This is a genomic window from Haloplanus sp. (assembly GCF_028275055.1).
Classification (GTDB): domain Archaea; phylum Halobacteriota; class Halobacteria; order Halobacteriales; family Haloferacaceae; genus Haloplanus.
This window is the reverse complement of the sequence record NZ_JAQCNJ010000039.1, coordinates 1-54,201: the sequence shown is the minus strand read 5'-3', so window position 1 is coordinate 54,201 and position 54,201 is coordinate 1. Positions and strand designations below refer to the sequence as shown.

General features: G+C 67.7%; 65 protein-coding genes and 1 pseudogene (1 of these 66 only partly in view). 27 read left to right on the top strand and 39 right to left on the bottom strand.

From position 1 onward, the window contains the following. Positions 1–1,279 carry the 3' portion of a cobyric acid synthase gene (locus Q0925_RS05245; protein ID WP_349254390.1) on the top strand. It extends 257 nt beyond the left edge of the window, so the window shows 1,279 of its 1,536 coding nt (coding positions 258–1,536); its start codon lies off the left edge, out of view; its stop codon occupies positions 1,277–1,279. Positions 1,280–1,283: 4 nt separating this feature from the next. Here the strand turns inward: Q0925_RS05245 and Q0925_RS05240 are convergent, their stop codons facing one another. Next, positions 1,284–2,819 carry a hypothetical protein gene (locus tag Q0925_RS05240; protein ID WP_299332503.1) on the bottom strand — a complete coding sequence of 512 codons (1,536 nt, stop codon included), beginning with the start codon at positions 2,817–2,819 and terminating at the stop codon, positions 1,284–1,286. 78 nt (positions 2,820–2,897) lie between these two features. Between Q0925_RS05240 and Q0925_RS05235 the strand changes: the two genes are divergently transcribed. The 3 genes from Q0925_RS05235 to Q0925_RS05225 all read left to right on the top strand — a co-directional run bounded on the left by Q0925_RS05235 (position 2,898) and on the right by Q0925_RS05225 (position 4,643). Continuing rightward, the gene (locus Q0925_RS05235; RefSeq protein WP_299332502.1) at positions 2,898–3,671 is read left to right on the top strand and encodes an AAA family ATPase; all 774 of its coding nucleotides are present in this window, start codon (positions 2,898–2,900) and stop codon (positions 3,669–3,671) included. Further along, the gene (locus Q0925_RS05230) at positions 3,668–4,207 is read left to right on the top strand and encodes a hypothetical protein (protein WP_299332501.1); all 540 of its coding nucleotides are present in this window, start codon (positions 3,668–3,670) and stop codon (positions 4,205–4,207) included. Before Q0925_RS05235 ends, Q0925_RS05230 begins: the two co-directional genes overlap by 4 nt. Positions 4,208–4,325: 118 nt before the next feature. Next, positions 4,326–4,643, top strand: a complete 318-nt coding sequence (locus Q0925_RS05225; RefSeq protein ID WP_299332500.1) for a HalOD1 output domain-containing protein — start codon at positions 4,326–4,328, stop codon at positions 4,641–4,643. On the opposite strand, the gene Q0925_RS05220 is transcribed toward Q0925_RS05225, so the two are convergent. After that, positions 4,644–5,573, bottom strand: a complete 930-nt coding sequence (locus Q0925_RS05220) for a DUF7504 family protein (RefSeq protein WP_299332499.1) — start codon at positions 5,571–5,573, stop codon at positions 4,644–4,646. It lies immediately after the preceding gene. Positions 5,574–5,615: 42 nt separating this feature from the next. Next, positions 5,616–5,882: a hypothetical protein gene (locus Q0925_RS05215; RefSeq protein ID WP_299332498.1), complete on the bottom strand. Its 267-nt coding sequence runs from the start codon at positions 5,880–5,882 to the stop codon at positions 5,616–5,618. Positions 5,883–5,983: 101 nt separating this feature from the next. Between Q0925_RS05215 and Q0925_RS05210 the strand changes: the two genes are divergently transcribed. Continuing rightward, complete coding sequence (locus Q0925_RS05210; protein ID WP_299332496.1) at positions 5,984–6,181, top strand: hypothetical protein; 198 nt, start codon at positions 5,984–5,986, stop codon at positions 6,179–6,181. Between the two features lies 1 nt (position 6,182). On the opposite strand, the gene Q0925_RS05205 is transcribed toward Q0925_RS05210, so the two are convergent. From Q0925_RS05205 to Q0925_RS05175, 7 genes are all read right to left on the bottom strand, one after another. Further along, complete coding sequence (locus tag Q0925_RS05205) at positions 6,183–7,958, bottom strand: hypothetical protein (RefSeq protein ID WP_299332495.1); 1,776 nt, start codon at positions 7,956–7,958, stop codon at positions 6,183–6,185. 80 nt (positions 7,959–8,038) lie between these two features. Then, on the bottom strand, positions 8,039–9,106 hold the full coding sequence (locus Q0925_RS05200) for a S1C family serine protease (RefSeq protein ID WP_299332494.1): 1,068 nt from the start codon (positions 9,104–9,106) through the stop codon (positions 8,039–8,041). A 45-nt stretch (positions 9,107–9,151) separates the two neighbouring features. Beyond that, positions 9,152–9,787, bottom strand: coding sequence for a DsbA family oxidoreductase (locus tag Q0925_RS05195; protein ID WP_299332493.1), 636 nt, complete (start codon positions 9,785–9,787; stop codon positions 9,152–9,154). 71 nt (positions 9,788–9,858) lie between these two features. Next, complete coding sequence (locus Q0925_RS05190; RefSeq protein WP_299332492.1) at positions 9,859–10,140, bottom strand: hypothetical protein; 282 nt, start codon at positions 10,138–10,140, stop codon at positions 9,859–9,861. Between the two features lie 200 nt (positions 10,141–10,340). Next, a complete protein-coding gene (locus Q0925_RS05185) occupies positions 10,341–10,547 on the bottom strand; it encodes a hypothetical protein (protein WP_299332491.1) in 207 nt (68 codons plus the stop codon). Between the two features lie 66 nt (positions 10,548–10,613). Next, positions 10,614–12,023 (bottom strand): cryptochrome/photolyase family protein, encoded by a 1,410-nt coding sequence (locus Q0925_RS05180; protein ID WP_299332490.1) that lies wholly within the window; start codon positions 12,021–12,023, stop codon positions 10,614–10,616. 42 nt (positions 12,024–12,065) lie between these two features. Then, complete coding sequence (locus tag Q0925_RS05175; protein WP_299332488.1) at positions 12,066–12,404, bottom strand: hypothetical protein; 339 nt, start codon at positions 12,402–12,404, stop codon at positions 12,066–12,068. A 178-nt stretch (positions 12,405–12,582) separates the two neighbouring features. Here Q0925_RS05175 and Q0925_RS05170 point away from each other — a divergent pair, with 178 nt between their 5' ends. Further along, positions 12,583–12,747 (top strand): DUF7331 family protein, encoded by a 165-nt coding sequence (locus Q0925_RS05170; protein WP_299332486.1) that lies wholly within the window; start codon positions 12,583–12,585, stop codon positions 12,745–12,747. On the opposite strand, the gene Q0925_RS05165 is transcribed toward Q0925_RS05170, so the two are convergent. Then, positions 12,744–13,847 (bottom strand): NADH dehydrogenase subunit, encoded by a 1,104-nt coding sequence (locus Q0925_RS05165; RefSeq protein WP_299332485.1) that lies wholly within the window; start codon positions 13,845–13,847, stop codon positions 12,744–12,746. The two genes, Q0925_RS05170 and Q0925_RS05165, sit on opposite strands and share 4 nt — an antisense overlap. A gap of 121 nt (positions 13,848–13,968) precedes the next feature. Between Q0925_RS05165 and Q0925_RS05160 the strand changes: the two genes are divergently transcribed. Both Q0925_RS05160 and Q0925_RS05155 read left to right on the top strand, forming a co-directional pair. Beyond that, positions 13,969–14,475, top strand: a complete 507-nt coding sequence (locus Q0925_RS05160; RefSeq protein ID WP_299332484.1) for an MOSC domain-containing protein — start codon at positions 13,969–13,971, stop codon at positions 14,473–14,475. 86 nt (positions 14,476–14,561) lie between these two features. Further along, on the top strand, positions 14,562–14,840 hold the full coding sequence (locus Q0925_RS05155; protein WP_299332483.1) for a hypothetical protein: 279 nt from the start codon (positions 14,562–14,564) through the stop codon (positions 14,838–14,840). Between the two features lie 38 nt (positions 14,841–14,878). Here the strand turns inward: Q0925_RS05155 and Q0925_RS05150 are convergent, their stop codons facing one another. Further along, positions 14,879–15,100, bottom strand: coding sequence for a hypothetical protein (locus tag Q0925_RS05150; RefSeq protein WP_299332482.1), 222 nt, complete (start codon positions 15,098–15,100; stop codon positions 14,879–14,881). A 754-nt stretch (positions 15,101–15,854) separates the two neighbouring features. Here Q0925_RS05150 and Q0925_RS05145 point away from each other — a divergent pair. Continuing rightward, positions 15,855–16,916, top strand: coding sequence for an isocitrate/isopropylmalate dehydrogenase family protein (locus Q0925_RS05145; protein WP_299332481.1), 1,062 nt, complete (start codon positions 15,855–15,857; stop codon positions 16,914–16,916). A gap of 5 nt (positions 16,917–16,921) precedes the next feature. Here the strand turns inward: Q0925_RS05145 and Q0925_RS05140 are convergent, their stop codons facing one another. Then, positions 16,922–17,269, bottom strand: coding sequence for a 2Fe-2S iron-sulfur cluster-binding protein (locus tag Q0925_RS05140; RefSeq protein WP_299332480.1), 348 nt, complete (start codon positions 17,267–17,269; stop codon positions 16,922–16,924). 56 nt (positions 17,270–17,325) lie between these two features. After that, positions 17,326–17,880, bottom strand: coding sequence for a DUF1684 domain-containing protein (locus Q0925_RS05135; RefSeq protein WP_299332478.1), 555 nt, complete (start codon positions 17,878–17,880; stop codon positions 17,326–17,328). Positions 17,881–17,992: 112 nt separating this feature from the next. On the opposite strand from Q0925_RS05135, the gene Q0925_RS05130 reads away from it, so the two are divergent. After that, positions 17,993–18,184, top strand: coding sequence for an HVO_2922 family protein (locus Q0925_RS05130; RefSeq protein WP_299332476.1), 192 nt, complete (start codon positions 17,993–17,995; stop codon positions 18,182–18,184). A 7-nt stretch (positions 18,185–18,191) separates the two neighbouring features. On the opposite strand, the gene Q0925_RS05125 is transcribed toward Q0925_RS05130, so the two are convergent. The 16 genes from Q0925_RS05125 to Q0925_RS05050 all read right to left on the bottom strand — a co-directional run bounded on the left by Q0925_RS05125 (position 18,192) and on the right by Q0925_RS05050 (position 32,792). Beyond that, positions 18,192–19,163 carry a dienelactone hydrolase family protein gene (locus Q0925_RS05125; protein WP_299332474.1) on the bottom strand — a complete coding sequence of 324 codons (972 nt, stop codon included), beginning with the start codon at positions 19,161–19,163 and terminating at the stop codon, positions 18,192–18,194. Positions 19,164–19,451: 288 nt separating this feature from the next. Next, positions 19,452–20,342, bottom strand: a complete 891-nt coding sequence (locus tag Q0925_RS05120; RefSeq protein ID WP_299332472.1) for a universal stress protein — start codon at positions 20,340–20,342, stop codon at positions 19,452–19,454. 115 nt (positions 20,343–20,457) lie between these two features. Continuing rightward, positions 20,458–22,362, bottom strand: a complete 1,905-nt coding sequence (locus Q0925_RS05115; RefSeq protein ID WP_299332470.1) for an ABC transporter ATP-binding protein — start codon at positions 22,360–22,362, stop codon at positions 20,458–20,460. A 54-nt stretch (positions 22,363–22,416) separates the two neighbouring features. Continuing rightward, positions 22,417–22,608, bottom strand: a complete 192-nt coding sequence (locus Q0925_RS05110) for a DUF7333 family protein (RefSeq protein WP_299332468.1) — start codon at positions 22,606–22,608, stop codon at positions 22,417–22,419. Between the two features lie 23 nt (positions 22,609–22,631). Further along, positions 22,632–23,225 (bottom strand): DUF7261 family protein, encoded by a 594-nt coding sequence (locus Q0925_RS05105; protein WP_299332466.1) that lies wholly within the window; start codon positions 23,223–23,225, stop codon positions 22,632–22,634. Next, the gene (locus tag Q0925_RS05100) at positions 23,222–23,626 is read right to left on the bottom strand and encodes a DUF7262 family protein (RefSeq protein WP_299332464.1); all 405 of its coding nucleotides are present in this window, start codon (positions 23,624–23,626) and stop codon (positions 23,222–23,224) included. Before Q0925_RS05100 ends, Q0925_RS05105 begins: the two co-directional genes overlap by 4 nt. Beyond that, entirely contained in the window at positions 23,619–24,290 is a 672-nt protein-coding gene (locus tag Q0925_RS05095) for a DUF7263 family protein (RefSeq protein WP_299332462.1), read from the bottom strand. Before Q0925_RS05095 ends, Q0925_RS05100 begins: the two co-directional genes overlap by 8 nt. Further along, positions 24,287–24,751 (bottom strand): DUF7266 family protein, encoded by a 465-nt coding sequence (locus Q0925_RS05090; RefSeq protein WP_299332459.1) that lies wholly within the window; start codon positions 24,749–24,751, stop codon positions 24,287–24,289. The genes Q0925_RS05095 and Q0925_RS05090 overlap by 4 nt, the downstream gene beginning before the upstream one ends. Next, on the bottom strand, positions 24,748–25,449 hold the full coding sequence (locus Q0925_RS05085) for a DUF7289 family protein (RefSeq protein ID WP_299332457.1): 702 nt from the start codon (positions 25,447–25,449) through the stop codon (positions 24,748–24,750). The genes Q0925_RS05090 and Q0925_RS05085 overlap by 4 nt, the downstream gene beginning before the upstream one ends. Continuing rightward, positions 25,446–27,380: a type II secretion system F family protein gene (locus tag Q0925_RS05080; RefSeq protein ID WP_299332455.1), complete on the bottom strand. Its 1,935-nt coding sequence runs from the start codon at positions 27,378–27,380 to the stop codon at positions 25,446–25,448. Before Q0925_RS05080 ends, Q0925_RS05085 begins: the two co-directional genes overlap by 4 nt. 126 nt (positions 27,381–27,506) lie before the next feature. Then, on the bottom strand, positions 27,507–28,691 hold the full coding sequence (locus Q0925_RS05075; protein WP_299332453.1) for a rod shape-determining protein: 1,185 nt from the start codon (positions 28,689–28,691) through the stop codon (positions 27,507–27,509). Between the two features lie 43 nt (positions 28,692–28,734). Continuing rightward, positions 28,735–29,214, bottom strand: a complete 480-nt coding sequence (locus Q0925_RS05070; protein ID WP_299332451.1) for a FlaD/FlaE family flagellar protein — start codon at positions 29,212–29,214, stop codon at positions 28,735–28,737. Between the two features lie 135 nt (positions 29,215–29,349). Continuing rightward, positions 29,350–30,141 (bottom strand): DICT sensory domain-containing protein, encoded by a 792-nt coding sequence (locus tag Q0925_RS05065; protein ID WP_299332449.1) that lies wholly within the window; start codon positions 30,139–30,141, stop codon positions 29,350–29,352. 63 nt (positions 30,142–30,204) lie between these two features. Continuing rightward, positions 30,205–31,620, bottom strand: a complete 1,416-nt coding sequence (locus Q0925_RS05060) for an ATP-binding protein (RefSeq protein WP_299332447.1) — start codon at positions 31,618–31,620, stop codon at positions 30,205–30,207. Positions 31,621–31,769: 149 nt separating this feature from the next. Further along, positions 31,770–32,141, bottom strand: coding sequence for a hypothetical protein (locus tag Q0925_RS05055; protein WP_299332445.1), 372 nt, complete (start codon positions 32,139–32,141; stop codon positions 31,770–31,772). A gap of 396 nt (positions 32,142–32,537) precedes the next feature. Further along, complete coding sequence (locus Q0925_RS05050; RefSeq protein ID WP_299332443.1) at positions 32,538–32,792, bottom strand: hypothetical protein; 255 nt, start codon at positions 32,790–32,792, stop codon at positions 32,538–32,540. A 321-nt stretch (positions 32,793–33,113) separates the two neighbouring features. On the opposite strand from Q0925_RS05050, the gene Q0925_RS05045 reads away from it, so the two are divergent. Next, positions 33,114–34,052 carry a glycosyltransferase gene (locus Q0925_RS05045; protein ID WP_299332441.1) on the top strand — a complete coding sequence of 313 codons (939 nt, stop codon included), beginning with the start codon at positions 33,114–33,116 and terminating at the stop codon, positions 34,050–34,052. A gap of 110 nt (positions 34,053–34,162) precedes the next feature. Here the strand turns inward: Q0925_RS05045 and Q0925_RS05040 are convergent, their stop codons facing one another. After that, a complete protein-coding gene (locus Q0925_RS05040) occupies positions 34,163–35,203 on the bottom strand; it encodes an NAD(P)-dependent alcohol dehydrogenase (RefSeq protein ID WP_299332439.1) in 1,041 nt (346 codons plus the stop codon). Between the two features lie 98 nt (positions 35,204–35,301). Here Q0925_RS05040 and Q0925_RS05035 point away from each other — a divergent pair, with 98 nt between their 5' ends. Continuing rightward, on the top strand, positions 35,302–36,363 hold the full coding sequence (locus Q0925_RS05035; protein WP_299332438.1) for an amidohydrolase family protein: 1,062 nt from the start codon (positions 35,302–35,304) through the stop codon (positions 36,361–36,363). Between the two features lie 5 nt (positions 36,364–36,368). After that, positions 36,369–37,145 carry a metal-sulfur cluster assembly factor gene (locus Q0925_RS05030; protein WP_299332436.1) on the top strand — a complete coding sequence of 259 codons (777 nt, stop codon included), beginning with the start codon at positions 36,369–36,371 and terminating at the stop codon, positions 37,143–37,145. On the opposite strand, the gene Q0925_RS05025 is transcribed toward Q0925_RS05030, so the two are convergent. Then, positions 37,142–37,354 (bottom strand): hypothetical protein, encoded by a 213-nt coding sequence (locus Q0925_RS05025; protein ID WP_299332435.1) that lies wholly within the window; start codon positions 37,352–37,354, stop codon positions 37,142–37,144. The two genes, Q0925_RS05030 and Q0925_RS05025, sit on opposite strands and share 4 nt — an antisense overlap. Positions 37,355–37,451: 97 nt before the next feature. Between Q0925_RS05025 and Q0925_RS05020 the strand changes: the two genes are divergently transcribed. Next, on the top strand, positions 37,452–37,712 hold the full coding sequence (locus Q0925_RS05020; protein ID WP_299332433.1) for a MoaD/ThiS family protein: 261 nt from the start codon (positions 37,452–37,454) through the stop codon (positions 37,710–37,712). Here Q0925_RS05020 and Q0925_RS05015 read toward each other — a convergent pair. Beyond that, the gene (locus Q0925_RS05015) at positions 37,709–39,013 is read right to left on the bottom strand and encodes an acetamidase/formamidase family protein (RefSeq protein ID WP_299332431.1); all 1,305 of its coding nucleotides are present in this window, start codon (positions 39,011–39,013) and stop codon (positions 37,709–37,711) included. The genes Q0925_RS05020 and Q0925_RS05015 overlap by 4 nt on opposite strands. Positions 39,014–39,407: 394 nt before the next feature. Here Q0925_RS05015 and Q0925_RS05010 point away from each other — a divergent pair, with 394 nt between their 5' ends. Next, on the top strand, positions 39,408–39,968 hold the full coding sequence (locus Q0925_RS05010; protein WP_299332430.1) for a hypothetical protein: 561 nt from the start codon (positions 39,408–39,410) through the stop codon (positions 39,966–39,968). Positions 39,969–40,055: 87 nt separating this feature from the next. Further along, positions 40,056–40,652 (top strand): class I SAM-dependent methyltransferase, encoded by a 597-nt coding sequence (locus Q0925_RS05005; protein WP_299332427.1) that lies wholly within the window; start codon positions 40,056–40,058, stop codon positions 40,650–40,652. Here the strand turns inward: Q0925_RS05005 and Q0925_RS05000 are convergent. Beyond that, a complete protein-coding gene (locus Q0925_RS05000) occupies positions 40,649–41,422 on the bottom strand; it encodes a hypothetical protein (RefSeq protein WP_299332426.1) in 774 nt (257 codons plus the stop codon). The genes Q0925_RS05005 and Q0925_RS05000 overlap by 4 nt on opposite strands. 61 nt (positions 41,423–41,483) lie before the next feature. Further along, entirely contained in the window at positions 41,484–42,095 is a 612-nt protein-coding gene (locus Q0925_RS04995; protein ID WP_299332424.1) for a class I SAM-dependent methyltransferase, read from the bottom strand. A 114-nt stretch (positions 42,096–42,209) separates the two neighbouring features. On the opposite strand from Q0925_RS04995, the gene Q0925_RS04990 reads away from it, so the two are divergent. The 8 genes from Q0925_RS04990 to Q0925_RS04955 all read left to right on the top strand — a co-directional run bounded on the left by Q0925_RS04990 (position 42,210) and on the right by Q0925_RS04955 (position 50,316). Continuing rightward, on the top strand, positions 42,210–43,235 hold the full coding sequence (locus tag Q0925_RS04990; protein ID WP_299332423.1) for an ABC transporter ATP-binding protein: 1,026 nt from the start codon (positions 42,210–42,212) through the stop codon (positions 43,233–43,235). Then, on the top strand, positions 43,232–44,047 hold the full coding sequence (locus Q0925_RS04985; protein WP_299332421.1) for an ABC transporter permease: 816 nt from the start codon (positions 43,232–43,234) through the stop codon (positions 44,045–44,047). The genes Q0925_RS04990 and Q0925_RS04985 overlap by 4 nt, the downstream gene beginning before the upstream one ends. A 39-nt stretch (positions 44,048–44,086) precedes the next feature. Next, positions 44,087–44,824: an SDR family NAD(P)-dependent oxidoreductase gene (locus Q0925_RS04980; RefSeq protein WP_299332419.1), complete on the top strand. Its 738-nt coding sequence runs from the start codon at positions 44,087–44,089 to the stop codon at positions 44,822–44,824. A 120-nt stretch (positions 44,825–44,944) separates the two neighbouring features. Next, a complete protein-coding gene (locus Q0925_RS04975) occupies positions 44,945–46,330 on the top strand; it encodes a cryptochrome/photolyase family protein (RefSeq protein WP_299332417.1) in 1,386 nt (461 codons plus the stop codon). A 65-nt stretch (positions 46,331–46,395) separates the two neighbouring features. After that, positions 46,396–47,454: an ABC transporter substrate-binding protein gene (locus Q0925_RS04970; protein WP_299332415.1), complete on the top strand. Its 1,059-nt coding sequence runs from the start codon at positions 46,396–46,398 to the stop codon at positions 47,452–47,454. Positions 47,455–47,461: 7 nt separating this feature from the next. Next, positions 47,462–48,535, top strand: a complete 1,074-nt coding sequence (locus Q0925_RS04965) for an ABC transporter ATP-binding protein (RefSeq protein ID WP_299332413.1) — start codon at positions 47,462–47,464, stop codon at positions 48,533–48,535. Further along, positions 48,532–49,440, top strand: a complete 909-nt coding sequence (locus Q0925_RS04960; protein WP_299332411.1) for an ABC transporter permease — start codon at positions 48,532–48,534, stop codon at positions 49,438–49,440. Before Q0925_RS04965 ends, Q0925_RS04960 begins: the two co-directional genes overlap by 4 nt. A 3-nt stretch (positions 49,441–49,443) precedes the next feature. Further along, a complete protein-coding gene (locus Q0925_RS04955; protein WP_299332410.1) occupies positions 49,444–50,316 on the top strand; it encodes an ABC transporter permease in 873 nt (290 codons plus the stop codon). A gap of 74 nt (positions 50,317–50,390) precedes the next feature. On the opposite strand, the gene Q0925_RS04950 is transcribed toward Q0925_RS04955, so the two are convergent. Beyond that, positions 50,391–50,735: a hypothetical protein gene (locus Q0925_RS04950; protein ID WP_299332409.1), complete on the bottom strand. Its 345-nt coding sequence runs from the start codon at positions 50,733–50,735 to the stop codon at positions 50,391–50,393. Between the two features lie 56 nt (positions 50,736–50,791). Further along, on the bottom strand, positions 50,792–51,244 hold the full coding sequence (locus tag Q0925_RS04945; RefSeq protein ID WP_299332407.1) for a metal-dependent hydrolase: 453 nt from the start codon (positions 51,242–51,244) through the stop codon (positions 50,792–50,794). Between the two features lie 110 nt (positions 51,245–51,354). Here Q0925_RS04945 and Q0925_RS04940 point away from each other — a divergent pair, with 110 nt between their 5' ends. Together Q0925_RS04940 and Q0925_RS04935 are read left to right on the top strand one after the other, a co-directional pair. After that, positions 51,355–52,140, top strand: a complete 786-nt coding sequence (locus tag Q0925_RS04940) for an SDR family NAD(P)-dependent oxidoreductase (protein WP_299332405.1) — start codon at positions 51,355–51,357, stop codon at positions 52,138–52,140. 67 nt (positions 52,141–52,207) lie between these two features. Beyond that, a complete protein-coding gene (locus Q0925_RS04935; protein WP_299332404.1) occupies positions 52,208–52,858 on the top strand; it encodes a hypothetical protein in 651 nt (216 codons plus the stop codon). Between the two features lie 54 nt (positions 52,859–52,912). Here Q0925_RS04935 and Q0925_RS04930 read toward each other — a convergent pair whose 3' ends face one another. Continuing rightward, complete coding sequence (locus tag Q0925_RS04930; protein ID WP_299332402.1) at positions 52,913–53,089, bottom strand: hypothetical protein; 177 nt, start codon at positions 53,087–53,089, stop codon at positions 52,913–52,915. A 182-nt stretch (positions 53,090–53,271) separates the two neighbouring features. Between Q0925_RS04930 and Q0925_RS04925 the strand changes: the two genes are divergently transcribed. Continuing rightward, a complete protein-coding gene (locus Q0925_RS04925; protein WP_299332400.1) occupies positions 53,272–53,472 on the top strand; it encodes a monooxygenase family protein in 201 nt (66 codons plus the stop codon). A 106-nt stretch (positions 53,473–53,578) separates the two neighbouring features. On the opposite strand, the pseudogene Q0925_RS04920 reads toward Q0925_RS04925, so the two are convergent. Next, positions 53,579–54,201, bottom strand: a pseudogene (locus Q0925_RS04920) (secretion system protein); the annotation flags it as partial.

The following is a 54,201-nucleotide window of genomic DNA, read 5'->3' as shown; positions in this document are numbered from 1 at the left end:
GAAACCGCGGGGTGACGGCGAGTCCCAACTCGTGATCGACGGCGAGGCCCGGGCGAACGTCGCCGCCGACGCCTACTACGAGGAGTGGTGGGACGAGGCCCGCGGCGCGGTCCGGGCCGCTCACGACCGCCTCGCGGCCGACGCCGACGTGGTCGTCGCCGAGGGGGCCGGGTCGATCGCCGAGATCAACCTCCACCACCGCGACCTCTCGAACGTTGAGGCGGCGCGGCTCTCCGACGCGGATATCGTGCTCGTCGCGGACGTCGAACGGGGGGGTGTCTTCGCCGCCATCGTCGGCACCCTCGACCTGCTCCCCGACGACCTCAGAGAACGGGTCGCGGGGGTCGTGATCACGAAGTTCCGCGGCGACCGGTCGCTGCTCGCGGACGGGGTCGACGCCGTCGAGGAGCGGATGGGCGTCCCCGTCCTCGCGGTTCTCCCCTACGACGATCCGGGGCTCCCCGAGGAGGACAGCGTCGCCCTGCCGGCGCGGGGCGACCGCGGCCTCGTCGGGGGCGACGACGGCGTCGACGCTGAGCGAACGGCCACGGTCGCGGTCCCGCGGCTTCCTCACCTCTCGAACGCGACCGATCTCGAACCGCTTGCTCGCGTCCCCGGCGTTCGCGTCGTGTACGCGCCACTTTCCGCGGATCTTCGGACCGTCGGTCCCGGAGGCCAAGCGGCCGACGCGGTGGTTCTCCCGGGGACAAAAAACACCGTGGACGACCTGCGCGCCGCCAGCGAGGCGGGGCTCGGCGAACGGCTTCGGACGTTCGACGGGCCGGTCGTCGGGCTCTGTGGCGGCTACCAGTTTCTCGGCGAGCGGATCGAAAGGGCGTCGGTCGAGGGCACCGGCGACGCCGAAGCGGTTTCGGGACTGGGACTGCTCCCCGTCGTGACCCGGTTCTCGGCCGACAAGCGGGTCGAACCGGCGACGTGGACCCTCGACGGCGGTGGACCGCTCGCCGGCGTCTCGGCGACAGTCGACGGCTACGAGATCCACGCCGGCGAAACGCGAGCGGTCGGTCGGGTCGACACGCCCTTCGTTGCCCCCGACGGCCGGGATGGGCCCGAACTCGGGGCGACCCGAGGCGAGGTGTTCGGGACGTACCTCCACGGCCTGTTCGCGAACCGTCCGGCGCGTGAGGCGGTCGTCGACGCGGCGTATGGCGGAACCGAACGGCCGGACGCGGCGGTCGACGACCCGTCGCCGTACGACCGCGCGGCTGATCTCGTTTCGAGGGTTGCCCTCGATGTCGTCGGACTCGGCGACGCGTAGGCGGTCAGCGCCACGACGGCGGGGAGACAGTGACGTTTCCCCTCGTGATCCGGACGGTGGTCGTCGTTCGGACCGGGGACTCCCCGACGGGGACGTACGCGTACTCGTAGTGGAGTTCGTGGACGAGGCCGCGTTCGTCGACGAGGAGGCTCCCGACGGTGAGAGCACCGTTCGGTGGCTGGCGACGGAATTCGATCCAGACGTACCGCGTCCCGTTGCGTTCGTACGCCCCGAGCAACGCCGAGTTCTCCGCGTCAAGCGTCCGCCGCAGATACGCCGCGGTCCGGGTCGCGAACGGATCGTCGTCGCGGGTGAGCGCGGTACGGCGCCATCCGGGGCCGCCGGCGGTGGCGTTGTCATCGGGCCGCCGGTCGACAAACCGGATCGTCCCGGTTTCGTCCGTCCGGTTTGTCAGGCGGACGAACCGCTCGGTCCCGTCCGCGTACGCCGTCGCGTCGGCGACGGCCCGCGGTTGCCGCTGGAACGTTCCAGCCACCTCGACGGTGGAGCGATACCGGGTCGGGCCTTCGACCACCGTTTGCTCCCACGCGGCGGCGGTCGGTTGCCCGCTGAGGAACTCGCGGTCGACAACCGAGAGCCGGTAGGAACGCCCGGAGAGCGTCGCCTCGTGGGCCGCCGCGAGCACCGAGGCGTTCTCGATGCCGTCCGCGTCGACACCGGGTGGGTACGGTCCTTCTGCTCCGTCCGCTGAACCCTCGATATCGGAGGGGGTGGACGGCGGGTCGCGGCTCGACGCCCCCGCCGGACCGCCGGTCGGCGTGGCGGTGGTCGGCGTGGCGGTGGCCATCGTGTCGTTCGCGGCGGCGTCGCCGGCGGGACCACCGTCGGCCACCGACGGGAATCCCAGCCCCGCCAGTCCCGGACCGACGGCGAGTGTAACAGCGACGACCGACAGGAGAACGCCCACAACCGGGAGGAGGCCGCGAGCGGGGAGGCGGTTCGGACCGTTTGCCTCGGGGTCGTCGCTCAGGGGCTCGGCGGACGGCCCGGCCCCCTCCGCTCGGCCGGCGGTCGTCGGCGCCGACTGTGGCGAGGACTGAGACGAAAAGGAATCGTCCGCGACCGACCGCGTGGAGTCAACGTCCGACCCCGACGACACCGGGTCGTCGCTCGCGCCGCGGTCGCCCGGGGACGGGTCGGCCACGCCGACATCGGCGGTGTCGACGCCGAAAAACCGCTGGAACAGGCGCGTTCGGTCGGGGTCGTCGACGGCGTACAGCGACATCCGTCTGAGGCGGGTGGCGTCGATAACGTCGGCGGCGGCGTCTGTGTCGGTGTCGCCCGCCGCGGTCGGGACGACGATGGCGTCGGCGTCGATGTCGCCCACGGCGGTCGACGGGGGCGTGTCGTGCCGGACGGCGAAGCGCCGGGTTCGTTCGCCGTCGGAGACGAGAATATCGCCGTCGACACGGTCGGTTTCCCGGCCGCGGGCCTCGTACAGGGCCGCGACGAACGCGGCGAACGCGTCGGGATCGAGTCCGTCCAGAAGCTCCCGAAACGCGGCCGAGGAGGATGGCATACCCCTGGGAGGGGGTAGATCGGTAAAACGGTTGGGCCAAGGGAACCCTTAACACCGCCGGCCCGTAACCCGTCGGCGATGGTCGAGGCGTTCGCCGTAGCGAGCGGCAAGGGTGGCACGGGAAAAACGACGAGTACGCTCGCGCTGGGGATGGCCCTCGCCGAGGACCACGACGTGACGGTCGTCGACGCCGACACCGGGATGGCGAACCTGCTCTTTCACGCCGGCCTCAACGACGCGACGGTGACGCTTCACGACCTGCTGGTCGAAGGTGCGGACGCGACCGTCGACGACGCCGTCTACGACCGGTTCGGCATGCGGGTCGTCCCCTGTGGAACGAGTTTGGCGGCGTTCCAAGCCGCCGACCCCGAACGACTCCGGGACGTGGTGGCGACGTTAGCCGCCGACGCCGACGTACTCTTGTTGGACTCGCCGGCCGCCCTCGGATCGAAAAGCGCGGTCCTGCCGGTCGTGCTTGCCGATCGAACGGTTGTCGTTCTCCAACCGACGATCCCGGCGCTCTCGGACGGCCTGAAGGTACAGGAGTACGCCCGGTCGTACGGCACTGAGACGGCGGGGACGCTGTTCAATCGTGTCCGCGACGACGGGGGGATCGACCGGGTCATCGATCGGGCGGAGCGTTACTTCGGCGGCGAGACGCTTGGCGTGGTCCCGGAGAGCGACGACGCCCGAAGCGCCCGGGCGGCGGGTGAACCCTTGCTCGCCCACGCGCCGGACTCGCCGGCGTCGCGGGCATTTCGCGAGGCGGCGAGTCGTCTCAGCGTTCGCGACGGGGCGAGCGGGACCGTCGCCGACCGTTTTCGGAGCGCGGTCGTCCCGGACGACGTATGAAGATTCCCGACGGCGACCTGCTCCGGTCACGGGTTGTCGGCGATCTCGGGGTGACACTCGCGACCGCACTGGAGCGACGGCTCACTGGGTACGCCGTCGTCGAACCCCAGGACGCGGTGCTACTGGGCGATGAGACGCGGGGCGTCATCACCTTCACCGAGGGGGTGCCGGTGCTGGCGTACTGCACCACGAGCGACCGGGGTGGCGCCGACGCCCTCGAAGACGTCCGGGGACCGGGCCCGTACAGCGTCGACCTCTACGAACTCGACCGATCGGCGCTCGCGGCCGCACACGAGGCCGACGGACTCCGGGTCTCGCCCGGGCTGCCGGCGGAACGACTCACCGACGACCGCGACCTGGTGACGCGAACCCGCGACGCCGCGCCCGAGGACCGGTTGGGAGGCGACGACACCGACGCGGTGGAGTCGTTTCTGGACGACGAGTCACAGATCGAGGCCATCCGCGAACAAGCCCGGGAGGAGGCCCGAACCCGCGCCGAGGAGTGGGGGCTGACCGACGCACTCGAGGAGTCCTGACCGGGAAACGGAGTCGATGGCAAAGGCGAAGGCGGAAACGGAAGCGGAGTGCAGTGTGGTGTAGACACACACTTTTGTGACCGGCACCGCATCGTCCGATAACGACGGTCGTCTCAGCATGCCGGAGTTCTCCTCGACCGACGGCGGTCGAAATACCGAGTACGATCCGGACCGCGGCGTGTACGTCGCCGATCACCGGGAGACGGGTAACGAAGAACTGAGCGTTACGGTGGTCCACGCGGTTCTCGACGCGACCGGAACCGAACCGACCGACGTGAACCTCAACGACGCGATCCGACCGGACGCGCTGAATCGGCTCTTCGGCCCGAGACACGACGGCGTGCCACGGGACGGTGGGACGGTCACCTTCGACTTCGCGGGATGTCGGGTGGCCGTCGACGCGGGCGGCGAGGTTCGGGTCGACCCCGATCCGTAACTACTCCGCCTCGGACGGCCACTCCAGTAACCATTCGAGTCGGTCGATGTTCGCCGTACCGCTGGCGAGACGCACCCGCTCTGTCTCTCGGTCGAACGTTGCAACGCCTGCCTCGGCCAGTCGCGGGACGTGGATCGATGCGAGGGCGGTGTACGCCCGTTCGCGCTCCGTTGTGGTCGGTTCGTCCGTGTCGTTCTCCCAACGGGCGAGGCCGGCGGTCAGTCGCTCCAGTCCGAGTTCGGGGTTCTCGAACAGGCTCCGGAGAACGAACCGCCGACGGGGGTTCCCGAGTAGGTCGTGGATGGTGTCGCGGTCGACCTCGGTGGGGTCGTCGGTGTGATCGACCACGCGGTCGAACAGGGGCCAAAGCGTGTTCCGTGTCCGCTCTCCGACCGCGTCGGGAGCGAGTCGCGCGATCAGTGCGGCCTCGGAGTGCTCGATGCTTCGGATCAACGGGTGAAGAAACTGAAACACGGACTCCGTGTCGGCTTCCTCGATCAGGGGAGAGAGCGCGTCGATGTAGACGATAGTCTCCCGGTCGGAGTCGGCCCAGTCGTCGAGATACAGTGTCACTGCCGTCCCGAGACGTTGCAGGTTGCCCGGGTCGGCCATCGACGTCAACGTGATGTCACCCCCCGGGAGCGACCGGCGGGCGGGCCGGCCGTTCGTCGTGTCCGCCGCCGAGCGGGTGAGTTCCGCAAAGGAGATGAGAGCGAACGCGGCGGGAAGCGATCCGACGGTGGACCGCCAGTTCTGTACCACGTCGGCCACCGACCGCGACACCGACACGACGAGAACGTTCGCCTCGCGTGGCGTCACCTCCAACAGTTCGTCTCCACCACCCGCGGCTCCCCGGAGTAATCGTAGCGTCGCGGTCGGCCGCTGCGCCGTACTTCCCCCGGTCGGCGAATCGCCGTTCGCGCCCCCCATGGCTGGCTATCGGCTCATAATTAGCCCAGTCGTATTAATAAACTACGGTCCCCAGCATCCGTGGTCGTTGCTCCGGTCGAGACGCGTCCCATCGCGTAGGCAGTACTCGACCGAGGGGTCGCGACTGGTGAACCCACACACCGGACAGTCCCGGCGCGGCGCGTCGTCGTCGCCCCGGGAAAACAGAATGGGGACGAACGGTAAAAGGAGAAACGCGATCAGCGTGTCGAGATAGTACCAAGCGGCGACGCTTACGTCGACGCTCGCGGCCAACCCGACGGCCGCCGTCGCGGTGCGGGATCCGACCATACACCGCGATTCCGGCGAGGCGAGCAAGTGTGTGTCGGTCCACCCACCGGTCCGTCGGAGCGAAAGAGGTATATGGGCCTAATTAAATGTAATTAGCAGCCATGGGCGACTCGTTCGTTCGTTCGACGGTCGTGGGACCGCGAGGGGTCGACTACCTGCTCGCGTCGATGGGACTGGCCCTTTTCGGTGGTGTTGCCGTCGGTGCTGTATCGGGTGTCTCCCTCCGTCTCGCGGCCGGGAGTGGCTCGGTACTGGCGGCAGGTCTGCTGGCTGTTTGCCTGTGCCGCTACCCTCGGTAGCTCACCGGACGCGAGCCACGACAACAACGAACACAAAAAGCAGAACCCCGACGGCTGCGAGGGGGAGGTCGATCGGTCCGACGAGGGGGAGTGGGACCGACAGAGACGCGCCAAGCGGCCTAGGGAGGCCAACGGCGGGGACAGAGAACGTGATGCCGATCACGGGGATTCGGACCGTCGCGGCGGGATCGCTCTCGGTCTTATCGGCGTCGGTGCCGTCACCCCTACCGCCGTTGTCCCCGCTCCGGGCGGTGGAAACGGGCGTGGGATCGTCGACCGGTTCGTCGACGGTCACTGTCTCGACGTGTTCGGCCCCGCTCACGTCGCGCACCCGGACCCGGACCTGCGTCGCGTCCGTGCCGCCGGCGAGTCGCGTTCGGAAGGTTCCGTCCTGCCCGAGGTCAACCGGCCGGGCGTCGACGATCCGGCCTGTCGACGGAGCAACCGCCTCAACGGTGACGTCGTCGATCTGTCCGTCGACGACGCGGCCACCGACCGCGACATCGCCGCCGTCGACGTAGCCGGTCCGCCCCTCGTCGACGCTGATCGTCGGCGTGAGAAACGTCGACAACGAGTAGTTGCGGACCCGGTCGTTTCGGGCGGTGTCGTTCACGCCGACCACGACGGTGTCGTCGCCCGGTGGGTGGTAGACCGTGGTTTCGAAACTGACGTTCCGCCGGCTCCGGTCGGGGGCCGTCGTCTGAGGGAACACCAGCCGATGGCGGACGGTGACGTTTTGAGTCTCGTCGGGGTCGTCGTCGGTGTCACTCGCCCGCTCCGTGTCGGCTCCGTCCTTGGTCTCGTCGGTCGTGTTCCGGGTCTCCTGTAGCCAGACGTCGTTTACCCCCACCTCGTCGGTCACACGACCGGTGATGCGTAGCCGCGTCGGCGACACGTACTCGATGTGGGTCACGTTCAGCGTCGGGCGCGTGTCGTCGCTGACGGTGACCGAAAGGTGGGTGGCCGCCGTGTTGCCGGCCGCGTCAGTGACCACGATCCGGAGGTAGTTGGTGCCGAGCGCGAGGGTCAGCGACTCGTTGAATCGGGTGCCCGGCGAGGGGAGGAGGTGCTGATCGCGCCCCTCCACGTCGTCGTCGTCGCCGTCGTCGTTGGTGTCGCCGTCGTCGGTGTTGACCGGGAGCTGTTCCTCGGGGGAGAAGGGGGCCTGATCGACGTTGTATGCGAAGTCCCCGTCGTCGTCGTCGCCGTCGCGGGACGCCCCACGTTCGTACTCGTAGGCGTGATCGATGCGGACGTACTCGATGGACGACGAGTCGTTGATCTCGCCGGCGACGGTGAGCGTCGAGTCCTCAACCGTCAGGGTCGGGATTTCGTCATCGAGTGGTGCGGGCTCGATCGGGTCCTCGTAGGCGACGACCGGGTCGGCGTCGTCCTTTGTGATCGTCGCCTCGTGGGTCGTGGTGCCGTCGGCCCTGACGACGACCGTCACCCGATGCTCGCCCGTCGTCAACTCGAGGGGAAGGCTCCGGTCGACCGCCTCGCTCGACGGCTCGAAACTGTGTCTGGTCGTCCCATCGACACGAACCTCGACCAGCGAGACGGGTGTATCGGCCGACACGGTCACCCGAACCAACGGGTCTGTCGGGGTGTGGTACGCCTCGCCGCTGTCAAGCGGCGTGCCGTCGACAGAGATGGAAACGGAGGCGGCTGCGGAACCATCGCCACCGGACTCGGACTGGGCTGTCGCGGGCGCCACCGGCGTCACCGCTCCGAACACGACGAGCAACGAGACGACAACGACCGCGCGGTACTCCATGTGGGCCGTCCTCGGTCGGAGTCGAGGGCGGGGTGGCCTATCAGTGGTCCGCCCCGATTATCAGCGGCGAAAACGCGTGGTCACGAGGGCAGGTCCGGCCGGTCCGGCCGGTCCGGGCGCGACCCGAGTTCCATCTCGACGGTCCGCTCGTCTCCGTCGCGCAGGATGGTGAGCGAGACGGTGTCGCCGGGGCTCGTCTCTAGGGCGAGGTGGCTGCCAAGCGCCTCGGTAGTATCGGTTGTCGTTTCGCCGATGGACAACACGACGTCGCCGCCGCCGGGAACGGCCTCGCCGTCGACCATCACGCTCTCGCCGCTTGGCTGCAACACGTCCACCGCCGGGCCGTCGGGAATGACCTCGACGACGAGCAGTCCACGCGGTTCGTCGAGGTCGTTCGCTTCGGCGAGGTCCGGGGTGATGGGGGTCAGCGACGCCCCGAGGAAGGAGTGGTCGAACGACCCTGTCTCGATGAGCGCGGGGAGAACACGCCGGGCGAGGGCCGCGGAGATACCGAACGCGATGTTGTCGCCGCCCCCCGAGTTGATAACGGCGACCACGCGGCCGTCAAGCGACATCAGCGGTCCGCCGCTGTTGCCCGGATTGACCGCCGCGTCGGTCTGGATGGCGTCGGGAATCCGGTAGCCGGTCGGTGCGGGAACGGAGCGGTCGGTGCCGCTGACGATACCCGTCGTCACCGAGCCATCGAGGTCGAATGGGTTGCCGATGGCGATTACCTCCTGACCGACGGTCGTCGGTTCCTCGGCGAGAGAAAGCGGTGTCGCCGACTCGGGGAGCGAGTCCGTCTCGATAACCGCCAGATCGCTGTTCGGGTCGGTGCCGATCACCTCGCCGTCCAGCCAGCGGCCGTCGCCGGTCCGGAGGTCGACCGATGTTGCCTCGCCGACGACGTGGGCGTTCGTGACGACGTGGCCGCCCTCGTACACCCACCCGGTTCCGCCTCCCTCGTCGGTCCGGATCAACAACACCGAGTCGATGGCGTCGCGGTAAATCTGGGTGTACGAGCCAGCGTCGCTCGCCGTGTCGCCGTCGGCCGCCAGTGGCGACGAATTACAGCCCGCAAGTCCAGCGGTCACCGCCACGCCACTCAATCCTAAAAACTGCCGTCTGCTTGCGAGTGAATCGTCCATCGTTCCGTATAACACGGCGACCGACAAGAGGTTGTGGGACCGAGATCAGGTCCCGTCAACCAGCCGCGCCAGTTGGGCGGGCGGGACGGCTCCTCGGGCGGCGTGGCCGTCGTACGCGAACGTCGGGACGCCGGTGATCCCCTCGGCGTTGGCCTCCTCGAACAGTCGGTCGAGCCGTGTGTCGAGGTCGGTGTCCGAGAGCGCGTCGTCGACGACCGACGCGGTTAGCCCTGCGTCGGTCGCACAGTCGACCAGAACGTCACGGTCGCCGATGTCGCGCCCGTCGAGCCACAACGCCTCGAAGACGGCCTCGTCGAACGCCAGCCACGTCTCGTAGGGTTCGGTCTCGCTGACGTGGTAGGAGGCGATCTGGGCGGGCCGGGAGTCCACGTCGGTGGCGATCTCCTGTGCCATGTCGACGTCGTACTCGTTGGCGAGTCGGCGGACGTTCTCGCGGGCCTGCTGGTAGTAGTCCTCGTCTTTGCCGTCGTCGGCATCGGGGTCGATCTCACCGTCGGGACCACGCCTGCCGGCGCGGAGGTCGAAGGGCCGCCAGTCGATCTCCAGCGGGTCGTCGCGGTCGGTCTGATACACCGACAACGACTGCCGGCCCAGATAACAGAAGGGGCAGACGTAGTCGGAGTAGACCGTGATCCGTTCACGCGGTCGTGTGTCGCTCATAGCTGTTGTTGTCGGTGTAGACGGTAAAAGAACGCGGCTCGGGACCGCGAGGACCGCGGCCGTTCTCGCGGTCACCGGACGCCTCTCGTCCACAGCGGTCGGTGGGGTGTACAGGCGTAGCGGTATGTGCCCGGCTCCTCGGCGGTATGCTCGGAGATGAGCCGTTCCGCCGGTACGGGGTCGCTCTCGGGGTCGGCGTCCCCGGCGACGACGTTGTGCCGTGTGTCCTGCCCGGGCCATCTCCGGACAACGGTGGTCCCCGGCGGAACACCGGCCGCCGGGTCGGCCGCGAGGGTGACGCCGTTGTCCTTCGCGAGGACGACGTCGTCGTGTGTCGACACCCCACGCTTCATCCGGTCGTCGAAACCGGCGGCGTCGGTGGAGTCGCCACCCCCACCGTCGTCGCCTCATCGCCGCACACCCATCGGGACGGTGAAACAACCGAGAACGACCGTCCCCGCCGTTGGGACCGCCCGTCGCATGGGTTCGGGGCCGGCGTCGCCTCGGGGCATGCGCCCGTCCGGCAACGAGGGGTCCGCCGAACGTGTTCGCCTCAGCCGTCCTCGAGCAGACCCATGTCGTCGGCCACGAGGTCGGCGAGGCGTTCGGAGACGGCGGGGTCGACCTCGGCGACCGACTCGCCGTCGTGAACGGACTCGTTGTGGCGTTCGACCGCGTCGCCGACCGACGGGAGGGGAACGCGGGTGGTCGTCTCACACGCCGGGCAGACGATCGGGACGGTAGGCTGGTCGTCTGTCATCGTGCGTTCCCTCGCCTCACATGATAAAAAGGTCGGGGAAGCCGGCGGTGGGGCTTCCCCGGCGACTCACCCGTCGTCGGCCTCGCCGCGTGCCTGTTCGAACATGGCAAGCGCCGCCTCGCGTCGCTCGCTGTGGTCGACGATGGGAGCCGGATAGTCGGGGGCCGCCCGGCTACGCTGTGTTAGCGACAGGTTGTGCCAGTCGTGGATCAGGTCCGGATCGACACCCCGCAGTTCGGGAACGTACTCGCGGATGTACTCTGCGTCCGGGTCGTGGCGCTCGCCCTGTGTCATCGGGTTGAAAATCCGGAAGTAGGGCTGGGCGTCGGTGCCGGTCGAGGCCGCCCACTGCCAGCCGCCGTTGTTGTTGGCGGGGTTGTGGTCGGCGAGTTTCCGGCGGAACCAGTCGTACCCCTCCCGCCAGTCGAGCAGGAGATCCTTCGTCAGAAAGGAGGCGACGATCATCCGCACGCGGTTGTGCATGTACGCCTCCGCTCGGAGTTGGCGCATCCCGGCGTCGACGATGGGGTAGCCCGTCTCGCCGTCCTTCCACGCCTGGAGTTCCTCCGGGTCGTCCCGCCACTCGATGTCGTTCTCGTACTCGCGGTAGTTCTCCGTCACTACCTCGGGGTTGAAATAAAGGACGTGGTGGTAGAACTCCCGCCACGCGAGTTCGCTACGGAAGGTTTCGACCGCCTCGCGGGCCTCGTCGTCCGGGGCCTCCTCACGGGCACGCACCACCCGGTCGTGGAGCGTCCGGACGCCAACGGTGCCGTGAGCCAGATGCGGCGAGAGCCGGGAGGTGGCGTTGGCCGCCGGCCGGTCGCGTGTCTCCTCGTACCGGTAGATCGGCTCCGAGCAGAACTCGTTGAGGCGGTGGCGCGCTTCCTCGTAGCCGCCGTCCGGGACCGTCGCCTCGGGCGTCTCGAACCCCAGGTCGTCGAGGGTCGGGATCGGCGTGTCGCGACCCGGCGAGACGAGACGGTCCGCCCCCGGGGCCGGTACCGATCCGCGCTTCTCGCGGTCGCGCCACTTCTTCCAGAAGTAACTGTACACGGAGTAGGGCTCCCCCTTATTCGTCGTGATCGACCCCGGTTCGTGGTGGAGGTGGTCGTGGACGACGTGGCTCTCGACGCCCGCCGCGTCGAGGCGTTCTTGGACCCGTTCGTCGCGCCGCCGGCCGAGGCCGGAGTACGCCTGTGCCCACGAGGCCGCGTCGGCGTCGTACTCGTCGGCGAGGCGGGCGAGTTGCTCGGGGGCGGAGCCCCGGACCACGAGTAGGTCGCTCTCGCGGGCCCGGTACCATTCGCGGAGGGTCTCGAGGCTGTCGAGAATGAACGCGATCCGTGGTGGTGCAGCGTGGTCCAGAATCTGTGGGTCGAACACGTACACCGGGAGGATGGGTTCCGAATCGACCGTCGAGAGCGGCAGGTTGTCCGACGGTCGCAGATCGGTTCGGTGCCAGTGAAGGCGCATATCGAGTAGTAGGGATGGGTCGAAATAAAAGCCCGACTCGCTCTACCGGCGTGCGTCGACCTGGCGGGCCATCACCCGACAGTGTTCGGCGGCAACGTGCGAATCGTCGCCGGTGCGCTCGGTGGGTCGATCCCCCGCCCCCGCTCCCGGATTCGGTCCCGGTCGCTCCCCGTCGCCGTCGACCGTCGCCAACGCCCGGTCACAGCCGTGGAGCAGGCGGGACCGGAACTCGCTGTCGGGAAGCTTGTTGGTCGCCACCGTTTCGGCGCTCGTGAGACACTGTCTGGCGGTGTCCGGATCGCCGTCGTCGAGCGCCGCCGCCCCCGCCTCGAACAACTGACCGAGGACGTCCATCACGTCGCCGGAGAACTCGCTGGACACGATCGATATAGCAACTCGACCCACAAGACAGCGTCGTGTCGGAGGCCATCGGGGTACCGGACGGCAGTGTCGGCGACACCGAATCGACCGTCGGTGCCGGTCGGGACGGGAGCGAGCGGGTCACGTCGGTCGGCACGAACCGGTCGACTGAAATGTTCGCTGGTCGGAATTCCGGTGGATGCAGGATCAACCGCTCGGCCGAGAGGTGCCCGACCCCGAACCGATCGACTTCGACCGCTACGCCGCCTACGAGGACGGCGTGGCACTCGTGGTCTGTGACCGGACGAACCCCACGGCGTGGATGCGGGCGGAGCCGACGGCGGTGGCGACGCTTGATCCCTAGTCGACCGGGCAGACGTCCGATCGAATGTCGACGCGACCGTCACATAACTCGGTGACCGTTCCGTCGATGGGGGCGTGGTGGGCGTTGCTGATGCCGTCGCCGGGCGTCGCGATCATCTCGTCTGTGGCCACCTCCTCGCCGGGCGAGACGACCGGGTCCCCGGGGGCGACGGGACCGATCGCCTCGTTGGCGACGAGGGGAACGCCGACCGCGTCGGGGGTCAGGCGCGTCGGGTCGGTCTCGTGGTCGCCCGCCGTCCAGTCGCGGGCGTCGAGAACGTCGATGCGGCCCTCCCCGTAGGTGTTGGCGGCCACGGTCTCCGTGTCGAGAACGAGGAGACCGTTCGTCCGCTTGGACGTCCGGAACGTCTCGGGGGTGCCGTCGGTTCGGAAACACCACCCCGGTCCCCCGTGCAAGAGCACCTCGGTGTCCGAGAGGGAGTCGATCGGCCGGCCGGCCGCCTCGAGGAGGTCGGCGGCGGTCGTTCCCACGGGAACGTCGAGAAAGCGGTGTTCGGAGACGTTGCCGTCGACGTGGACGTACGTCCGGGTCGTCGGGTCGCCGCGATCGATCGCCCGGTAGACGTTCCAAAGCGTCTCCGTGTTCTGGACGATCCAACCGAGATCCATCGGGAGGTCGTCGCCGGCCGGAACCGTCCCGGCCACGGCGTTCAGAAGAACACTCTCCATGCCGTACTTGTACCGGTCCTCGGTGTAGGCAAACACCACACCCGACTCGTCGTCGGCGTCGATCGGGAGGTCCTCTGGACGGTAGACGGTCGCGTCCGTCGCCGCCTCAAGCGGTTCGGTCCAGTCGCGGTGTTTCAGTTTCGGCGTAACGACCACCGTTTCGAGGGTCGACTCCAGAAGCGCGTCGAAAAGGGCGGCGAACGCGTCCGCGCGCTCCCGACCCAGCCACCGATCCATGTAGTAGATCGGCTCGCTCTCCTGGTGGTTGACGAGCAGGTGGTCGACATCATCGAGGCGTTGCCACTTCGCGTGCGTCGGGAATCCGGCTCCGCCCGCTCCCGCGACACCCGCGTTCTGAATCGTCGTGGCGATGCTCGGCACCGCCGTACCGTCGAAGTGCGAGAGACTCATACCCTAGTACCGTGTACATTGTTAACGAGTTTCCATATAATTCCGTCGATCATCGACGTGTTGTTCGTTGGGCGACGACACCCGTGCGAACCGTTATGCTCGCCGGGCACCGACCAGGAGTATGGCGCGAGTAACGGAGATGTTCGTCGCTGAGGCGGGGTCGGAACCGATGCACTCCGTCGACCGTGTCGAGGCCGTCGACGGTGGGCTCCGCGGCGACCGGTACTGTGAGGGGACGGGACACTACACGCCCTTCGACGTCTGCGAGGTGACGCTGATCGCAAGCGAGGACATCGAGTACATCGACCGGGAACTCGACCTGTCGCTCGATGCTGGCCAACACCGGCGCAACGTCGTCACCGAGGGTGTCGACCTCCAAGGGTTGCTCGACCACCGGTTTCGGGTCGGCGGGGCGACGCTGACCGGCACCCGGCCACGTCCACCCTGTGCACACGTCGAGGACCTCGCGGCGGAGGCGGGTGTGGCCCGTGCCCTCGGCGAGGGTCGTGGCGGGATCTGTGCGGATGTCGTCGATCCCGGCCCGATCAGTGTCGGCGACGACATCGTCGACCTCGGATCGACCGACCGCACGGACGAGATCATCGGTCGACTCCGATCGGAGGAGTGAATCCGCGGGTCCGAACGACGCGGGGCCGGGAACCGAGGGATTGATACGTCAGTCGTCCTCGACAACAACATGACAAGCAAACCGCCATGTCCTCAGTTATTACACAGCTTGCGAACCGAACCCCACTCACCGAACACGAGTTCGGCGACGAAACGCTCGAACAGGCCCTCGACGAGGCGTTCGAACACATCGGCGTCGATACGATGGTACAAGCCGACGCGTTCCAGGAGGTTTTGGATATGGACGCGCTCAACAATCTCCACGACGGGTCGTCGACATCGCAGCTCTGTACGACGTTCGTGCTGTACGGCCACACCGTTTCGGTCACGTCAGAAGCCGTCCGCGTCTACGAAGCGGCCGGGTAAGGTGAGCCGATAACGGCGGCCGTCGCGGGCATCGCCGCTCAACAGATCGGCTTGGTCTCGATCCAGGGACCATCGAGTCGGCGCTCGTACGCCTCGTAGGCAGTCTCGACCGTTCGCTCCGCAGCCACGGCCGCGCGCTCCCGGTCGGTCTCGCCCGCACAGCGGTCGTCCAGCAGATCGGCTCCATTGCAGACAAGCGCTTCGGGGTCAGCCTGGAGTTCCCGGACCGTCTCGTCGGCCTCGTTGCCGAAGACCCTCACCACCCGGAGCAGCGACCCCCTGCTCACGAGTGGGTGTGCGACAAGCCCCGCGGCGAACCGCTCCGGCGTCGTCTCCAGCCCCCGGAGGTGGTCGTGCTTCGGGTCGGGGATGGGGTCGGCCGCTACCCACCGATCGAACGTCGGCGCGTCGCTCGGCGGCGATGGACGCGACGCCCGTGCTGTCGTCGACGGCGGTCGCCCCCGGCGTCGTTGGCACGTTCACGGTCCGCGACGGCGACGCACTTGTCGTGGGCGACGCGAGCGTGGCGGCGGCGCTCCCCGGCCACACCGCCGGGATGACGGGCTTGCTGATCGGCGACACGCTCCCGACCGGCGACGGCCCCTTTTGCGACAGCGTTGCCAGCCCCGAGTTACAAGCAAACGCCGATCCGACAACGGGGGCCCGGACCTCACACGACGCTCACCGAGCATCTCGACGCGTTCGGCGACGACGTTCTCATCGCGCCCGGCCACACCGACGCGGGCGTGGGCGACGAGATGCGTTATCGCTCGCTTCGGCGGCCTCCGGGCGAAACTGGCCGCCTTCGGTTCGGACGAGTCGACGGTTGTCGACCGCATCACCCGGGTCGGGACGGAACCGGCGAACGCGGCTCGGATCGTCGCGGTTAACAAAGGGGCAGAAACCGTCGACGACGCGGCCTCCAAACTCGAACTGGGACCGAACAACGGCGTGGCCGGCGGGCCCTGAGCCGGTCCCCGGACCATTTATCAAGACGCCCGGCGACGCACGCCCATGTCCTACGACATCGCGGTGATTCCGGGCGACGGGATCGGTATCGAAGTCGTCGACGCCGTCGAACCGCTGTTGGTCGACACGGCGGCCGCCCACGGCGTTGACGTGTCGACGACGATCTTTGACTGGGGGAGCGAGCGATACCTCGACGAAGGATCGATGATGCCCGAGGACGGTCTCGCCCGGTTGGAGTCGTTCGACGCCGTGTTCCTCGGCGCGGTCGGCCACCCCGACGTGCCCGACCACGTCACGCTCCGGGGCCTCCGCCTCCCGATCACAAAGGGGTTCAACCAACACGTCTGTAAACGTCCCTCGTATCTGTTCGAGGGCGTCCGAAGTCCGCTCCGGAACTACGAGGGCGGCGACATCGATTTCGTCGTTTACCGACAGAACACCGAAGGGGAGTACGCCGACGTGGGCGGCCGCGAACACCGCGGCTTCGAAAACGAGGTGGCGGTGCAGGCGTCGGTGTTCACCCGTGAGGCGACCGAGGCGGTCGTCCGCCCCGCCTTCGAGGCAGCGAGCGAACGCAACGGGAAACTGACAAACGTCACCAAGTCGAACGCACAGGCCCACGGCATGGTGTTTTGGGACGACATCGTCGCCGAAGTGAGCGAGGACTACCCCGGCGTCGAGGTCGAACGCCTCCTCGTCGACGCCGCGAGCATGGACCTCGTCCGTCGTCCCGACGAGTTCGACGTTATCGTCGCCTCCAACCTTTTCGGCGACGTTCTCACCGACCTCGGCGGCATCATCTCGGGAAGCCTCGGTCTCGCACCGTCGACAAACATCAACCCGGATCGGTCGTCCCCCTCGATGTTCGAACCGGTCCACGGCAGCGCCTTCGACATCATGGGCGAGGGGGTCGCCAACCCGCTTGCGACCGTTCTCTCGGGGGCGCTCATGTTCGACCACCTCGGCGAGACGGCCGTCGCGACGGCCATCGAGACGGCCGTCGCCGAGCAGTTGGCCGACGCCGCCGCGCCCCGCACCGCCGACATCGGCGGCGACGCGACGACCGTCGCCGTCACCGACGACCTGGCGACCCGATTGGTCGGGTAGCGGGGTCAGTCCTCGTCCTCGTCCTCGCCCTCGTCCTCGTCGACGTGTTGTCCCCAGAATCCGTCGTGTTTGGTCACGTCGAGGTCGCCCCGAACCCGGGTCTGGCAGGCGAGACGTAACCCGTCGTCGGGGTCGTGTGGCGGGAAGTCGAGGCGGCGACGCTCGCGGGCGGTCGGATCGCTCGTCGCACCCTCGACGCCGACGGCGCAGGTGCCACAGGTGCCGAGGCCGCCGCAGTTCAGCCGGTCGGCGAGGCCGTTGTGCGGTGTGAGGCCGGCGTCGCGGAGAACGGTCCTGAGGAGCGCACCTCGACTGCAGTCGATCGTGCGGTCGCGGAACCGGACTGTTGGCATAACCGTGTGTATGACCCGGAGAAAGGTAGCCGTTGCCACTGTGGACGGTCTGTGCCTCAGAGCTCCGGCGTCCGCTCGCCGGCCGGGACCGTTGTCTCGAGCCAGTTCTCCTCGGGGGGTAGCGGACAGGAAAAGGCGTCGCTGAACGCACAGAACGGCGTGTACGCGAGGTTAAAATCGACAGGAACCTCGTCGCCGTCCGAGAGGTCATCCTTGGGGGCGAGTTCCATATACCGGCCGCCGTGGTAGGTGGCCTGTCCCGTCGTCTTATCACGGAAGGGAACAAACAACTCGTCACCCGAGGCGTTCTCCTGCCGGTAGCCACCGAGGGTGTGGGTTTGGCCGCCGAGGTCGAACGAGAGCGAGACGACACGCAGATACCGGACCGTCCGGTCGTCGCTCGTCTCCATCTCGACCGGGTCCGGGTCGTCGTGGACGGTGACCGTCGCGGTGACCCGGTGGTCGGGGTCGGGGTCGAAGTAATCAAGCCCATCGAAGTCGTCGCGTGCCTCCGGCGGGAGCGGCGAACTCCGCTCCTCGGCGAAGACGCGGTCTTTCTCCGCCCGGTTCGCGCGCAGGCGTTCGACGTAGTCGTCGTGTGAGTCGGTCATACGTCAGCTACCGTGGCGACGGGTTTCAGTCCGACGGCTGGTGGGTCCGGCGTGCCGGCGGCCGCCGCGGCCTGCCCCTGGTTTCTTGTCCCGTTCCGTCGAAAGGCATGGTATGTCGGGCGCACGCTTCGAACTGTTCGTCGACGCCGCCGACGAGTGGCGGTGGCGACTCGTCGCCTCGAACGGCAATATCATCGCCGACAGCGGTGAGGGGTACACCTCGAAACAGGGGGCGGAACGCGGCATCGAGAGCGTCAAGCGGGTCGCCGCGGACGCGGCCATCCACGAACTGACCGAGGAGTGAGCGACGGCTACCCCGCTTCCGCTCCGTCGCGCATGGTCTCATCGAGGAACCGGAGCGTCTCGGTCCACGCGTCCCGCGTCGCGTTGGGGCGGAAACTCTCGCCGCTGGGGTTGGCGAAGGCGTGGCTCGCACCCTCGTAGACGTACACGTCGTGTTCGACGCCGAGGTCATCGAGGGTCCGGTCGAACTCGCGGACGTTCTCGATACCGACCACCTCGTCCTCGGAGCCGAAGACGCCGAGAACGGGGCCGTCGATCGACCGGAGCGTCGACTCGTCCGTTTCGAGCGTGCCGTAGTAGATGACCGTCGCGTTCAGATCGGCGTCGCTGAGGCTCAACTGTAGGCTCTGGCCGCCGCCGAAACACCACCCCAGGCTGGCGACCTTGTCGGTGGTGGAGGGCATGTCGCGGAGGCCGTCGACCGCCCGACTCATGTCGGCCACCGCGACGTCGGGGTTCTCCCGAACCTGCCCGGAGAGGTCGGCCGCCCGCGAGGCGTTTCGCGCGATTTCGCCGTCGTAGAGATCGACCGCGAAGACGACGTACCCCTGTCCGGCGAGCACCTCGGCCATGTGTTCGATGTTCTCGTTGAGTCCCCACCACTCGTGGATCATGACGACGGCAGGGTAGGTGCCGTTGTCGGCCGGGCGGGCGAGATAGCCCGGCGTGCCGTTGATCGTCGTGCGCTCGGTCGTGATCGCCGAGAGGTTCTCCGCGGCGAAGATGTCGGCGTTGCCGTCCGAGGTGACGGGCTCACAGGAGCCATCCGCCTCGATCGCACCGGGCTGACAGCCGGTGTGTGGCGTCTGGGTGTAGCTCGCGTCGGTCGACGACGGCGTCGGTGTGGCCGTCTGGGCCGGGGTAGCCGTCGGCTCCGCGGTCGGCTCCGGCGTCGAATCGGGACCGGGAACGAGGCCGGAACACCCCGCGAGGAGGACCAGCGCGGCCACCGCGACCACCGTCGGTCGTGGAGCAGACATGTCACCGGTCAAAAGAAAGCCGTCGACAAAACGGTTCCGCCGCCCGCGGTCGGTCCCCGCGTGACTCCCGGGTGATACGTCGCCGGGCGAGGCGTCGGCGTGACGAGCCACCGTGTCGTGGTGTCGCATACGGCGACGCGGGCCACCTCACCGTCCCGCCGGCGACCACACGCCGGACATCCACGGCGACACCGAGAGCGACGGTCCCGGTCGTGACGGCTCCTCGGACGCTCCGTCCGGTGGGGGACCGGAGGCTGCCATCAAGCGTGGCGAGGGCGGGCGCGACGGTCAGTCCGCCCGCACCGAGAGCACGACGCTCCGTGCGTTATCCCGGACGGTCCGGTTGGTCGACCCGGCGAGAAACCGTCGGAGACGCCCCGTGGTCGGCGCGCCGACGACCGTGAGTCCGTAGTACCCCGACTGGGTGATGATGGCCTCGGCGGCGATTTTGGCCTCGGCGACCCGCGTCGAAGTCGAATCCGGTCGCCCGATCCGCCGAGCGGCCGCCGCGACCTGTGTTTCCGCCCGACGACGCCGGTCGGGCGGCGCGTCCTCGTCGACAACGTGGAACACGTCGACCCACGCGTCACAGTCGGCGGCGATACGCCCTGCCACGTCCGTCGCCAGGCCGGAGTGGGGTCCTCCCGCGACGGCGAGAAGAATCGAGGGAACCCGCTCGTAGCCACACTCCCCGCTCACGGTGATGACGTCGCAGTCGGCGTGGAGCGCCAGTCGCTCGGCGAGTCCCCGGTTGAGCAGCCCCGACCCGACCGTGCCGGGCAGGACGATGGTATCGATGTCGTGTCGGTCGACCGATCGCAACAGCCCGTTCGCGAGGCGGTGTGTGTACAGAAGCCCCATTTCGGTGTGCGACGCCGATGGGGTGTCGTTTCCGACCGCCCAGTCGAGTAGGTCGCGTTCGCCGTCGGTCGCGAGGTCGGCCCCGTGGACCGTCGTCGATCGGTCGACGGCCGTCGTCGGATCAACGGCATAGAGGGTCGCGCCCGACGCGCGGGCCAGCGACGCCGCGACGCGGACCTGATCGCTCGTCGCGGGCACGCCGGCTGACAGCAACGGGACGAGCAGACGGCGGGCGTCGAACCGGCCCGCGAGATGTGGCGCGTCCCCGGGCGAATCACCGGCCTCGATCAGGACCGGGGACGCGGATGCGAGACGCATATGTATCGGCTACGGGCCGTGACCGAAAAGATGATTCGATAGTTCAAAACCGACGCTGTCGTGGCGAGACGGGGTCTACAAAGTGGTGAATCCGTCGTCACGCCGAGAGCGTCGATCAGTCGTCGAGTGCACTGACCGGGCGCTCGTCGGCCTGAGCGTGCCAGAGGTTGGCGTAGTCGCCATCCACGCGCAGCAACTCGTCGTGGGTTCCCTGCTCGACGACCTCGCCGTCGTCCATCACGACGATCCGGTCTGCGTCCTTGATCGTCGAGAGGCGGTGGGCGATAACGAACGCGGTGCGATCCTCGACGAGACGTTCGATGCTTTCCTGAATGCGTTCCTCGGTTTCCGTGTCGACGTCGCTTGTCGCCTCGTCGAAGATGATGATCTCGGGGTCGTTCAGGAGGGCACGGGCGATGGCGATGCGTTGGCGCTGGCCGCCCGAGAGTTTGATACCGCGTTCCCCGATCCGCGTGTCGTAGCCGTCGGGGAGGTCGGTCACGAACTCGTGGGCTTCGGCCGCCGCCGTGGCCCCACGAACCCGTTCGCGTGCGTCGGGGTCACCAGCCTCCTCGCCGTCCAACACCTCGCGGTCACCGTAGGCGACGTTTTCGGCGACGGTCCCCGAGAAGAGATACGGCTGTTGTTCCACGACCGCGACGGCGTCCCGGAGCGCGCGCAGGCGGTACTCCCGGACGTCGACGCCGTCGACCCGCACCGCACCGGCGTCGACGTCGTAGAATCTCGGGAGAAGCTTCAGTAGTGTGGACTTGCCCGCGCCGGTCCGGCCGGCGAGGCCGACCGTCGCGCCGGCGGGCACATCGAGGTCGACGCTCCGAACCACGGGCGGTTCGTCGCCGTACGCGAAGGTCGTCTCGTCGAAGGTGACCGTCCCCTCTACGGTCTCGGGGTCGTAGGGGTCAGTAGGGTCGGTGATCGTCGGCTCACGACCCAGCAGACCGAAGACGCGTTCGGCGCTTGACTTTGCGAGTTGGTACTTGTTCGCTGACTTGCCGACGCGGCGCATCGGGGAGTAGAGCCGACGGAGATACAGGAAAAAGAGCGCAAACGTCCCGGTCTGGAGGGCGGTCTCGCCGTCGGCGCTCGTGATGAAGTCCATCCCCGCAACGTAGAGGATGCCGACGAAAACGACACCGGTGAGCAGGCGGAGACCGGCGAAAAAGGCCCGCCTGATCCGCAACGCGGCCACCTTCTCGTCGTGGTAGCGCTGGCTCTGGTCGGTGACACGCCGGCGCTCGAAGTCGTAGCGGTCGAATGCCTTGATAACCGGCGCGCCGCTGAGATTGTTGTCCAGTCGGGTGTTGAGCCGCGAGACGGTCTGCCGGATCGACCGATACCGGGGTTCGATCCACGTCAGAAAGTACCCGCTCGCGACGCCGATGATCGGGACGGGCGCGAGTGCGATCAGCGCCAAGGTCGGCGAGTGCCAGTACAACACGGCCGCGATGCCGCCGACGGTGGCGACCACGCGGATCAGCTGGCGGAACTCCGTGTTCAGAAAGGATTCCAATCGGTTGATGTCGCTGTTGAGAATGGACATCATGCCACCGGTCTGGTGGTCGGTGAAAAAATCGAGCGAGAGATGCTGGAGATGGTCGTAGGTGTCGTTCCGGAGGTCACGCTGGATCTTCTGGGCGGTCGACTGGAGAAGGTACCGCGAGATAAACCGGGTGGCCGATCGGAGGAGATAGGCGATGGCGGCGATGGCGACGAGTCGCCGGAGAAAGTCGATTTTCGCGGCCTCCGAGGTGATCTGACCCGACGGGAGAAGGCCGACCGTCGCCAACAGACCGGGGTCGCCACTGGAGAGAACGACCCGGTCGATGGCGGCGGCGACGATGATCGGCGGGACCAGACGGGCAAACCGCGTCACGAACGCCGAGAGGATACCGACAACGAGACGGGGCAGGTAGGTGGCCGCGTAGGCCAGCAGGTTCACCATCGGGTGGCCGTCGACGTTCTCGCGGACGCCCTCGAACCCGCCGTGGTCGTCAGCCATACCTCAGTTGCAGGGACGCGGCGTGAAATATGCCGGGCTTTCGGTCGCAGTCGTTCAACCCTCCGCCCGGAACTCGCCGTGTTTGACGCCGATACCGAAAGCGACCAGCCCGAAGACGAGCATCGACGGCGCGACCATCATCATAACCGTTCCGACGGCCATCACGCCGCTTGCGGCGAGGCCGCCGACACCGACGCCGACGATCACGAGCAGTACACCGAGGGCGACTGGCAGGCTGAACTTCATACCGTCGGGTGAGGGGGCGAGACTCATAAGCCGGTCGGAGAACGACCCGCGTCGGCGGTCGTCGCCCGGGCGACCGACCGCGCTCGGCCAACCGTCCCCCGGACACCCCGGATCACGAACGTCGCCTCGGCGGTACCGTCTGGGGCGGTGACGCGTACGTCGACGGCGACGGCGACGAGAACGGTCGTGTTGGCCCGCGTCTGTGTGACGACTCCATCGGTGACGACACAGTCGCCGAAGTCGCGGGCCTCGCCGCCGGGACACGCCCGCTCGGCCCAGTCGGTCGCCGCGGTGGTGTTGCGGGTGACGGCGACGGCGTGGCCGCGGTCCGTACCCGACGACTCGATCCGTTCTCGTGTCGGGGCGAGACGGGCGACGACCAGATCGGCGAGAAAGGCGTGTCTACCGGCCTCGGCTCGGTCCGAGAGCGCCGTCGTCGCGTCACCGACAGAGCGTTCGAGGGATCGTTCGGCGTCGGCGAGGGTCGTCCGTGCATCGAGCGTGGTCGTCGTGTCGGCGGTGTAGCCGAGTTGGGCGTACGCCAGCAACATCGGCACCAGCGCGGTGACGACGACGGCGGCCGCGAGGAGAACGAGTTGCCCCCGCCGGGGTGTCATCCGTACCACACCCTGACCGTGACCGGGCCGTGTCGTGTCAGGGCCGTCGCCGATCCGACAGCCCGTTCGGGCGGCCGGGGGTATCCGAACGCGCCGTGTGGCGTGATGACTCGGAAGGCGACATCCGCCGGAAGCAGGCGCTCGATCCGGTCACGGGTCGGTTCGCGGGCCTCGTCGAACGACGCCGGCGTTCGTGCAAGCGCCACCAGCCGGGCGGCGTCGCCGTCGGCCGTCGGCTCCGAGCCGAGAACTGTCACGGTGTCGTGTGCGAGAACGTCCAGTCGCGGCTCGGGCGAGGGCGTCGGTGTCACGCCGGCGGTGAATCCCGCGGCTACGCCGACCACGAGAAAGACCCCGATGGCCGCCTCAACGACCGACAAGGAGAGCTGTCCCCTACGCATCGACGGTCACCGTCAGGGTCCGTGGCTCGGCGGTCACGGGCCGGTACGTCACGGTGATGCGTCCGGTGGCGTTCGCGCCGGCGTCGACCCGGAGGACGGTCCGCTCGTATCGGGAGAGCCGAACCGTCGCGGCCGGGGTGAGCCCGTTCTCGTCGTGGAGAACGACGCGCCCGTTCGCCCGGACGGTTCGGACCGTGGTGTTCGGCCCGGGGTCGAGGTCGACGGTCGCCCGGTCGACACCTCGAGGGACACGGATCGCCGATCCGTTTTCCACGTCGTCTGCGCGCCGGGTTTCGCCGGCTCGGGAGACGACCACGACGCTCCGCCGGACGGTCGTCCCGCCGCCGGGCGCGCCACGGACGACGACCGGATCGCCGTCGAGAGCGACCCGGACATCGGCGCCGGCGGCCGGGGGCGAGAGACCGTCGAGACGCGTCGCGTTCAGGTCGTCGACCGCCGCGGCGTCGAGGGCGTTCGCTCGGACGGTCGTCGGGGCGGCGGCGGCAACCAGTCGGTCGGCGGTCGCACGGGCGGCGTGGCGCTCGACCGGATCACGGTCGGCCTCGGCAAGCGCCGCGTCGGCGAACGCCACGCCGAGAACCGTCGCGCCGGTCAGAAGAACGAGCGCGACGGCGAGGGCGAGCAGGTTGGTTTGTCCCCTCACGAGAGGATCACCCGGATACGATCGGCCTCGCCCTGAACGCTGACGCGGGCGGGGTCGTCGCTCTCCCACGATCCCTCGACCGTGACGACCCGGTCGGGGAGCGACAAACGGATCCGGCCGCCGAGGCCCGGGTCGGGATGGTCGAGAACAAGCGCCCTGTCGACCGCGTGGATCCGGTATGTCGACCGCCCGATGGTCTCCGGGAGGGAAACCGCCCGGGTCACATCGACGGCGGTTGCCGGCGGCGGGACCGACGTCTCAACCCGGTCGGCGGCCGACGCGAGGGTTCGGTCGCCGACCTCCGTGGCGGTCGCGGTCCGGTAGTCGGGGAGAACGCCGCCGTGCAGGGCGGCGACAAGCGAGGCGACGTAGAGGAGAACGATCGCGGCTTCCAGTCCCTTACCGACGACGGGTGTCACCGCCCGATCACGGTCGGGATCGAAATCGGGATCGCGGGTCATCCGCCCACCTCCACGTTCAGGTGGTGAACGAACACGTACACGTCCTCGGTATTCGGGAACCGAGCGACGACGCTCGGGACGCCGTCGTCGTCGAACGAGTGGCGGGTCGTCGTCGCGCCAACGGCGTCGAACCGCCGCTCCCAGACGCCGGGCGTTCGCGTCTCGACCGCGAGACCGAAGCCGCCACCGGAGACGTGCCGGCGCTCGTGGGTCACGTTCGTCCGAAGAACGGCCGTCGCGTCGCCGTCGACGGCGACGGCGTCGGTCCCGAGAACCGGCAGACCGACGAACAGCGTCCGTTCACGGGTTGAAACGGCCGGCTGTGCATGGAGGCGGGTGCCGCTGCCGGTGTCGCGGACGACTGCCCCGGCAACGTAGCGAACCCGGCGGTCGCCGGCGGCGTACACGAGGCCACCGACCGATCGTTCGACAACCGGTTCCGTGCCGTCAAGAAGTCGCACCGTGCGCTCGACGGTTCGGAGTCGTCCCTCTGCCACGGGTACGCGCCGCTCGTGAGGTCCGCTTCGCTCGGTGTCGAGAGCGTCGTCCATCGCCGAGGCGACGCCCCGAGTTTCGGCGGCGGTCGCGCTCTCCTCAACGACGGAGCCGACAGCGACAGTCAGCGCAGTGATGCTCACGACGGTCACCGCAAGCAACACGGCGACGCCGATGATCGCCGACTGACCGCGGTCGGTCATATCATCCCCACCCCTGCGAAGACGACGTGACAGACGGCGACGAGCGCGCCGGAGTGTAACAACGCCTCGTACCGGCCTCTGCTGGCGGTCCCGGCGAACCACCCTGACGCCAGCATCGTCGCTTGGGTGACGGCGTAGAGTCGGTAGCGCTCGCGATCGATATCGATCGCCGATCCCTCGATCACGTGGCCGGCCGCGCCGCGGACGGTCGCGAGTTGTTCGAAGCCGTCGAAGACGTGGAGGCCGACGGCGACAGCGATGCCAATGACGAGCAGTGCGGTCGTCCACCCGACAGCGACGTACGCGAGCAGGTTGGCCCGAAGCTCCCGTTTCTCGTGGTAGAGGCGTCCGATCTCCGTCTGGAGCGTATCGAAGACCGTGCCGGCGTCGCTCCCGGCGTCGAGAGCGCCGGTCACCAGCCCGACCGTCTGCTCGGCGAGTGGTGTGCCGACACCCTCGACGAACCGGTCGAGCGCCGCGGCACGGGCGTTCTCGTCGGCGCCCGTTTCGGGGGTTGTGAACCCCAGATTCAGGGCAAGGTCGGCCACGTCGGGATCGAGTGGGCCAAAGTCCACGTCGTTGGCGACGAGTTCGACCGCCCGCGGGAACGGGCGGCCGAGGTTGACGTGACCGGAGACGGCGTGGACAAAATCCTTGATCTCGCGGTCCTTCGCGTCGTCGAGGCGGGCGCGCCGGACACCGACGACGCCGACGGGGAGCGCGTAGGCGGCGTAGCCCAGGAGCCACACGTCGACGGGACCAACCCCGGCGGCATGGAGCGCCGCGACGGCTACAGCTGCGGGGACGGCGGCGACGACGGCGGCGCTTGCCGGGTTTCGGGTGGCGGTCAGGAGCGTCGCGGCGGCACCGCGCGGGCGGTCGTAGTGGACGGTCTGTCCGGGCGGGCGGAGGCCGGCGACGACGATGCTCGCGCCGAGGCCGAGGCCGAGAACGAAGCAGGCGCTGGTGTAAACGATCATCGCCCGGGGTGTGGTCGTCCCGAGCGGCGTCACGACCGGCGTCGAGAGGCTAGGCGAGATGATCGCGAGAACGGTCAGTACGATCACCAGCAGCGTCGGCAACACCAGCAGAACCATGAACACCTCCGAGAGGAGTTCGAGCAGTCCGGTCGCGCGTTGTCGGGCGCGGTCCTGCCGGTGGGCGAGCATTCGACTCTCCATCCGGAGGTAGTTTGCGAGCTCCGACTCGCCCTGCTGGGCGTGTTCGCTGAACTTCAGGAGAAACGGCGCGAGTAGATCCCGGGAAGGGGTATCGCGGGCGACGCGCCGCAGCCCCTCGTGGAGACTTCCCGTCAGCGAGGCGGTGTTCAACACCGCCCGGATCGACACCGCGGTCTCCCCGTAGGGGTCGGTGTCGGCGACCTTCCGGAGCATCGCGCGGTGACCGTCACCGCCCGAGGAGAGAACGTGAAGATACCGGGCCGCGCCGGGGAGAGTCCGCTCGATGTCGGCTCGTCGTGCGTTCGCCATCCACCGCAGGTACTGACCGCCAAGACGGACGACCGCGGTTTTGACCGTCCCACCCCCAACCAGCGCCGCCACCACCATGACGAGGGTCGGGGACGGGGTTGGGAGACCGAACCGGGCGAACGGGAGGGCGACAGCCATCCCCGCGGCCGGCCCGGAAAGCGCGTCCGCGAGCAACACCGCAACGCCGACCGCGGGGGCAGTCGTGGCCAGCGCGACGGCCCACGAGAGGCCGTAGACGCGGGCGAGATACACGTCGAAGCTGAGACGGAGGTCGGTACCGTGGTACCGTTTTCGATCGCGAACGTGGCGTCGGTCGTCGGCGTGGCGGGCGAAGAGGGCGTACAGAACCCGGTCGAGCGTGGTGGCGTACCCGGTGGGCCGCACCGACTCCGGAGACGAGACCCGGTCGGTCGTCGACGTCGTCCCCACGTCGTCCGACATACTGCGACCTGCCGCCCGATCGTACTTAAACGTTCGACGCGATTCTCAGAATTGAAGTCATGAATCCATGTGGGTCACGCGTTCTGCCGTCGCGACGGCGCACCCGGTCCGTGCGGCCGCAGAGAGCTACGCCCCGTCGGCGGCTAGCCGCGTCGCGATGCGCTGGGCGCCGCGTGCGGCGGCGGTCGCCGGGTCGTCCGCGGCGATGCAGGTCACGTCCTGGTTCAGTTCGTCGGAGAGGCGCTGCTCGATTTCGTCGACAAGCCCCGGGATGGCGGTCATCCCGCCCGTGAGCACGATGGGCGATTCGAGGGCCCGTCGGTACACCTTCAGGTTGTTGTTGGCGAGTTCGGGGAGAAACGCGTTCGCGAGTTCGTCGACGGCGTCGTCAACGTACTCGTCGACGGCGTCCATCACCGACGTCTCGATGGTGAACTCGTGGGTGCCGCCGCCGGGTTGCTGGACGATATCGCTGAAGGGGTCGTAGTCGACGAAGTCGGCGTGGGCTTCCTTGTACTCGCGGGCGGTCGTCCGGTCGATGTTGACCCGCCCCTGTGTCTCCTCCTCGACGTAGTTGGCGATGGTGCGGTCGACCTCGTTGCCGGTGACGCTCCCGGTGGCGTACCGTTGGAGCTGTGAGCCACGGCGGTACGCGCTGGCTTCGAGATTCGTCGACCCGAGGTTGACGCCGAGAAAGGTCTTTTCGACGGCGTCGAGTCCATCGCCGAGGGCCGGAATCGACGCACAGAGCGACTCGGGGTAGCTACGCAGGCCCGCCTCCCCGATGGGTGCGCCCTCGACAACGGCGGTGAGGTTCTCACGGCCCTGCGCCTCGTCGAGGGTCGGAACGGCGTAGACGACGACGCTCTCCTCGGGGACGGCGTTCGACTCGACGAACGTGGAAAAAAACGTCTCCGCGAGGCCGGCGCTCTCGTCGTCCTCGGGCAACCCCGATCGCAACATAAATCGCACGCTGTCGGGGTACTCGGTCGCGGCCTCCTGTCCGTACAGTACCTGCTCCTCGCCGGTCAGGACGTCCTCGTAGGTCGTCAGACAGGTCAGCGTTTGGACCGTCTCGACGCCGTCGGTCCCGGGCATCGCGACCACCGTCCGGGTGCTCCCGAGTTTCACGCCGACCGCTGCCGGGTCGGTGTCGGTGTCGGCGTCGGTCCCGGCCCCCTCGCTTGCGGCCGTGTCGGTGTCGTCCGTTGTCGCTTCGTCGCCCGTGTCGGTGTCCGGGTCGGCGTCGTCGGGTTGGTCGGCCGTGCCTGTCGTGTCGTCGTCCGTCTGTTCCGTCGCTCCCTCACTCATACGACCGGCGGTTCGCCCACCAGTCGTATAAATGAGACGGCCGTTACCGGTTGTCGACGCCGAGCAGCCGGATGATGTGTGCGAAGCTCAACAGGTGGTCAGCACGGTCGAGCGATCCGTCGCCCGGCTCCAGCGCGGCGACCGCGTCGTCGACCCGGTTGTCGAGTGTCGTCTCGGCGTGCTCGCCGAGCCAGCCGAGCGCGCGGTAACGGGCGATGGCGTTCCGTGTCGGACGGTCGCCCGCGGTCATGACGAGGTAGGCGATCCAATCGCGACCGACCCGTCGGGCCGCGTCCGAGTCGGGAAACGTCGGGAGGTAGGGGCGCTCGCCGAGGCGGTCAGGATCGACACCGCCGACCGCAACCAGCGCCTCGCACTGCTCGTGTGTGGGCTCGTCCGGCGCTGGCGGCCGGTACTCTGAGCCCGTCGCCCGCGGGAGGCTGACACCCGTCTCGGCGTCGATGCCCTCCAGATCGGCGACCGAGCGGAGCTCCCGGACGTCGTACTCCGACGGATCAAGCACGGCTCCATTCTGGGCGCGAGCGGTAATGGCTCTTTGGGCCGGCCCTGTCGGCCCCGTCGGCCCCGTCGGCCCCGGCGCGTGGCGGCCCCCCACCCGAGCCGGAACGTTCGCCCGACAGATGGGAGGGCGATCGGGTCACAACTCCCGGGCGATGTACGTGTTCAGGTCGGCCACGAGCGATGGGTCGAACGTCCAGAAGCCTTCCCACACCTGCGGTTCGGTTTCGATCGCCAGCAGTGCGACCGGGCCGTGGTCCGTCCGCGGCGGGTCGGGGGCGTCCGTGCCCGGCGACGGCGGCGACGGCGTGAACAGAACGAACCACGAATCCCGGAAGTCACTACCGTGGCCGGCGTGGGTCGTCACCTCGAGACGTTTGGAGGGGTCCCAGTCGGGGAGGCCGTAGACGTGGACATCCACGTCCGTGTCGCCGAGACGCTCGTACACCCGTCGGGTGCCGCGTTCGTCCTCGATCCGGGAGAGAGACTGGAACGACGCCCGATGGCGGCCCTGACCGGCACGCCACGCGACCCGTTCGATATACCGCGAGATAACGATGAGAAGGAGTTTTTCGGTGTGGGACTTCGGATAGCCACGAAGCGTGAACCGGATATCGTCGAGTTGTTCGAGCACCGTGGGCAGATCCAGGTCTTCGAGTCGCTTGGCGCCGGTGCTGTACAGATCGGAGTTGACCGTGACGATGGTGTCACGGAGCGCCGACAGAGGTGATGTCGCCAGTATCTCGCTGTCGTCGACCAGAAGAACGGTGTCGGCATCGACGTCGGGGACGGTCCGTTCGCCGACCTGCACCGGCTGGTCGTCGAAGGTCGCTTCGATGGCGTTCTGGATCGGATCGGGACTCGACCGGTTCGCAACAAGCAGAGACCGCCGCGACTCGTCGATCCGGTCGAAAAACCGCTTCAGCGACATACGTCCCTCCGGTGGGACGACGCCCGCCTCGCGACCGAAGGTGGGGGGAAGATCGGTCGCATGTCAGGCTCGTCGGAGTTCGATGGTGATGACTGTTCCGCGTGGATCGTTGTCCGCGAGTCGGACGTCCCCACCGAACCGTTCGACCAACCGGTCGACCAGATACAGTCCGAGGCCGCTTCCAGAACTTTGTAGCCCCTGCTCGCCCCGATCGAACACCTCGTCTTTCCGGCTGTCGGGGATGCCGGGGCCGTTGTCGGCGACGTGGACACGAACCGTGTCGGGGCTGGCGTCGACCGAGACGGTGATCCGGATTTCGTCGGCGTCGTTGTGAAAGACGGCGTTATCGAAGAGGTTGGTGAACACCGACGACAGGAGCGGTGTCGTCAACACCTCGACATCCGGGAGCGTCCCATCGACCCGCAACGACAGCGAGTCGGCCTGGTAATCGAAGTTCGACCGGATGCGCTGGAACTCCTTGTCGAGGATATCGGTGAGCGCGATCGGTTCGAGCGCCGGGTCGTCGGTGCTGACGATGGTGGCGAGGTCGCGAACCGCTTCCGTGAGCTCTAGCGTGTGCGTCGCCGCCCCCATGATGCGGTCGAGTGCCTCCGCTCCCTCCTCGGACACGTCGTCGCTGAGCTGTGCTCCCCACCCACGAATGACCGTCGCGTCGTTTCGAATGTCGTGGCGGACGATCTGGTTCAGGAGCGCGTACTGGTCACGCTCGGTGCTGAGCGCCTGTTCGGCCTCCTTGCGTGCGGTGATGTCCTGTTGGAACCCGACCCAGTTCGTCACGGTGCCGGTGTCGTCCCGGAGGGGTGCGAGCGTGACCGCGTTCCAGAACCGCTCGCCGTTCTTGCGCTCGTTGACGAGTTCGACCGTCGTCGACTCGTTGTCCTCGATAGCCTCGCGGAACCGGGTAACCGGCCCGAGGGCGGTCGACCGCGCCTGGAGAAACCGACAGTTCCGTCCGAGAACCGACATCACATCGTACCCGGTTATGCGCTCGAACGCGGCGTTAGCGTAGATAAGCGGGTTGTCGGGAACGGTGTAGTCCGAGATGGTGATCCCGACGGGGGCCTCGTCCATCGTGCGTTCTTTGAGTTGGGTTTGAGACCACCCCGGCGACCGTCGGTCGGCGACGCTGAGACTCGCGTACCAGTCGTCGTCGTCGTAGGCAAATGTCTCGATCCGCAGGCGGTGCGTGCGGTTGTCGTCGCTCGCCTGGTACGGAAGCGTCAGCGTGATCGCGAGGGAGTCGCTCTCGCTGGGATCCGTCGGCGGTGGCCCGTCGTAAGATCTGACGAGCGTCCCGAGGTAGTTGGTCACCGTCCGTTCGACCGACGGGTCGATGCCGGTGGTGTCGAGAAACTCCGTCCACGCGGCGTTCGACGCGATCAGCGTTCGATCCTCGTCGATGATGGCTGCACCGGTCGGCAGTGATTCGAGTGTCCGGGCGGTAAGTTCGTCTGGCATATCTTTCTGGTGTGATTTCGAACCGCCACCATGTGCGGACCGTGCCTGACCGGCTGGCAGCGCGCGTGCTCGCTCACATGACATAGTGTGGCATACATAAACATGTCGCACGAACTATCAGCGTTGAAAGCCGATGGCGGGCGGTGGGGCTACCGACGGTCGGATGCGACCAGACGTGCCACCGGGTTTCCCCAGCCGAGACGGATACACCCGAGCAGACAAAGATAGGCCACCAGTCCCCAAGCGGCCGCGCCGACGAGCCACGGGACATGGGAGATGAGCGCGGCGGCGGCAACGACGAACACCCCGGCTGTGGCGAGGGGAACGCCCCGGCGCTCCCACCCGGCGGCGAGCGTCGACGAGGCGAGAAAGCACCACTCGAGTGCGACGGCTGCACCGATGCCGGCCGCAACGGCGACCGGCCGGACGAACGGCGCGACTCCGACACCGCGCACGCCGGTGGTGACGAGAACGGCGAAAGCGGCGAGTGCGAGAGCCCCGTCGCGGCGGGCGTCTGCCATGCCGGTGACTGAGGCCGGCCGGGCAAAGACCCCACGGACGGCCGCTTGCTGGCGCGTCGACTCAGCGCCCCGGTCCGCGCCGGTGCCGGCCGGCGAGGCGGAGCGAGTAGGCGATCGGCGGCGGACCAACGGGTTACAGACCCCGGTGAGCAGGCGAAATATGCTCTGTGTGTCGAGGGTGACCACGGGGAAGACGGGCAGTAACTATCCGATGGCCCCGGACGGGTACTCGTTCGTCGTGATTGGCCGTCGCAGGTTCCCGCACGCTCCCGGAGGGAGCCTATCGCGGTGATCGACCAGACGCCGCCACGGTCACATAAATGTCCGACCATCGGTCGGTCGGGGCGTGACGCAACCGTGCCCTGTCAGCCGAGGGGGCGCCCGGGTAACCGCCCGTCAGTCGCCGAAGACGACGTACCGCCGGATCAGAACGGCGACCGTGATGCCGTAGACGGCGGCGGGACCGAAGCCGACGGCGGCGGCGAGGGTCGTCGGATCGATGCCGGGGAACAATGAGTACGTCGCCGGCAGGAGAACGCGGATAGAGGCGACAAAGATACCGATGCCGACGGTGACGACTGCCAGAACGCCGACGGCGGCGAGCGCCATCGCCGGACCATCGCGTTTGATCTTTGCGAGTAAGTCCGTCATGGCAGTTCCGTCGTGTCGTGAGCGGTCGGAGCGGCGACGCGGGCCGTCGCGTGTCGGCACCGGACGGTTCGTGCTCTCGGAATCGACATGGTCGGCCATAGGCACCGATGCCGTTAGCTCTACCGACGTCCCGCCGTCTCCGGCCGGGTGGTACACGACCCGCTACGCTACGACGCGCGTCCGGACAACGGAAGCGGTCGGATCGCGATGGGGTGTGTCCGGGCCAAACGGGGGTTCGAACCCCGTATGAGACGTGGCGGCCGCTCTCACACGACCCGAACAATATTGAAGTCGTGTCGGCCACATCACCGACTACGATCGATGTCAGATCGCGACCCGGTGAGTGTGCTGTTGCCGACGGTCGAGTGGAACACGGCCTGTGAGCAGGTGGCCGCGCAGTTGACCCCGGAGGACGAACTGCTCGTCATCTGTGACGCCGAGGAGGATCCGGTCGCGAGCCACGAACCACCGGAGAACGCCAAAATACTGACCGCCGGGGAGCCCGACGGCTGTTCGGGGAAGGCCAACGCGCTCGCACACGGCATGGCCACCGCCCGCCACGACCGGTTCGTCTGGACCGACGACGACTTCGAGCGGGATATGAACTGGCTCGATCGGCTCGTCGCCGCCGGCGAGACACACGGCCCGGCGACGGCCGTTCCGTTCTTTACCGGAGGTGGCTGGTGGCGGCTGTTCGAGCCGTGGTACGGGGCCCTGTTCACGCTCCTGGTTTACCTGCAGTTGGGCGGGGTCGAAGACACCGCGTGGGGCGGTGGCGTCGTGTTCACGCGATCCGAGTTGACCGTGCCGGTGTCGGAGTTCGTGGAGGAGTTACGGGAGGTTCTGAGCGATGATTACCTCCTGACACAGCGTCTGCCACACGTCCACGCCGTCGGGTCGATGGTGACTCACGTCGAGGTTCCCGGTGACGCCCGGAGCGTCCGTCACCGACTGGTCCGGTTTACTCGCATCGGTGGCGTCAACGGGAGGTGGCTACCGGGAATCGTACTCAGCGTGGCGTTCCTTGCCGGCGGCGTGTTGTTTCCACTCGGGGCAGCGGTCGCGGTGACGGTCGGGTTCGCGGCCGTGTACGCCCGGTTCGGCCTCGGACGGGTGAACTTCCTGTACGCGTACCCCGGATTGCTTGTGCTTCCGGTCGTCATCATCGTGGCCGTAGGTATCGACGAGTTCGAGTGGACCGGGCGTCGCTACCGGTTCTCGAACTCGGGGGAGGTCGAGATACTCGACTCGGTGGAGTGACTCGGAGTGGGGACGGTATGTCGCCTCGCGCGGTGGTGTCGGGTCGAGGCCGCGTCGTGCGTGCCGTGTACGGCGGGGTCACCGCCCCCGTCACCGACGGGAGCGATCGGTCAGGGGATAACCACCGCACGACCCTCGATCTCGCCGTGTTCGAGACGTTCGGCGACGGTGTTGATGTCGCCGAGGTCGTGCCGCGAGGTCCGCAGAGCCACGTCGCCGCGTTCGACCAGTGCGACCAGTTCCTGTAGCTCGGCGTATCGGCCAACGAGCGTCCCACGGTAGTCGAACTCGCCGTCGACGAGCGCCTGTGCGGGTTCGTGAATGTGGCCGCCGTAACCGACGATATGGTGGTCGCCGCCCGCGGCCGTGATGTCCGGGGCGTAGCCGGTCGTCACGTCGGCGCCGACGAAGTCAAGCACCTGTCGTGCGCCGACGCCGTCGGTGATCGCGTCGAGTTCCGCGGCCACGTCGGCGCTCGACGGGTCGACGACGTGGTGGGCTCCGAGGTCGGCGGCCAGATCGCGGGCCTCGGCTTTCAGGTCGAGTGCGGTGATCTCCGCGGCGCTCGTCGCGTCGAGACACTGGAGGCCGATGTGTCCGAGACCGCCGACGCCGATGACGACGGCGTGGTCGCCAGGGTTCAGTTCGTCGACCGCCTTTTTGACCGCATGGTACGCCGTGATCCCGGCGTCTGCGTGGGGCGCGATCTCCGCCGGATCGACCCCCTCGGGCAACGGGATCACGGCGCGTTCGTTTGTGGCGAGATACTCCGCGAACCCGCCGTCGGTCGTCAGCCCGGGGAACCGGGCGTTCTCGCAGTACATGTCCTCGCCGAGGCGGCAGGGGCGGCAGGTGCCACAGGTCACGTGCGGGTGACAGATCACCTGATCGCCGGGGTCGACGATATCGACGTTTTCGCCGACATCGACGACGGTGCCCGCGTTCTCGTGGCCGAGCGTCATCGGGAGCGGTTGCGGGGCGTACTCCGCCCACATCCCCTCGACGATGTGGTTGTCCGTCTGGCACCACCCGGCCCCCTCCACCTCGACGACGACGGCGTCCGGCGTGTCGGCCGTCGGCCGATCCACCTCGTCGATGGAGAGTGCCTCGCTCATCTCCTCCGTGTACTCGTGGAGTCGTGCCGCGAGCATACGTGACGGCTTCACCCCGGCAGTAAAAAATGTTGCTCCACCGATAATCGCAAATAATCGTAATGGAGTTATATAGAAGAATGTTCACATGTTCCCGCATGTACGAGTACGAAGGCGAGGAAGTGTTCGTCATCGACTCGCACCTCCACCTGTGGGACGCGAGCGAACCGAACATCACACACGAGGGCGGCGAACAGTTCATCCAGTGTTTCTACGATTACCACACGGCGTTCACCCCCGAGGAAAAACAGTGGGACCTAGAGGAGTACCGGCAGTACGACGCGGATCGGATGGCCGGTGACCTGTTCGGCAACGCGGCGGTGGATATGGGTATCTTCCAGCCCACGTATCTGCAGGACTTCTACGCGGAGGGGTTCAACACCATCGGTGACAACGCCGAACTGGCCGAGCGGTATCCGGAGCGGTTCGTTCTCAACGGGCGGTTCGACCCGCGTGACGGCGAGGCCGGCCTGCGGGAACTGGAACGGCAGAAAGAACAGTACGACATCGAGGGCGTGAAACTGTACACCGCCGAGTGGAACGGCGACTCGAAGGGCTGGCGTCTCGACAGCGAGGAGTCGTTCCGCTTTTTGGAGAAGTGTGCCGAACTCGGCATCGACAAGATCCACCCACATAAGGGACCGACGATCCGCCCGCTGAACCGCGATGCCTTCGACGTGGCCGACGTCGACGACGCCGCCACCTCCTTCCCCGAACTGAACTTCGTCGTCGAACACGTCGGCCTCCCACGGCTCGACGACTTCTGTTGGATCGCCGCACAGGAGCCCAACGTCTACGGCGGCCTCGCCGTCGCCGCACCCATGGCGGTTCACCGCCCCCGGAAGTTCGGCGAGATCATGGGCGAACTCCTCTTCTGGTTGGGCGAGGACCGCCTCCTCTTTGGTTCCGACTACGCGCTCTGGAACCCCGACTGGCTTGTCGACGTGGTGATGAACGCCGAACTGACCCAGGAGCAACGCGACGAGTACGGCGTCGAACTCGACATAGAGATCAAAAAGAAGATCATGGGCGAGAACGCCGCCGACCTGTACGACATCGACATCGAGGAGAAGAAACGCCAGTTCCGCGAGGACGCCGTGACAAAGGAGTTCGGCCTCGGCGACCACTACGGGCGGAGTGCAACGCCCGCGGACGACTGAAACCGATGTCGGCCGACACACGCGACGGCGAGGACGGGGTCAGCGAAGCGCGGATCCGTGAACGACTCGACCGCGTCACCGACCCCGAACTCGACACGTCCATCGTCGAACTGGAGTATATCGACGAGATCGGAATCGACGGCAACGAGGTACACGTCGCCATGACGCTCCCCACGGCGTGGTGTTCGCCGGCGTTCGCGTGGATGATGGCCACCGACGCCCGCGACGAAATCGAACGCCTGCACGGGGTGAGTGAGGCGACGATCGAACTCCGTGAGCATATGCACGAACGGGAGATCAACCGCGGCGTCAACAAGGGGCTGTCATTCGGTGAGGCGTTCCCCGACGCCGAGGGCGGCGTCGAACCGGTCCGTACCGAACTCGACGAGAAGGCACGCCTCGCCCGCCAACACGACGCCACCAGCGCGCTCCTCGATGCTGGCCTCGACGGCGACCAGATCGTTGCCCTGACGCGGGACGATATAATGATCGAGAACGACAACGCCCACGTGTGGCTCCGTGAGGGCGCGGTCGGGGTGTGCGTCGACGCCGACCCGCTGGAGCGGTACGTGGAGAAGGCGGCCGCGACCGGCCTCGTCGACGACGACCACCCGGAACTGTTCCGGACGCCGGCGGGCGAACCAATCGGTCCCGAGGCGTTCGAGACGGTCCACCACCGGACCCGAGCGGCCGGGGTCAACATGAGCGGTCAAGGCTCGGTCTGTGACGCGCTCCACGAGTCCCGTCGTGCCGAGGACCGACCGCCGTTGTCGTCGTTCTAAATCAGACCGCCGGGGCCGGGCGGCGGCCCCACGGAGCCCGACCGGTCGGCGTCGTCGCCGTCGTCGCTTGGCTCGCCGTGTCCTGACTTCGCCAGTCCGTAGCGACCCTGTTCTGCAAAGTCGGCGGGGTCCCAACCGCACTCGGGGCAGACGCCGTCGTCTGTGTCGAAGTCGACGCCACAGCCGAGACACTCCTGTTCCGTACTCATCGGTGCCGACAACGCCGCCGATAGCATAAAATCCGTCGGTGGGGGCGGGATCGGACCGCGGCCACACAGTTAGGAGGACGAGGCACCATCACGGGATATGGAACTGCTCGTCTACGGACCGCTTCGCTCGGCGACCGGCGGGAAACGAGCAAGCGTCGATCCGACCGATCGGACCGTCAAGGCCGTCGTGAAAGCGTTCGTCGACGCGTACCCACGCGCGGCGTCGCAACTGGTGGACGAAACGGGTGCCCTCCGACCGAGCGTCCGCGTTACGGTCAACGGCGAACGGGCCGCGCCTGACGACGACTGCCCGCCGGACGCCGAGGTGGCGTTGTTTCCGGCGATGCGCGGCGGTTAGCGGTCGTACTGTGCCCGCACCGCGTCGGCCAAGCCAGCGTCTTCCAGCCGATCCATCGGCGCAAGCATGGACAGTTGGACGACGCCGGGGAGGCGCGCGATCTCGACACCGCCGGTGAACGTACACCGGGCGCGGACCTCGCCTTCGCTCATATCGAGCAGGTGGCCCGCACGGTCGAACGCGTTGTCGGTGGCGTCGTTGATCGTCGCCCCCGACCCGATCACCTGGATCGGGGCGGCGTCACGAACCTCGTTGACGCCGTGCCGGTCGGCCAACTCGGCACCCGTCGCGCGCTCCTCGTCCGTGTACGGCTTCGCGATATCCGGCAGATCATCGGCGTTGGGGAGAAGCAACGGCCCGGCGATGTCGAGGTCCTTGATGACCTCCACCTCCAGTTCTGTCCGCCCGCTCACGTCGGTCGTGTGCAGGGAGAGTTCGCCGTCGCCTTGGTTCGCGTGCAGGTCGCCGACGTAGAGGCCGGCGCCGTCGACCTCCACCGGACAGATCAGCGTCGCGCCGGGCCGCACGTCGTTGGAGTCCAGATGGCCGTCGGTGCGGTCGGCGAGGGCGTCCTCGTCGGGCAGCCCCCAGTCGTGGTCGGCGCCGATCAGGAACTGGCCGAAGTCGCCGGCGTTGTGCGAGTCGGGGAACTCCCGGGCCGGCGTGGTGCCGATGTTGCCGATGAAGGGACGGAGGTGACCGAGCGTCCCCGGTATCTCGTCGGGCTTATACAGGAGGATGGGGTGCTGGCGGGAGTTCTCGGGGAGCGCCGTCGCCTCGCGGGCGCGTTCCGCGAGGTCGGTCGCCCCCTCCTCGCCGACGGTCAGGCCGACCGACCGGTCGTCGTCGAAGGCGACGGTGTAACCGAACTCGAAGCCGAAAGAGGAGGCGTTGGCACCACACTCCGCGCATTTGATCGCGTTCTCGCCGATGCCCTCGACGACGCTTTCGGGCCACTCCGTCCCGCACCCCGGACACCGGTGGTCGACAAAGGGGTCGTCGCCGAACGCCGCCTCGCGTTCGGCCATGCTTCCGGTACTCGTCGCGACGCTCGTTACCTCCACATCCCTGATCCGGACGACGAGCGCGTCGCCGGGTTCGGCGTTCTCGACCCGGATGGGTCGGGTGACCTCGTGGCCCCCGCGAAACTCGGGGGTGATCATCGGCCCCCAACACGCCGGCGGCGTGTGTGTTCGGATCGTCCCGCCGTCGGCGACCGTCCCGGCCCACTCCTGTTCGGGACCGACGAGGCCGAGCGTGAACTGGTCGACATCGAGTTCCTGTTGGATCTGCTCGGACATGCGGTCGTGGGTGCGAGCCACGTAATAATAATAACACGGGAACGACCACCACCGTGACCGTCCGCGGGTTCACGGTGACGAACCCGGACGGCCTGCTCGGGATCAAGATCGAGAAAAGCTTCGACAACGCGACCATCGAGGACAACGCGGTCGAGGACGTCGGGTTGACCGGCCGTCTCGGTGTGACCGGCATCATCGTCGGCCGGGGCGACCACGAGGGAATCGAGATCACGAACAACGTCGTACAGAACCTCGATCAGGGGACAACGGAGGACTCGGGCTTCCCGACGGTCAACGGCGTCCTGTTCGACGCGAACGACAGCAATCCGGGGACCGTGACTGATACGACGGTCAACAACAACACGATCCGTGACGTCGAAAGTGACGTCGCGCCGTGGGGATCGTCGTCCAACACGCGACCGACGGCGTCGACATCAACAACAACGAGATCCGCGACCTCGTCGCGGCGTACGACACCGACTCGGACCGGTCTGATAACGGCGACTTCGGATTCACCGTCACACAGGGTATCAATGTCGCCTCGCCGTCGACCGAGGGGACGACGATCAGCCACAACGTGATCGGGGAGGTCACGAGCGAGGAGACCATCCAGCCGGAAGCGGTGAAAATCGACGGTGACGGGAGCGGCCTCACGGTCCGTCCGAACCAGTTTCTCGTCGCGGTCGGCCTCAACAACCGGAACGGGACCGACGGCGGGAGCCGCGACCCATCGGACGACCCCGCCGTCGACGCGAAGAACAACTGGTGGGGGAGTGCCGACGGGCCGGAGGAAGCGGCGTTCAATCAAGACGCCGACGACCGAAGCGACGTGGTCGGAAACGTCACGTACGACCCGTTCCTGCCGAACCCGCCGGGTGGGAACGGGAATCGAAAAGGGAAGAGGAGCGGCAAAGACAAGAACAAGAACAAAGACAAGGGCAACGGTAACGGCTGATCGAACCCCCGACTGCCCGGTGACCGCGGGGTGGATTCTGTATCGCCCGGTCGTGGGGTCTAACTCGTCGGCGTCCGATCGGAAGCTATGGACCAGGATGCGATCCGGCGGGCGTGGGACGACATCGCGGAGACGTACGCTCGGCGGCGCGACCCGACCGGCTCGGACGCCGACTTGCTCGATGACCTGACCGCCGACCTGCCGCCCGATCCGACGGTGCTTGACGTCGGGTGTGGTGACGGGGCGCGGACGCTCGCGAACCTGTCCGGCGAGCGGATCGGACTCGACATCTCGCGGCGGGGGTTGGAACTCGCCCGCGACACCGTCCCCGATGCACACCTCGTCCAGGCCGACATGACGGCCGTCCCCCTCGCCGACGGAAGCGTCGACGCCGTCACCGCGTACCACGCCGTCTTCCACGTGCCCCGCGACCGGCAACCCGAGGTGTACCGGGAGTTCGACCGAGTTCTCAGCCAGGACGGGACGCTCCTGCTGACGCTTCCGAGCGGCCGGTTCGAGACGGTGCGGGAGGGCTGGATGGGCGGGCGGATGTTCTTCTCGTCGCCGGGTCGCGACCGGACACTCGATCACCTACGCGACGCAGGATTCGATACATTACGGACGGAGACGGCGACCGATCCGCTCGGGAGTCGCTCCGAGTTCGTCTTCGCCGGGCGGGCCTAATCGCGTTCCATCGGGGCCGAACACCGCAGACAGAGAACGTGGCCGGCGGTCCAGTTCACGTCCGTCGACCCACAGTCCGGACACCGGTGGTTGTCGTCGCCGTAGGCGGTGGTCCCGCGTGGGGCGGCCAGTTGCCCGTCGTCGACGACGCGGTCAAGCAGCGAGGCGAACCGCTGGCGTTTGTACGTCGCCCGCCGGGCGAGAAACGCACCGGGATCGGCAGGGTCGCTCCCGTGCAGGTCGGCCCACTCGATGGCGATTTCCCCGTTGGCGGGGCCGCGGGCCACCTGCTTGATCGGTTCGTCGGCGGCCTTGAACAACGGGCTGGTCGCGACCCGTCGCGGATCGTCGACGTTCTCGCCCGCGTCGCGGTACGCCTCGGCGGCGTCCGCGTAGGCATCGTCGACGCCGTCCATCGCGGCGACAACGCGGAAGTCCGCGACGAACTCGGCGAGACAGGCCTGCTGTGCGGGGGCGTCGAGCGTTGTCATCAGGTCGCGCGCGACGGCGATGCCTTCGACCCCTCGACGGGTGGCGCGGGCGTCTCGGCCCGCGACCCGGTAAGCGACGGCTGCGACGACGAGCCACCGAAGCCCGGCACCAACCCACCCCCGTTCGTCGGTGTCGAACGGGCTCAGTTCCGCCTCGGGACGTGGGTCCGCGAGGGAAAGCCACGCCGCTCGGGTGAACTCGTCACCCGCGCGTTCCGTGGCTCGGTCGGACAGGGCGGCGACAGCGGCAGCGATCCGGTCGTCGGCATCGGTCTCCATACCGGCCGTGAGGCCCGGATCGTGACAAGCGCATCGCTCGTGATGTCCGGTGTCCCCCGACTCACCCGTCGCTCGGAGCGTGTCGCGCCACGACGGCGTAGAACGGATCGCCCCCCGGCCGTTCGCGAACGACAGTCTCGACGGCGAGCCCCACCTCCCGGCAGTAGCCCGCGACCAGTTCGGCACGGCCGTCCATCGAGGCGTTTCGCCACGCTCGGACCGCTTTCGTCGGGAACATTCGATCGGTGAAGCTCACGACGAGCACGCCACCCGGGCCGAGAACGCGAGCGAACGCGGCGAACACGTCGCTCGGGTACTGGAGATACTGGACCGACAGCGCACAGCAGACGGCGTCGAACGCCGCGTCGTCGAGCGGGAGCGACGGATCGGCGTTGAAATCGCGGACGAACCACTCGTCGAGAACGTCGTTCTCTGCGAGTTCGGCCTCGTTGAGCCCGTGTCCGACCACCCGGTCGTAGTCGGTGTCCGGGAGGTGTGACACCCAGCTCCCCATCGCATCGAAGACCCGGTCACCGGGCGAGGTCACCGAGTCGTACAGGGCCGTGAGCCGGGCGAGAAAGGCGTCGTCGGCGTGTGTGACGAACCGCGGCGCGTCGTAGAACGCCCGGTCGTCGCTCGGGTCGAGTTTGGTGCGGTCGCGGTCGGAAAGCACTACACGTCGTTGTGACTCGACGGAAAAAAACGCTCGGAGACCGCCGACACACCACGCCACCGCGACCGGACACCCCCGCCACGCACATTTATTCGTCCACGACGTAGAACGGCCGTGACCACAGGATATCGAGGACGAGACGCCGACGAGGGTGGGCAAGCGACGGCACGGGGTGTCCACGCGCCGGCCGTCGCCGTTGACGACCTCCGAAAGCGGTTCGGGAGCGGTCCCGACGCGGTGACGGCCGTCGACGGGGTCTCGCTTGAGGTCGAACGGGGGTCGGTCGTCGGCCTCCTCGGTCCGAACGGAGCCGGAAAGACGACGCTCATCAAGTCGATCCTCGGTATGGTGTTGCCCGACGAGGGCGACGTTCGGATCATGGGGGTCGACGTCCGCGACGCGCCCCGCGAGGCGTACGCACACGTCGACGCGATGCTCGAGGGCGCGCGAAACGACTACTGGCGGCTGACAGTACGGGAGAACCTGCGCTACTTTGCGACCGTCGGCGGCGTCGACCCGGACTCCGTTGCGGCGCGCCACGAACGCCTGCTCGACCGGTTGAACCTGACAGAGAAAGCCGACGAACCGGTCCGGGACCTCTCGCGAGGAATGAAACAGAAGGTGTCGCTGGCAAGCGTTCTCGCGGGGGGCGCGGACGTGGTCTTTCTCGATGAACCGACGCTCGGTCTCGACGTGGCGAGCGCCCGCATGTTACAGGCGGAGATACGGCGGTTGGCCGCCGAGACGGGGCTGACGGTGATTCTCAGCAGCCACGACATGGGCGTCGTCGAAACCGTCTGTGACCGGGTGGTCGTCGTCGCCGACGGGCAGGTCGTCGCCGACGACACCGTCGACGCGTTGCTTCAAGCCGAGGGGCACACGCTCCGACTGACGAGTCCGGGGTTCGACGCCGACCTGCTGGCGGGGTTCCGCGAACGGGTCGACGTGACGGGCGTCGAACGGCTGGACCGCGGCACACAGGTCGGCGTGACCACGGATACCGAGGGACTCTACGCGCTCATGTCGTATCTCCGTCGCCACGACGTGGCGCTCACGGCGGTCGAAAGCGTCGACCCCGGACTCGACGACGTGTTGCTCAGTCTCACGGACGGCACGGAGCAAGGGGGGCCGGAGGCGTGACGGCGGATCCGGACTCATCTGAAACCCCGCCGGTACGGCAAGCGGGCTACCTCGCCCTGTCTCGGGCCGTTCTCTACCGGGAACTGCTCGTGTTCGTCCGGTATCCCGCAAACGCCATCGGCGGCATCGTCGTCGCGCTCTTTTTTTTCGGGGTGTTGTTCTACGGCGGGCGGATGGTCGCCGGGCGTGCGCTCACCGACTCCATTGAAGGCATCATCGTCGGATACTTTCTCTGGACGCTCGCGGTCGGGGCCTACTCGTCGATATCGAACGACATCGGGAGCGAGGTGCAGTGGGGAACGCTGGAACGACACGTCATGACGCCGTTCGGGTTCGCACCCGTGGCGCTCCTAAAAGGGATTGCAAAGCTCGTCCGGACCTTTCTCACCTCCGCCGTCATCCTCGGCGTGATGCTCGTCGTGACGGGGACGACCCTCAGCGTCCACGTCCTGACCGTGACCGTCGTGGCCGCGCTCAGCGTCGCCTCGGTGCTCGGCTGTGGCCTCGCGGCTGGCGGTGTCACCGTTCTGTACAAGCGGGTCGGCAACTGGCTGAACCTGCTCCAGTTCGGGTTCATCGTCCTCATCTCCGCACCGACGTTCGACCTCGGCTGGACGCGAGCGCTGCCGCTGGCCCACGGGAGCGCCCTGCTCCAGCGGGCGATGGTCGACGGCGTTCGCCTCTGGGAGTTTCCGGCGGCCGACCTCGCGATTCTCGTCGGCGTCGCCGTCGGGTACCTCGTTCTGGGCTACCTCGTGTTCCGGTACACGAGCCGACGGGCGCGGCGGCTCGGCGTGTTGGGGGATTACTGACGAACGAGGATTCAAGACCGTCCGTGTCGTTCGTGGAGCATGCTCTCGACGGTCGATCTGAGCGGACGGACGGCACTGGTGACCGGAAGCGCGACGCGTGTCGGTCGCGAACTCCTGCTCCGGATCGCGGCGTGTGGTGCGGACGTCGTTGTCCATTACCGGACGAGCGAGGCGGCGGCGACGGCGACGGCCGAGGAGGCACGCGACCACGGCGTCGAGGCAACGACCGTTCAAGCCGACGTGACCGATCCGGACGGCGTGGACACGATGTTCGAGGCCGTCGAGGAAACGCTCGGGACCGTCGACATCCTCGTCAACAACGTCGGCAACTTCGATCCGCGCCACTGGACGGAGATCGAGTGGGACGCGTGGCGCGACGTGGTCGAGAGCACGTTCTACGGAACCGTTCTCTGTTCGCGTCGGGCGTTGTCGGGGATGCGTGACGCCGGCTGGGGACGGATCGTCAACATCGGGTTCGCGGACAGCGATCAGGGAGTTGCCCACCCGGTCAACTTTCCGTACTTCGTCGCCAAAACGGGTGTACTGATGTTCACGCGCATGCTCGCGGCCGATACGCAGGACGACGGGATCACCGTCAACGCGGTGTCGCCGTTCGCCGTCGAAAACACCGTCTCCGACGTGTCGTCGTTCCCCCGCGGTCGGGCGGCGTCGTTCGACGACGTGGCCGCGCCGATGCTCTTTTTTCTCCACGAGGATGCGGGCTACATCAGCGGGCAGAACGTCGCCGTCGACGGCGGCCGCCTAGCCGAGGGGTAGTCACGGGGCCTTCTCGGTGACCGCGACGTATCGGACGTATCCACCGGTACGGCCCGAGTCGACAGACGCCGGTGCCTGGCGACACGACAGGTACTCGTCGCCCCAGTACACTCATGAAATATGCGTCTACATTGGCATCAGCGCGACCTCAGAACACGGGATAACGCGGGGCTGGCCGCGGCGGCACAGTCGGAGACCGTTCTCCCGGTGTACGTCTACGATTCGGAGGCGTTGGGGACGATCGGAAAACGCCAACGCGCGTTTCTCATGCGGGGCGTTCGGGCGCTCAAAACACGCTACCGCGAACTCGGGAGTGACCTGCTGGTCCGGAGCGGGACGCCGGACGAGGTACTCGCGGCGGTTGCGGCGGAGTTCGACGCCGATACCGTCCACTACAACGAGCATTACCGGCCCGCGCGGCGGACGAGACAACGGGCGGTCGAACGGGCGTTGTCGGGAACGGGCGTCGACACCGACAGCCGGACTGACCTCGTGTTGGTCGATCCGGGTCGGCTCGACGAGCGATACCCCACCCACGGACGGTTCTACAACGACTGGGAGCGGGTGCCGAAATCGCGGCCGTTCGACGAGCCCAGCGACGACCGCCTTGCGGACGTGACCGACGGGACGACCGTTCCGCTGCCGGACGTCGATATCGACCTCCCGAAGGCCGGCTACACCGCCGCACGCGACCGGCTCGACGACTTTCTCGACGCCGGCATCTACGATTACAACGACACCCGAGACGATCTGGCACGGGCGGTCGAGGCGCCGACACAGGCCGTCTCCCGCCTGTCGCCGTATCTCGCGGGCGGGATGATCGGCGTCCGGGAGGTATGGGAAGACGCCTCGGCGGTGTACGATGCGGTGACCGGCGGCGAGGCGCGGAACGTCGACAAATACCGCTACGAACTCTCGTGGCGGGAACACAACTACCACCTGTTGTACCACAACCCCGACCTCGGGGAGTCGAACTACGACGACCCGCCCAACGACATCGAGTGGAGCGGTGACGACGATGCGTTCGAGGCGTGGGTGGCTGGCGAGACGGGCTATCCCCTCGTCGATGCGGGGATGCGGCAACTGGACCGCGAGGGGTACATTCACAACCGGCCGCGGCAGGTCGTCGCGAGCTTTCTCACCAAACACCTCCTCGTCGACTGGCGGCGGGGCGCGCGTCACTTCCAGCGACAACTGATCGATCACGACTACGCCCCGAACAACGGGAACTGGCAGTGGATCGCGTCGACCGGAACCGACTCCGTGGACGTGCGCATCTTCGATCCCGTGAGCCAGATGGCAAAGTACGACGACGGTGCGGCGTACGTCACGGAGTACGTGCCGGAACTGCGTGACGTGCCGGCCAACAAGATCGTCGACTGGCCGACGCTCTCGCGGGGCGAGCGAGAATCGCTCGCACCGAACTACCCACACCCGATCGTCGATCGGAACGACGGGTACGAACGGGCACAGCGAACCTTCGAACGGGCGCTTGGCAAACGCTGAACCGGGCCAGGGGCGTTCATACGGTTCTCGTATAATTTATCAGGATCCGGCGGCGATACGTACCGATGGTAACGCGAAGGCAGTATCTCGCCGGCGTCGGTGCGGGAACCGTCGCCGTCGGCGCGGGCTGTACCGGCGGTGGCAACAACGCGACGCTTCGCCTGTTGGATTGGAACTACGTGTACGCGGACGGAATCTTCGACGAGATCGAGCGAGAGACCGGCATTTCGGTCGAGCTACAGGCCGCACAGAGTTCGGCACAGAGTCTCTCGCTGTTGCGTTCGGGCCGGTCGGACCACGACCTTGTGGCGCTTGGCAACTACGCCGTGCCGCCCGCGATAGCCGACGGTCTCGTGCAACCGATCGATCTCGACGCGGTACCGGCGTACGACGACATCTTCGAGTTCGTCAAGCGAGACTACTTCCAATCGGAGGGGTCGGTGTACGGCGTCCCGCGGTCGTTCGGACAAACGCCGCTTGCGGTCAACACGGACGAAATCAGCGACGACGTGACGAGTCTTCGCGCGTTGTTCGACGAGTCGTACGGGGGCCTGATCGGCGGCCGGGACGACGCCCGCCTCCAACTGTTGTACGAGCGGGCCGCCTTCGGTTCCGAGCCGCTCAATCCGACCGGTGCCGACGAAATCGACTTCGAGGCGACCCGTCGTCGCCTGACGACCCACGTCAACCTCGCGGAGGGGCTGTGGTCGTCCGGTGGCGACTCCGAACAGTTGCTCGGGTCGGGGGAGGTGGCGATCCAACCGGTCTGGAACTACGTGATCTCGTCGATGCAGAACGAAGGCGTCCCCGTCGAACGGGTGTACCCCGACGAGGGGACGAAAGCGTGGTTCCTGCAGTTCTGTATCCCGGAGGGAGCCGAGAACGTCGACGCCGCCCACCGCTTCATTCAGGAGTGGCACGCCGGTGTGGGGTACGACTCGCTGATGGCCCCCTCGAACATCGCCGTCCCGAACGGGCGGGTGTTCAACGAGAACGACATCGACCGCGCGGCCTTCGGTCTCGACGATCCGACGCGGTTCATCTACGAGGAGCCCAAGCCGCAGTCGCTGATCAAGCGGTACCAACAGGTGTGGACCGAGGCCAAGAGCGCGGCGGGCGCGTGACCGCGTTGTGACCAGCGGCTCCTCACAGATGACCCTCCGAACGGACGGCCTGGTCAAGCGGTTCGGTGACACGACGGCGGTGGCCGGCGTCTCGCTTGCCGTCGAACCCGGCGAGTTTTTCGCCATCGTCGGCCCGTCCGGCTGTGGAAAGACGACGACCCTGCGGATACTCGCCGGGCTGGAGTCGCCGACGGCCGGCGAGGTCGAACTCGCCGGCAGAGACGTGACCGACCGGCCGCCGCGGGACCGGGAGACGAACCTCGTTTTTCAGGACCTCGTTCTGTTTCCACACATGACCGTCGCCGAAAACGTCGGCTACGGTCTCGCCCGCGACGGCGTGCCGGAGGCGACGCGCCGCGAACAGGTCGAGGAGATGCTGGAGACGGTCGGATTGTCGGGGTTCGGTGACCGGGATCCCGCGTCGCTGTCCGGCGGTCAGCGCCAGCGGGTCGCCCTCGCCAGAGCGCTCGCCAACGAGCCGTCGGTGCTTCTTCTCGACGAACCGCTCTCGTCGCTCGACCGGACGCTCCGGACCGAGATGCGGACCGAACTCCGCCGGATACAACGCGACGTCGGAACGACGTTTCTCTACGTCACGCACGATCAGGAGAGCGCGCTGAGCATGGCCGACCGGATAGCGGTGATGCGTGACGGCCGCGTCGTCGAGTCGGGGTCGCCGTCGACGCTCTACAACCGCCCGCGGACGGCGTTCGTGGCCGACTTTCTCGGAGACGCCAATCTCCTTACCGCCACGGTCCAAGGCCGGGAGAACGGCCGGGTGACCGTTGAGGCCGGCGGTGGGCGGTTCGACGCCGCTGCCGATACCGGGGTGCCGGACGGATCGGTAACGATTGTCATCCGACCGGAGGATCTCCGTCCGGGCGGCGAGACTCTCTCCGGAACGGTCCGATCCGTCTCGTACAAAGGGGCACACGAGGAGTACGGTGTTGCTCTCGACGGAGGCGATTCGGTCCGGGTACGGACCCGCGCCGACGGGGACGTCACCGTGGGGGCGACGGTTGGGCTCGACGTGCTCGACGCGTCGCTGGTGACCGAGGCGAACACGGAGGACGGCGAATGAGCGGGCTGACCGACCGGTCGTGGTGGCCATCGACACCCGCCGCCCGCGGGACGGTCGCCGACGCGGGACTGGCCGCGCTCCCGACCGCACTCGCCGTTGCGCTCGGTGTCGTTCCGCTCGGTTTCCTGTTCGTCGAGAGCGTCAGTCCGCCGGTGACGCTCACGAACTACGCGGCGCTTGGCGGGAGCGTCTATCCGGACGTCATGCTCCGGTCGCTGGGTATCGGCGTCGTGATCACCGGCATCTGTCTGACCGTCGCATACCCCGTGACCTACTGGCTCGCCCACCGGTGTCCGGCCCGCTACCGCCTCGCGCTGCTTGTTTCGTTTACCCTCCCGTTGTGGCTGAACTACGTCGTGCTCAACTACACGTGGGTGTGGATTCTCGCCGAGAACGGTCTCGTGAACGTACTGCTGACAGAGACCGGACTGGCCGACCGACCGCTGGACCTTCTTCGCGGTGGCGCGAGCGTTGTCGTCGGGCCGTTTGCACTCCCGAGCCTCTCGCTTGGCCTCGGCTTTGTCCATATCTACCTCCCCTACGTGCTCCTGACAATGTACGTCTCGATGGAACGGTTGGACTACCGGCAGGTCGAAGCGGCCCGTGACCTCGGTGCCGGCCCGGTCCGTGTCTTCCGGGACATCATCGTCCCGGAGACGTACGGCGGTGCCGTCGCGGGTGCGCTCATCGTCTACGCCCGCATCGCCGGCGCGTTCGCGACGCCACAGATCCTCGCCGCCCCGTCGGAGCAACTGATCGCCCAGGTCATCACGGCGCAGTTCTACGACGTGCTCAATTACCCGTTCGCGGCCGCGCTCTCGGTCGCGTTTCTCGCGATCGTTCTCGTCGGCTTCGGCATCGGTGCGTTGTCGAGCGACGTCCGCGCGGAACTCGGGCGGTGGTAACCCGTGGGCGAGCGCCGGTCCCCACCCACGGCCGAACACGAGCAACCGGCCGGTCGAATCGAGCGATCGGTCGACCGCCTTCACGGGGGACTCGCCGCGGTCGTCAACGGCGGCTTCTTCCGCGTCACGGTCGTTTCGACCGCAGTCTTTCTGTACCTCCCCGTCGTCGTCGTCGCGTACCTGTCGTTGTCGCCGGGGTCACAGCCCTCGATCCCACTCGACGGCGCGACGCTTCGGTGGTACGGCGAGGTGTTGACCGACACCCGGTTCGTTCGGAGCCTCGCGACCAGCACCGCGGTGGGGGCCGTCACCGCCGTTGCCGGGACCGGTCTCGGACTGCTCGCCGCCAGAACGATCGTCCGGGGACGGCTCCCGGGATGGGTCCGGGCCGGCGTCGCCATGACGGTCGCGATTCCGTTGTTCGTCCCGACCGTCGTCGTCGCCGTCGGGATCGGGATCGCCGCCGGCCGGGTCGGTCTCGGGTTCGGCCTCGGTCCCGTTCTCGCCGGCCACCTCTACTGGGTGTTGCCGTTCAGCACGTTCCTCATCGCGTCGCGGTACGCGACCCTCGACGACGGCCTCGTTGAGGCGGCCCACGACCTCGGCGCAGACGGTCCGACCGCCTTTCGAACCGTCACCCTCCCGTTGCTCTGGCCGGCACTGGTCGCGTCGGTGCTGTTCGCGTTCGCGTTGTCGTTCAACGAGTTTCTGATCACCTTCTTTCTCGCCGGGAGCGGCGTGACGACCATGCCGCTCGAAATCTACGGAAAGGTGCGGATCGGCGCGACGACCTTTCTCAACGCGGCGAGCGTTCTCGTGCTTCTCATCAGCGGCGCGGTCGCCGCGGCGGCCGCCAGTCTGGAGCCGCCGACCTGACCGTAGGGACCGGCGTCGGAGGCGTATCGGCCACGGTGGGGGGTCGACCGCGGGCGACACACCACGTGCCGTCGCTACGAGTCGAGTTCGTCCTCAACGGAGATGGTTACCGGTCCGTCGTCGCCGTCGGCGTGTGCGTCGTGGTCGTGGTCCTGACCGTACTCGTTGTCGTTGTTGTACTCGTAGCCGTCGTCTCCCGTCACATCGCGGCGTTCGGCGGGGTTCACGCCGCTGACACCGTATCCGATGAAAAAGCCCGCCGCGCTCCCGACCCCGGCACCGATACCGGCACCGACGGGACCGGCGGCGGCGCCGACTTTCGCGCCGGTTCGGGCGCCCGCGCTCGCGTACCGCTGGACGAGGCGCACGTCGTCGTCATCGTCGAGAACGGGTTGCAACAACAGTGATTCGTCGGCCATACACGCGGATACGGCTGCAGGTAATTGAGTGCCACGGCGTGCCGGCGAGGAGACCGTTACGTCTCCGCTCGCAACAGGTCGGGGGCGACGAGCACAAGCGCCAGTCCAAACAGGAGGAGTTCGGCGGCGAACGCCGGGCTGGTGGCGTAGCCAACCACATACCCTCGGACGGGGTCGGCCGGCGGCGCTGGCGGGGCGAGCGCCGGCCAGATGTAGTGATCGAGATACCGCGGAATCGCGAGCGGCAGGTCCCCGAGGAGGTGTGACAGCCAGCCGAGTGCGAGCGGGCGGCCGCGGCCGGTGGCGAGGCAAACGGCCCCGACCGCCGCGAGAACGAACACGGAGTGTCCAACGGTGTGAAACGAGGGCACGAGCCCCAGCGCCCCGAGCGGTTTGTCGACGACATCCGGGAGAAAGGCACCGACGAGAAGCACGGCGGCGGCACGACCGCGATACCCCGCGATTCGGGCCGCGAGAACGGCGAGCGCGAGGTGGCCGAGCGGTGACACACCCGACGATTCGGCGGATCGGGCTTGGCTGTTTCGGGGCGGCGGATATCCGCTGTTCCGTCCGTGCTCGGGGGCGGTCGGTATTAGTCACTGGCCCCGAACCGACGCCTATGGATCTCGAACTCGACGGCAACGTCGCACTGGTGACGGGATCGAGTCGCGGTTTCGGAAAGGCGTGTGCCCGGACGCTGGCCGCGGCGGGTGCCCGCGTCGTCTGTAACGGTCGTGACGAGGATCGACTGGCGGAGACGGTGGCGGAACTCGACGACGGCGCCGGGAACGTGGTCGGGGTCGCCGCCGATCTGACCGACCCGGACGCGGTGACCGCGCTCGTCGGGGAGACGGTCGACACCTTCGGCGGTCTCGACCACGTCGTCACGAACGTCGGCGGCCCCGCCACCCGGCCGTTTCTCGACATCGACGACACGGAGTGGCTCGACACCTACGAGTTGCTGGTGCTGAGCGTCGTCCGGGTCGTGCGGGCGGCGGCACCACACCTTCGCGACGGCGGCGGGTCGGTCGTCTCGATCACCTCCCGGACCGTGTGGGAGACGATCGAGAACTACGCCCTGTCGAACGCGCTCCGACTCGCCATCGTGGGGTTGGACGCGACGCTCGCGCGCGAACTGGCCCCGGCGGTTCGGGTCAACGCCGTCGCTCCCGGCCCGTTCGAGACCGGGCGGATCGACGACCTGGTCGAGGAGAGCATGGCGGTCGGCGCGTTCGAATCACGGGAACAGGCCCGGGAGGCGTGGCTCGGGGACATCCCTCTCGGCCGCCCGGGCGATCCGGCCGAACTCGCCGATCTGATCGCGTTCCTGCTCTCACCACGGGCGAGTTATATCACCGGCGAGACGGTTCGGATCGACGGCGGGGTGACCCGAACGCCGCGGTGATTGCGGGTCCGGCATCCACCATCGTCACGAGCGAAACGCATAGGACCGCGCGTCCCGGTCGCTTTGTATGGAACAGTCCGGACGGTTTCGGGTGTACCGCGGCGTCGAATCGGTCCCACACATCAACGTACAGGCCGTCGACGAGCCGACGCTGTACTCCGTTTATCGGTCCGGCTACACCGACAACCAGTCGACCGTCGACGCGCTCGAAACCGGGGATCTCATCGAGGCGACGCTCGCCGGCGACCCGGCGGACGACGCCGAACCGTGGCGGCTGACCGCCGTCAAGCGGGTGGGACGGGTCCGGACCGCCTTCGCGGTCGATATCGACCCGCCGGAGGTCGCCCGGAACTGCTGGACGCCCGGCGCCGGGGCACCGTCGTACACCGTTCTGACCGAGAACGGCGATCCGATCGGCGTCTGTGGTGTCCAACCTCGTGCCCCCCTACCAAACGACGGCGCGTTCGTCCCGAGCGTTCTGACCGGGCTCCTCCCCCTCGAAGCGGAGTTCGAGTCCGTCCCGGAGATCGGCGATCCGGCCATCGAAGCGCTCTTTCTCGACCCCGACCCTCCGGACGCGTCGTCGCACGCGTGGCCGTACGGCGTCGTCTTTCTGTTCACTCGGCCGTCGACAACGGTCGCCGAGGGGATCAGAGATGCCTACGACTGTCCGTTAACCGGTGATACGCGTCCGTCGTTCGATCCGTACGGACTCTGACCGCCCGCTCGGGCGAAAAAATGGCAGACCTGGCGGCCGCGAACCGCGGTGTGACTACGCGTCGTCGCCGCCGTCGGTCAGCAGGCTGACGTCGGTGTCACGCTCCTCTTCGAACTCGTCGGGCAGCCAATCGTCGTCCTCGGCGTCCGTGTCGGCCGCCGGTTCGTCGTCGGCCTGATCGTTGACCCAAGACTCACGTTCGTAGTGGTGGCACATGGTTACGTCACCCATGGATTGCTGAGGACTGGACACGTAAAACTGTTAACACGGTCGGTGGAGACGGCGGGAGGAGACGAACCCATATGATCCCCACGGCCGCAGTCGGCGCCGATTCGACATATCCGACATCGTCCACGGGCGAATGACCGCGGAGGTGGAGGGGTCTTTCTGATCGGAATGCGTATCAACTCGCTGTGGACGGTACACAGGTGGCTGCCGGTGGTGTTGCCATGCCGCGGTTGTTGCGGGAACTCGAGGCCGACCCCGAGGGCGGACTGCTCGGGTCGCGGGCGTGGTTCGGCCTTCGCGCTCCGGTGGTGGTGCAGTACTGGCGCTCGTTCGACGACCTGAACGAGTACGCTCGAAACCCGGAACGCGAGCACCGGCCGGTGTGAAGGCGTTCACCCGTCGCTCGGGTTCGCGGCACTGCTCGTTCTCGGGGACTCGCCAGTGTCGTGCCGAACGTCCTTCGGCGGTTGGGGTGGGTTCCGGGGCCACGCGTCAGTCGCTCCCGGCCCCACCCGTCTCGCTCCGTGCGCGTTCGACCGTCGCCGCCTCGTCGGTCCGTAGGTCCGAGACGAACCCGAAGAGGTCGTCGACGTCGGCGACGCCCTCCTTGACGAGATACCGGACGTATCGGTGTTTGCGGTGGAACTCCGCTTCGACGGCCTCGACCTCGCGGTCGCTCGCGTCGGCCAGTCGGTGAAAGGTGCGAATGCCGACCGAGCGGTGGCCGTCGTCGAGGTGTGGATGGGCGTAATCGAGGTCGAACCGTCCGTCCGTGTCGCGGCGCGCGACGACGTCCCAGTGGAGTGTGCGCTCGCCCTTCTTGACGACACCCGATAGGAGTCGGCCGCCCTCAAGAGCCTCGTACTCCCGTTCGCTCAGGAGTTCCACCGCCTCCGCGACGTAGCGTTCGCCGTCGACGTGGTGTGGAAACACGACGAGGTCGATTTCCCGCAGGAGGTAGGGGGCGAGCCCTTGTTCGATCACACGGTTGATGAGCGTCTCCACGTCCTCGGCGTGGGTGGTGCCGATAACACTATGCCGGTGTTCAGCGTCTCGCTGAACGTCTCGAAGGAGGCGGGCGTGTTGATCTCCGCGATCACCTCCATGTCCGGGTT

Coding starts and splice junctions, on each gene's coding strand:
- Q0925_RS05235 (WP_299332502.1), top strand. CDS start 2,898: ATGGTCGAGGCGTTCGCCGTAGCGAGCGGCAAGGGTGGCACGGGAAAA.
- Q0925_RS05240 (WP_299332503.1), bottom strand. CDS start 2,819: ATGCCATCCTCCTCGGCCGCGTTTCGGGAGCTTCTGGACGGACTCGAT.
- Q0925_RS05145 (WP_299332481.1), top strand. CDS start 15,855: ATGTCCTACGACATCGCGGTGATTCCGGGCGACGGGATCGGTATCGAA.
- Q0925_RS05170 (WP_299332486.1), top strand. CDS start 12,583: ATGCAGGATCAACCGCTCGGCCGAGAGGTGCCCGACCCCGAACCGATC.
- Q0925_RS04980 (WP_299332419.1), top strand. CDS start 44,087: ATGCTCTCGACGGTCGATCTGAGCGGACGGACGGCACTGGTGACCGGA.
- Q0925_RS04930 (WP_299332402.1), bottom strand. CDS start 53,089: ATGGGTGACGTAACCATGTGCCACCACTACGAACGTGAGTCTTGGGTC.
- Q0925_RS05045 (WP_299332441.1), top strand. CDS start 33,114: ATGTCAGATCGCGACCCGGTGAGTGTGCTGTTGCCGACGGTCGAGTGG.
- Q0925_RS05040 (WP_299332439.1), bottom strand. CDS start 35,203: ATGCTCGCGGCACGACTCCACGAGTACACGGAGGAGATGAGCGAGGCA.
- Q0925_RS05055 (WP_299332445.1), bottom strand. CDS start 32,141: ATGGCAGACGCCCGCCGCGACGGGGCTCTCGCACTCGCCGCTTTCGCC.
- Q0925_RS05000 (WP_299332426.1), bottom strand. CDS start 41,422: ATGGAGACCGATGCCGACGACCGGATCGCTGCCGCTGTCGCCGCCCTG.
- Q0925_RS05215 (WP_299332498.1), bottom strand. CDS start 5,882: ATGGTCGGATCCCGCACCGCGACGGCGGCCGTCGGGTTGGCCGCGAGC.
- Q0925_RS05190 (WP_299332492.1), bottom strand. CDS start 10,140: ATGAAGCGTGGGGTGTCGACACACGACGACGTCGTCCTCGCGAAGGAC.
- Q0925_RS04970 (WP_299332415.1), top strand. CDS start 46,396: ATGGTAACGCGAAGGCAGTATCTCGCCGGCGTCGGTGCGGGAACCGTC.
- Q0925_RS05160 (WP_299332484.1), top strand. CDS start 13,969: ATGGCGCGAGTAACGGAGATGTTCGTCGCTGAGGCGGGGTCGGAACCG.
- Q0925_RS05140 (WP_299332480.1), bottom strand. CDS start 17,269: ATGCCAACAGTCCGGTTCCGCGACCGCACGATCGACTGCAGTCGAGGT.
- Q0925_RS05080 (WP_299332455.1), bottom strand. CDS start 27,380: ATGTCGGACGACGTGGGGACGACGTCGACGACCGACCGGGTCTCGTCT.
- Q0925_RS05180 (WP_299332490.1), bottom strand. CDS start 12,023: ATGCGCCTTCACTGGCACCGAACCGATCTGCGACCGTCGGACAACCTG.
- Q0925_RS05200 (WP_299332494.1), bottom strand. CDS start 9,106: ATGGACGATTCACTCGCAAGCAGACGGCAGTTTTTAGGATTGAGTGGC.
- Q0925_RS05120 (WP_299332472.1), bottom strand. CDS start 20,342: ATGCGTCTCGCATCCGCGTCCCCGGTCCTGATCGAGGCCGGTGATTCG.
- Q0925_RS04960 (WP_299332411.1), top strand. CDS start 48,532: ATGAGCGGGCTGACCGACCGGTCGTGGTGGCCATCGACACCCGCCGCC.
- Q0925_RS05155 (WP_299332483.1), top strand. CDS start 14,562: ATGTCCTCAGTTATTACACAGCTTGCGAACCGAACCCCACTCACCGAA.
- Q0925_RS05035 (WP_299332438.1), top strand. CDS start 35,302: ATGTACGAGTACGAAGGCGAGGAAGTGTTCGTCATCGACTCGCACCTC.
- Q0925_RS05210 (WP_299332496.1), top strand. CDS start 5,984: ATGGGCGACTCGTTCGTTCGTTCGACGGTCGTGGGACCGCGAGGGGTC.
- Q0925_RS05205 (WP_299332495.1), bottom strand. CDS start 7,958: ATGGAGTACCGCGCGGTCGTTGTCGTCTCGTTGCTCGTCGTGTTCGGA.
- Q0925_RS05105 (WP_299332466.1), bottom strand. CDS start 23,225: ATGACACCCCGGCGGGGGCAACTCGTTCTCCTCGCGGCCGCCGTCGTC.
- Q0925_RS05135 (WP_299332478.1), bottom strand. CDS start 17,880: ATGACCGACTCACACGACGACTACGTCGAACGCCTGCGCGCGAACCGG.
- Q0925_RS04935 (WP_299332404.1), top strand. CDS start 52,208: ATGGAACAGTCCGGACGGTTTCGGGTGTACCGCGGCGTCGAATCGGTC.
- Q0925_RS05030 (WP_299332436.1), top strand. CDS start 36,369: ATGTCGGCCGACACACGCGACGGCGAGGACGGGGTCAGCGAAGCGCGG.
- Q0925_RS05015 (WP_299332431.1), bottom strand. CDS start 39,013: ATGTCCGAGCAGATCCAACAGGAACTCGATGTCGACCAGTTCACGCTC.
- Q0925_RS05020 (WP_299332433.1), top strand. CDS start 37,452: ATGGAACTGCTCGTCTACGGACCGCTTCGCTCGGCGACCGGCGGGAAA.
- Q0925_RS05025 (WP_299332435.1), bottom strand. CDS start 37,354: ATGAGTACGGAACAGGAGTGTCTCGGCTGTGGCGTCGACTTCGACACA.
- Q0925_RS04975 (WP_299332417.1), top strand. CDS start 44,945: ATGCGTCTACATTGGCATCAGCGCGACCTCAGAACACGGGATAACGCG.
- Q0925_RS05060 (WP_299332447.1), bottom strand. CDS start 31,620: ATGCCAGACGAACTTACCGCCCGGACACTCGAATCACTGCCGACCGGT.
- Q0925_RS05050 (WP_299332443.1), bottom strand. CDS start 32,792: ATGACGGACTTACTCGCAAAGATCAAACGCGATGGTCCGGCGATGGCG.
- Q0925_RS05115 (WP_299332470.1), bottom strand. CDS start 22,362: ATGGCTGACGACCACGGCGGGTTCGAGGGCGTCCGCGAGAACGTCGAC.
- Q0925_RS05220 (WP_299332499.1), bottom strand. CDS start 5,573: ATGGGGGGCGCGAACGGCGATTCGCCGACCGGGGGAAGTACGGCGCAG.
- Q0925_RS05100 (WP_299332464.1), bottom strand. CDS start 23,626: ATGCGTAGGGGACAGCTCTCCTTGTCGGTCGTTGAGGCGGCCATCGGG.
- Q0925_RS04940 (WP_299332405.1), top strand. CDS start 51,355: ATGGATCTCGAACTCGACGGCAACGTCGCACTGGTGACGGGATCGAGT.
- Q0925_RS05125 (WP_299332474.1), bottom strand. CDS start 19,163: ATGTCTGCTCCACGACCGACGGTGGTCGCGGTGGCCGCGCTGGTCCTC.
- Q0925_RS05165 (WP_299332485.1), bottom strand. CDS start 13,847: ATGAGTCTCTCGCACTTCGACGGTACGGCGGTGCCGAGCATCGCCACG.
- Q0925_RS05195 (WP_299332493.1), bottom strand. CDS start 9,787: ATGAGCGACACACGACCGCGTGAACGGATCACGGTCTACTCCGACTAC.
- Q0925_RS05110 (WP_299332468.1), bottom strand. CDS start 22,608: ATGAAGTTCAGCCTGCCAGTCGCCCTCGGTGTACTGCTCGTGATCGTC.
- Q0925_RS05130 (WP_299332476.1), top strand. CDS start 17,993: ATGTCGGGCGCACGCTTCGAACTGTTCGTCGACGCCGCCGACGAGTGG.
- Q0925_RS05230 (WP_299332501.1), top strand. CDS start 3,668: ATGAAGATTCCCGACGGCGACCTGCTCCGGTCACGGGTTGTCGGCGAT.
- Q0925_RS05085 (WP_299332457.1), bottom strand. CDS start 25,449: ATGACCGACCGCGGTCAGTCGGCGATCATCGGCGTCGCCGTGTTGCTT.
- Q0925_RS05185 (WP_299332491.1), bottom strand. CDS start 10,547: ATGACAGACGACCAGCCTACCGTCCCGATCGTCTGCCCGGCGTGTGAG.
- Q0925_RS04950 (WP_299332409.1), bottom strand. CDS start 50,735: ATGGCCGACGAATCACTGTTGTTGCAACCCGTTCTCGACGATGACGAC.
- Q0925_RS05075 (WP_299332453.1), bottom strand. CDS start 28,691: ATGAGTGAGGGAGCGACGGAACAGACGGACGACGACACGACAGGCACG.
- Q0925_RS05090 (WP_299332459.1), bottom strand. CDS start 24,751: ATGACCCGCGATCCCGATTTCGATCCCGACCGTGATCGGGCGGTGACA.
- Q0925_RS05005 (WP_299332427.1), top strand. CDS start 40,056: ATGGACCAGGATGCGATCCGGCGGGCGTGGGACGACATCGCGGAGACG.
- Q0925_RS05065 (WP_299332449.1), bottom strand. CDS start 30,141: ATGTCGCTGAAGCGGTTTTTCGACCGGATCGACGAGTCGCGGCGGTCT.
- Q0925_RS05225 (WP_299332500.1), top strand. CDS start 4,326: ATGCCGGAGTTCTCCTCGACCGACGGCGGTCGAAATACCGAGTACGAT.